The 57,671-nt window shown below is 69.1% G+C and carries 45 protein-coding genes (1 of these 45 running past the window's edge); 12 read left to right on the top strand and 33 right to left on the bottom strand.

Going from position 1 to position 57,671, the window contains the following annotated elements:
- Position 1 precedes the first annotated feature (1 nt).
- On the bottom strand, positions 2–646 hold the full coding sequence (locus ACLHIH_RS02440) for a DsbA family protein (protein ID WP_411315122.1): 645 nt from the start codon (positions 644–646) through the stop codon (positions 2–4).
- A gap of 118 nt (positions 647–764) precedes the next feature.
- Between ACLHIH_RS02440 and ACLHIH_RS02435 the strand changes: the two genes are divergently transcribed.
- From ACLHIH_RS02435 to ACLHIH_RS02420, 4 genes are all read left to right on the top strand, one after another.
- Positions 765–1,568 (top strand): hypothetical protein, encoded by an 804-nt coding sequence (locus tag ACLHIH_RS02435; protein WP_411315121.1) that lies wholly within the window; start codon positions 765–767, stop codon positions 1,566–1,568.
- Positions 1,569–1,634: 66 nt separating this feature from the next.
- Positions 1,635–4,202 carry an aminopeptidase N gene (gene pepN, locus ACLHIH_RS02430; RefSeq protein ID WP_411315120.1) on the top strand — a complete coding sequence of 856 codons (2,568 nt, stop codon included), beginning with the start codon at positions 1,635–1,637 and terminating at the stop codon, positions 4,200–4,202.
- Positions 4,199–5,287, top strand: a complete 1,089-nt coding sequence (locus tag ACLHIH_RS02425) for a mechanosensitive ion channel family protein (RefSeq protein ID WP_411315119.1) — start codon at positions 4,199–4,201, stop codon at positions 5,285–5,287. Before pepN ends, ACLHIH_RS02425 begins: the two co-directional genes overlap by 4 nt.
- Before the next feature lie 59 nt (positions 5,288–5,346).
- The gene (locus tag ACLHIH_RS02420; RefSeq protein WP_411316292.1) at positions 5,347–5,799 is read left to right on the top strand and encodes a globin; all 453 of its coding nucleotides are present in this window, start codon (positions 5,347–5,349) and stop codon (positions 5,797–5,799) included.
- Here the strand turns inward: ACLHIH_RS02420 and ACLHIH_RS02415 are convergent.
- The 4 genes from ACLHIH_RS02415 to truB are packed head-to-tail and all read right to left on the bottom strand — an operon-like array spanning position 5,796 to position 8,554.
- A complete protein-coding gene (locus tag ACLHIH_RS02415) occupies positions 5,796–6,755 on the bottom strand; it encodes a bifunctional riboflavin kinase/FAD synthetase (protein WP_411316291.1) in 960 nt (319 codons plus the stop codon). The two genes, ACLHIH_RS02420 and ACLHIH_RS02415, sit on opposite strands and share 4 nt — an antisense overlap.
- Entirely contained in the window at positions 6,755–7,210 is a 456-nt protein-coding gene (locus ACLHIH_RS02410; RefSeq protein ID WP_411315118.1) for a hypothetical protein, read from the bottom strand. Before ACLHIH_RS02410 ends, ACLHIH_RS02415 begins: the two co-directional genes overlap by 1 nt.
- A 55-nt stretch (positions 7,211–7,265) precedes the next feature.
- Entirely contained in the window at positions 7,266–7,634 is a 369-nt protein-coding gene (locus tag ACLHIH_RS02405) for a hypothetical protein (RefSeq protein WP_411315117.1), read from the bottom strand.
- Positions 7,631–8,554: a tRNA pseudouridine(55) synthase TruB gene (gene truB / locus ACLHIH_RS02400; RefSeq protein ID WP_411315116.1), complete on the bottom strand. Its 924-nt coding sequence runs from the start codon at positions 8,552–8,554 to the stop codon at positions 7,631–7,633. Before truB ends, ACLHIH_RS02405 begins: the two co-directional genes overlap by 4 nt.
- Positions 8,555–8,676: 122 nt before the next feature.
- Between truB and ACLHIH_RS02395 the strand changes: the two genes are divergently transcribed.
- A complete protein-coding gene (locus tag ACLHIH_RS02395; protein WP_411315115.1) occupies positions 8,677–9,693 on the top strand; it encodes a ketopantoate reductase family protein in 1,017 nt (338 codons plus the stop codon).
- On the opposite strand, the gene ACLHIH_RS02390 is transcribed toward ACLHIH_RS02395, so the two are convergent.
- Positions 9,660–10,187 carry a hypothetical protein gene (locus tag ACLHIH_RS02390; RefSeq protein WP_411315114.1) on the bottom strand — a complete coding sequence of 176 codons (528 nt, stop codon included), beginning with the start codon at positions 10,185–10,187 and terminating at the stop codon, positions 9,660–9,662. The genes ACLHIH_RS02395 and ACLHIH_RS02390 overlap by 34 nt on opposite strands.
- Positions 10,188–10,292: 105 nt before the next feature.
- On the opposite strand from ACLHIH_RS02390, the gene ACLHIH_RS02385 reads away from it, so the two are divergent.
- Complete coding sequence (locus tag ACLHIH_RS02385; protein ID WP_411315113.1) at positions 10,293–11,177, top strand: A/G-specific adenine glycosylase; 885 nt, start codon at positions 10,293–10,295, stop codon at positions 11,175–11,177.
- A gap of 42 nt (positions 11,178–11,219) precedes the next feature.
- On the top strand, positions 11,220–12,248 hold the full coding sequence (locus ACLHIH_RS02380; RefSeq protein ID WP_411315112.1) for an NADPH:quinone reductase: 1,029 nt from the start codon (positions 11,220–11,222) through the stop codon (positions 12,246–12,248).
- A 111-nt stretch (positions 12,249–12,359) separates the two neighbouring features.
- Here ACLHIH_RS02380 and rbfA read toward each other — a convergent pair whose 3' ends face one another.
- The 11 genes from rbfA to ACLHIH_RS02325 form a co-directional block, all read right to left on the bottom strand.
- The gene (rbfA, locus tag ACLHIH_RS02375) at positions 12,360–12,809 is read right to left on the bottom strand and encodes a 30S ribosome-binding factor RbfA (protein ID WP_411315111.1); all 450 of its coding nucleotides are present in this window, start codon (positions 12,807–12,809) and stop codon (positions 12,360–12,362) included.
- 156 nt (positions 12,810–12,965) lie between these two features.
- Positions 12,966–15,647, bottom strand: coding sequence for a translation initiation factor IF-2 (gene infB, locus ACLHIH_RS02370; protein ID WP_411315110.1), 2,682 nt, complete (start codon positions 15,645–15,647; stop codon positions 12,966–12,968).
- A 76-nt stretch (positions 15,648–15,723) separates the two neighbouring features.
- Complete coding sequence (locus ACLHIH_RS02365) at positions 15,724–16,047, bottom strand: YlxR family protein (protein WP_411315109.1); 324 nt, start codon at positions 16,045–16,047, stop codon at positions 15,724–15,726.
- Between the two features lie 88 nt (positions 16,048–16,135).
- Positions 16,136–17,128 carry a transcription termination factor NusA gene (nusA, locus tag ACLHIH_RS02360; protein WP_411315108.1) on the bottom strand — a complete coding sequence of 331 codons (993 nt, stop codon included), beginning with the start codon at positions 17,126–17,128 and terminating at the stop codon, positions 16,136–16,138.
- Positions 17,129–17,222: 94 nt separating this feature from the next.
- Positions 17,223–17,999, bottom strand: coding sequence for a hypothetical protein (locus tag ACLHIH_RS02355; RefSeq protein WP_411315107.1), 777 nt, complete (start codon positions 17,997–17,999; stop codon positions 17,223–17,225).
- Positions 17,996–19,090, bottom strand: coding sequence for a vWA domain-containing protein (locus ACLHIH_RS02350; RefSeq protein WP_411315106.1), 1,095 nt, complete (start codon positions 19,088–19,090; stop codon positions 17,996–17,998). The genes ACLHIH_RS02355 and ACLHIH_RS02350 overlap by 4 nt, the downstream gene beginning before the upstream one ends.
- Entirely contained in the window at positions 19,087–20,076 is a 990-nt protein-coding gene (locus ACLHIH_RS02345) for a vWA domain-containing protein (RefSeq protein ID WP_411315105.1), read from the bottom strand. Before ACLHIH_RS02345 ends, ACLHIH_RS02350 begins: the two co-directional genes overlap by 4 nt.
- A complete protein-coding gene (locus tag ACLHIH_RS02340) occupies positions 20,067–20,582 on the bottom strand; it encodes a hypothetical protein (RefSeq protein WP_411315104.1) in 516 nt (171 codons plus the stop codon). The genes ACLHIH_RS02345 and ACLHIH_RS02340 overlap by 10 nt, the downstream gene beginning before the upstream one ends.
- Positions 20,569–21,456 carry a DUF58 domain-containing protein gene (locus ACLHIH_RS02335; RefSeq protein ID WP_411315103.1) on the bottom strand — a complete coding sequence of 296 codons (888 nt, stop codon included), beginning with the start codon at positions 21,454–21,456 and terminating at the stop codon, positions 20,569–20,571. The genes ACLHIH_RS02340 and ACLHIH_RS02335 overlap by 14 nt, the downstream gene beginning before the upstream one ends.
- Before the next feature lie 25 nt (positions 21,457–21,481).
- Complete coding sequence (locus tag ACLHIH_RS02330; protein WP_411316290.1) at positions 21,482–22,459, bottom strand: AAA family ATPase; 978 nt, start codon at positions 22,457–22,459, stop codon at positions 21,482–21,484.
- 200 nt (positions 22,460–22,659) lie between these two features.
- A complete protein-coding gene (locus ACLHIH_RS02325; protein ID WP_411315102.1) occupies positions 22,660–24,450 on the bottom strand; it encodes a proline--tRNA ligase in 1,791 nt (596 codons plus the stop codon).
- A 185-nt stretch (positions 24,451–24,635) separates the two neighbouring features.
- Between ACLHIH_RS02325 and ACLHIH_RS02320 the strand changes: the two genes are divergently transcribed.
- Positions 24,636–27,182 carry a metallophosphoesterase gene (locus ACLHIH_RS02320; protein WP_411315101.1) on the top strand — a complete coding sequence of 849 codons (2,547 nt, stop codon included), beginning with the start codon at positions 24,636–24,638 and terminating at the stop codon, positions 27,180–27,182.
- Between the two features lie 95 nt (positions 27,183–27,277).
- Here the strand turns inward: ACLHIH_RS02320 and ispG are convergent, their stop codons facing one another.
- Together ispG and ACLHIH_RS02310 are read right to left on the bottom strand one after the other, a co-directional pair.
- Positions 27,278–28,426, bottom strand: a complete 1,149-nt coding sequence (gene ispG / locus ACLHIH_RS02315; protein WP_411315100.1) for a flavodoxin-dependent (E)-4-hydroxy-3-methylbut-2-enyl-diphosphate synthase — start codon at positions 28,424–28,426, stop codon at positions 27,278–27,280.
- Between the two features lie 98 nt (positions 28,427–28,524).
- Entirely contained in the window at positions 28,525–29,853 is a 1,329-nt protein-coding gene (locus ACLHIH_RS02310) for a M50 family metallopeptidase (protein ID WP_411315099.1), read from the bottom strand.
- 86 nt (positions 29,854–29,939) lie between these two features.
- Between ACLHIH_RS02310 and ACLHIH_RS02305 the strand changes: the two genes are divergently transcribed.
- Together ACLHIH_RS02305 and ACLHIH_RS02300 are read left to right on the top strand one after the other, a co-directional pair.
- Entirely contained in the window at positions 29,940–31,304 is a 1,365-nt protein-coding gene (locus ACLHIH_RS02305) for a protein kinase domain-containing protein (RefSeq protein WP_411315098.1), read from the top strand.
- The gene (locus tag ACLHIH_RS02300; protein WP_411315097.1) at positions 31,301–31,906 is read left to right on the top strand and encodes a hypothetical protein; all 606 of its coding nucleotides are present in this window, start codon (positions 31,301–31,303) and stop codon (positions 31,904–31,906) included. The genes ACLHIH_RS02305 and ACLHIH_RS02300 overlap by 4 nt, the downstream gene beginning before the upstream one ends.
- A gap of 37 nt (positions 31,907–31,943) precedes the next feature.
- On the opposite strand, the gene ACLHIH_RS02295 is transcribed toward ACLHIH_RS02300, so the two are convergent.
- The 3 genes from ACLHIH_RS02295 to ACLHIH_RS02285 all read right to left on the bottom strand — a co-directional run bounded on the left by ACLHIH_RS02295 (position 31,944) and on the right by ACLHIH_RS02285 (position 34,683).
- On the bottom strand, positions 31,944–33,029 hold the full coding sequence (locus ACLHIH_RS02295) for a 1-deoxy-D-xylulose-5-phosphate reductoisomerase (protein WP_411315096.1): 1,086 nt from the start codon (positions 33,027–33,029) through the stop codon (positions 31,944–31,946).
- A 66-nt stretch (positions 33,030–33,095) separates the two neighbouring features.
- Positions 33,096–34,082, bottom strand: a complete 987-nt coding sequence (locus tag ACLHIH_RS02290; protein ID WP_411315095.1) for an FKBP-type peptidyl-prolyl cis-trans isomerase — start codon at positions 34,080–34,082, stop codon at positions 33,096–33,098.
- Between the two features lie 91 nt (positions 34,083–34,173).
- Positions 34,174–34,683 carry an OsmC family protein gene (locus tag ACLHIH_RS02285; protein ID WP_411315094.1) on the bottom strand — a complete coding sequence of 170 codons (510 nt, stop codon included), beginning with the start codon at positions 34,681–34,683 and terminating at the stop codon, positions 34,174–34,176.
- Positions 34,684–34,741: 58 nt separating this feature from the next.
- Here ACLHIH_RS02285 and gabT point away from each other — a divergent pair, with 58 nt between their 5' ends.
- Entirely contained in the window at positions 34,742–36,115 is a 1,374-nt protein-coding gene (gene gabT, locus ACLHIH_RS02280; protein ID WP_411315093.1) for a 4-aminobutyrate--2-oxoglutarate transaminase, read from the top strand.
- A complete protein-coding gene (locus ACLHIH_RS02275; protein WP_411315092.1) occupies positions 36,112–37,143 on the top strand; it encodes an asparaginase in 1,032 nt (343 codons plus the stop codon). The genes gabT and ACLHIH_RS02275 overlap by 4 nt, the downstream gene beginning before the upstream one ends.
- Here ACLHIH_RS02275 and ACLHIH_RS02270 read toward each other — a convergent pair.
- The 11 genes from ACLHIH_RS02270 to ACLHIH_RS02220 all read right to left on the bottom strand — a co-directional run.
- Positions 37,132–37,992, bottom strand: coding sequence for an ABC transporter permease (locus tag ACLHIH_RS02270; protein WP_411316289.1), 861 nt, complete (start codon positions 37,990–37,992; stop codon positions 37,132–37,134). The genes ACLHIH_RS02275 and ACLHIH_RS02270 overlap by 12 nt on opposite strands.
- A gap of 2 nt (positions 37,993–37,994) precedes the next feature.
- Complete coding sequence (locus ACLHIH_RS02265; RefSeq protein WP_411315091.1) at positions 37,995–38,906, bottom strand: ABC transporter permease; 912 nt, start codon at positions 38,904–38,906, stop codon at positions 37,995–37,997.
- Between the two features lies 1 nt (position 38,907).
- On the bottom strand, positions 38,908–40,107 hold the full coding sequence (locus ACLHIH_RS02260) for an ABC transporter ATP-binding protein (protein WP_411315090.1): 1,200 nt from the start codon (positions 40,105–40,107) through the stop codon (positions 38,908–38,910).
- Positions 40,107–41,315 (bottom strand): ABC transporter substrate-binding protein, encoded by a 1,209-nt coding sequence (locus tag ACLHIH_RS02255; protein WP_411315089.1) that lies wholly within the window; start codon positions 41,313–41,315, stop codon positions 40,107–40,109. The genes ACLHIH_RS02260 and ACLHIH_RS02255 overlap by 1 nt, the downstream gene beginning before the upstream one ends.
- Before the next feature lie 228 nt (positions 41,316–41,543).
- Positions 41,544–44,669: an FtsK/SpoIIIE domain-containing protein gene (locus ACLHIH_RS02250; protein WP_411315088.1), complete on the bottom strand. Its 3,126-nt coding sequence runs from the start codon at positions 44,667–44,669 to the stop codon at positions 41,544–41,546.
- Between the two features lie 145 nt (positions 44,670–44,814).
- Positions 44,815–45,801 carry a double zinc ribbon domain-containing protein gene (locus tag ACLHIH_RS02245; RefSeq protein WP_411315087.1) on the bottom strand — a complete coding sequence of 329 codons (987 nt, stop codon included), beginning with the start codon at positions 45,799–45,801 and terminating at the stop codon, positions 44,815–44,817.
- Positions 45,798–48,101 (bottom strand): transglutaminase-like domain-containing protein, encoded by a 2,304-nt coding sequence (locus tag ACLHIH_RS02240; protein WP_411315086.1) that lies wholly within the window; start codon positions 48,099–48,101, stop codon positions 45,798–45,800. Before ACLHIH_RS02240 ends, ACLHIH_RS02245 begins: the two co-directional genes overlap by 4 nt.
- Positions 48,098–49,522 carry a DUF58 domain-containing protein gene (locus ACLHIH_RS02235; protein WP_411315085.1) on the bottom strand — a complete coding sequence of 475 codons (1,425 nt, stop codon included), beginning with the start codon at positions 49,520–49,522 and terminating at the stop codon, positions 48,098–48,100. The genes ACLHIH_RS02240 and ACLHIH_RS02235 overlap by 4 nt, the downstream gene beginning before the upstream one ends.
- Positions 49,519–50,490, bottom strand: a complete 972-nt coding sequence (locus ACLHIH_RS02230; RefSeq protein WP_411315084.1) for an AAA family ATPase — start codon at positions 50,488–50,490, stop codon at positions 49,519–49,521. The genes ACLHIH_RS02235 and ACLHIH_RS02230 overlap by 4 nt, the downstream gene beginning before the upstream one ends.
- 67 nt (positions 50,491–50,557) lie before the next feature.
- Entirely contained in the window at positions 50,558–56,443 is a 5,886-nt protein-coding gene (locus ACLHIH_RS02225; protein ID WP_411315083.1) for an Ig-like domain-containing protein, read from the bottom strand.
- 33 nt (positions 56,444–56,476) lie between these two features.
- Positions 56,477–57,671: the 3' portion of a serine/threonine-protein kinase gene (locus ACLHIH_RS02220; RefSeq protein ID WP_411315082.1), read on the bottom strand. Its footprint extends 233 nt past the window's final position; only the last 1,195 of its 1,428 coding nucleotides appear in the window; its start codon lies beyond the right edge, outside the window — the gene reads right to left on this strand; the stop codon is at positions 56,477–56,479.

Genomic DNA, 57,671 nt, shown 5'->3' with positions numbered 1-57,671 from the left:
GTCAGTCGAAGATCGGGCCGACCGTGCGAGACCGCTTGAGCTCGAAGAAGCCGTCGTAGGAGGCGACGGCGACGACGCCGTCCCACACGCGGAGAGCGTCCTCTCCCCGGGGCGCGGGGGACATCACGGGCCCGAAGAACGCGACACCGTCGACAGCCATGACCGGAGTGCCGACATCCTGGCCCACGCGACCGATGCCCTCGAAGTGGGAGGCGCGCATCTGCTCGTCGAACTCGTCCGACTCGCTGTAGGCCGCGAAGTCGTCGGGGAGGCCTGCGGCCGCGAGCGCGACGCGTACAACCTCGTGAGCGTCCTTCTTGCCCTCGAGATGGATCTGCTGTCCGAGAGCGTCGTAGAGCTTCTTCACCATCGGTTGCCCGTGAAGCTCCTTCGCCGCGGTCACGAGGCGCGTGTACGCGAGGCCACGAACGTGCACCTCGTGGTGAGCGTCGTCGACGTCGTTGTTCTCGTTGAGCACGGCGAGGCTCATGATGTTCCAGGTGACCCTGAGGTCGCGATGCTTCGACACCTCGTCGACGAAACGGGAGGTCATCCAAGCCCAGGGGCACGACGGGTCGAACCAGAACTCGACGGAGGTCGCCGACCCGTCGATGGTCGTGTCGGATGCGGGGAGCGTATCGGTCATGAATCCAGCCTATCCGCGCCCGCGACAGCTGCTGGATCGGACTGTTTTGGGTCTGGTGATCTCGCTCGCCCGAGCGCACACTGAAGAGAGGATCATCTCTGGTGCGACTGGAGGCAACATGTCTGCTCTCTCGAACGGTTTCTCGGTGTTCAGCGCCTCTGCTCGCGCGGAGCGTCGGAACAGCGCCACCCACCCTCACCCGCCGCAATCCCCCGACGGCGTTCCCGAACTCTCCCGCGGCCGTCATCGCAACGCCAAGCGCGGCGCATGCTTCATGGAGTTCGCGTCGTATCTCGCGGGAGAGAAGTTCAGCGACCATCCCGCGTGCACCCACCCCGCTCTCGCCGGCCTCGCGCGCCTGGTCAACGACTGGACACGCGACTCCAACCGGTCGAAGCTCGCTCCCCTCATCCCCAGTGTGATCGGGGTCGTCACCACGGGCCCCCGCGCCTACGAGCGGATCGAGCTCGACGTCGCCGTGCGCGCCGGCGCCGCCGCACTCGCGATCGCGAGCGAGTCGCGTCAGCGAGCCCTCGCCGTCGGACTCATCCGCGGGCACGCGCGCCTCGCCGCAGTCGACCCCGCGGGGGCCACCGCGATCCGCGAGCTCGTGCGCTCCGCACTCGCCGCCGTGCCCCTCGCCGACGCGTGGGCTCGAGCTCAGCTCGCGGCGACGAGAACGTGGTCGTCGCAATCGTTCGACTTCATGTACGGGGCCATGGTCAGCCTCGCCGTGGCATCGATAGCCGAAGCGTGCGTCGACGATTCCGACTCACGCTTGCGACTGCTGCTCGAGGACACGATCACGGCGTGCCGCGAGATCGTCGATTCCGCGGGACCGGAGAGCGCCGGGTCATCCGCGGGCACTCCCGCACGTGGGTCGGAGAGGCCCGTCTGGCACGGCTTCCTGACTCACGCGTAGCACCGGTTCCCGTTCGTTAGGGTGGTCGGGCGGCTCGATGCCGTCGATTACCCGAAGGAGAACACGGTGCCAGGAGAGAACCTCACTCGAGTCGAGGCCCAGGAACGCAAAGCTCTCGTGGATGTGCGCAGCTACGACATCGCGCTCGATCTGACGACCGACACCGAGACCTTCCGCAGCACGACGACGGTCTCGTTCTCCGCCACCGCCGGCGGTTCGACCTTCATCGATGCGCTCACTCGCACCGTGCACTCGGTGACCCTCAACGGGCGAGAGCTCGACCCGGCCGTCGTGAGCGACGGGGTTCGCATCCGGCTCGACGACCTCGACGACGAGAACACCCTCACTGTCGTCTCCGATGCCGAATACACCAACACGGGAGAGGGCCTCCACCGCTTCGTCGACCCCGTCGACGGTGAGGTCTATCTCTACTCGCAGTTCGAAGTGCCGGATTCCCGCCGGGTCTTCGCTGTCTTCGAGCAGCCCGACCTCAAGGCCACGTTCGCCTTCACCGTCACGGCGCCCGCGACGTGGCAGGTCGTGAGCAACTCCCCGACCCCCGAGCCCGAGACCCTCACGACGCAGGACGGTTCCGTGGCCTCCGCGGTCTGGCGATTCGCCCCCACCCCCGTGCTCTCGAGCTACGTCACGGCGATCGTCGCGGGGCCGTACGAGGTCACACGCAGCTCGCTCGTGAGCAGCGACGGGCGTGAGATCCCCCTCGGCCTGTTCGTGCGCAAGTCTCTGCACCAGTACCTCGATGCCGACTACATCTTCGAGAAGACCCGCCAGGGCTTCGCCTACTTCGAGGAGAAGTTCGCCTACCCCTACCCCTTCGAGAAGTACGACCAGCTCTTCGTGCCGGAGTTCAACGCCGGCGCGATGGAGAACGCGGGCGCCGTGACCTTCACCGAGACCTACGTGTTCCGCAGCAAGGTCACCGATGCCGTGCGCGAGCGCCGCGTCGTGACGATCCTGCACGAGCTCGCCCACATGTGGTTCGGCGACCTCGTGACCATGAAGTGGTGGAACGACCTGTGGCTCAACGAGTCGTTCGCCGAATGGGCCTCGACGATCGCGACCGCCGAGGCGACCGAGTGGACCGAGGCCTGGACGACGTTCCAGGCGATGGAGAAGAGTTGGGCGTACCGCCAAGACCAGCTGCCGTCGACCCACCCCGTCTTCGCGACGATCAACGACCTCGAAGACGTGCAGGTGAACTTCGACGGCATCACCTACGCCAAGGGCGGCTCGGTTCTCAAGCAGCTCGTCGCGTGGGTCGGGATCGACGCCTTCTACGCGGGCGTCGCGGCCTACTTCCAGAAGCACGCCTACGGCAACACCGAGCTGGGTGACCTCCTCGCCGAGCTCGAGACCACGAGCGGCCGCGACCTCTCCGGGTGGGCTGCGCTCTGGCTCGAAACCGCGGGCGTCAACACCCTCCGCACCGAGCTCGAGGTCGGCGACGACGGAACCATCACGTCGTTCGCGATCGCGCAGTCCGCACCCGACGACTATCCGACCATCCGCCCGCACCGGCTCGCCGTGGGGTTCTACGACTTCGCGAGCGACGGCTCCGGCGCTCTCGAGCGCACGCACCGTGTCGAACTGGATGTCGACGGCGAACGCACCGAGGTCGCGGAACTCGGGGGGCTCGCCCGCCCGGCTCTCGTGCTGCTCAACGACGACGACCTCGCCTATGCGAAGGTGAGACTCGACGAGGTGTCGCTCGCCACCGCGATCGATCACCTCTCGTCGATCTCCGACCCTCTCGCTCGCGCGATCGTGTGGGGCGCGGCGTGGGATGCGACGCGCGACGGTGAGACACCGGCACGCGACTACGTGCGCCTCGTGCTCGGCAACATCGAGACCGAGACCGAGTCGACGACCATTCGCACGACCCTCACCCAACTCGCGACCGTCGCGCGCGTCTATGTCGCCCCCGAGGCGCGAGTGCAGACTCTCGCGACCGTCGGCGACCGGCTCTGGGAGCTCGCGCGCGCCGCCACCCCGGGTTCGGATGCGCAGTTCCAGTTCGTGAAGTTCTTCGCCAACATCGCGAGCACGCCCGAACACGTCGAGGCCATCCGGGCACTGCGTGACGGCACCGCGACTCTCGACGGGCTGCTCGTCGACACCGACCTCGCGTGGGAGCTTCTCGAATCGCTCGTGCTCAACGGCGCCGCCGGTCGACTCGACGTCGAGGCCGCGCTCGCTTTCGACAACACGGCGAACGGTCAGCAGGCCGCCGCTCGCGCGATCGCCGCCATTCCGACCGTCGAGGGCAAGTCGGACGCCTTCTCCTCTCTCGTCGACACCGACGAGCTGCCGAACGCGATCGTGCGGCAGACGACCGTGGGCTTCCAGCACGCCAACGACCCCGCCGTGTTCGAGGCTCTCGTCGAGCGCTATTTCGCGACCATCACCACGGTGTGGCACTCGCGCTCGCACGCGATCGCGGAGGCCATCGTCGTCGGTCTCTACCCGACCCTCCTCGCGAGCGCGGAACTGCGCGACGCGACGAAAGGCTGGCTCGACGCGAACCCCGACACGCCGGCACTGCGACGACTCGTGATCGAGAATCTCGCCGGTGTCGAACGCGCCCTGGTGGTTCAAGCGAAGGATGCTGGATGACAGACGTCGTCTCCGTGATCGGCGGCGCTGCGCGCAGCGCGGTGGCCGGCGCCGTCGAGCCCGAAACCCAACCGTTCGACTGGACGGCTTTATGGGCGGGCGTGGGAGAGTTCCTCGAGCTCTTCCAGATGCCGATCACCATCATCGGCATCATCGTCGGCGCGATCCTCATGCGCGTGATCCTCCACTTCGTGATCCGTCGCGTCGTGACGCAAGTGGTATCGGGGGTGAAGAAGCGTCAGAATGTCGACGACACCCAGGCGCTCACGACGTCGCCGCTCGCGGCGGTCCGCGTCGTGCAGCGCACGCGCACGCTCGGCACGGTGCTCAACAACGTCGTGACGGTCGTCATCGTCATCGTCGCGCTTTTGCTCATCGTCACGGCGATCGACCCGAACATCATCGGTTCGTTCGCGCTCATCACCGCCGCGCTCGGTGCAGGCCTCGGTTTCGGCGCTCAGAACATCGTCAAAGACGTGCTCAACGGGTTGTTCATGGTCGCCGAGGACCAGGTCGGCGTCGGAGACGTCGTTGATCTCGGAGAAGCCTCGGGCACCGTCGAGACCGTCGGCATCCGCGTCACGACCGTGCGCGATGTCAACGGCACCCTGTGGTTCGTGCGCAACGGCGAGATCCTCCGCGTCGGCAACAAGTCACAGGGCTGGGCTCGCGTGATCATCGACGTTCCGACGCCCTATCACTCCGATGTCTCGGCCGTGCAAGCGTCGCTCCTGAAAACGGCCGTGACGATGACCGAGAGTGTTCAGTGGCGCAAGAAGGTGCTCGAAGCCCCCGAGATCTGGGGCATCGAAACCCTCTCGGCCGAGGCCCTCGTCATCCGTCTCGTCGTCAAGGTGCGGCCCGCCGACCAGTGGGACGTCGCGCGCGAGCTGCGATTGCGACTCAAGCTCGGTCTCGACGACCTCGGGGTCGATCTCCCGGCCCTCAATCGCATGGTCATCGACTCGCCCCCGAGCGCACCCCTCACCGAGTCCCGCAGCCCTCGGCAGACCGCAGACGCGCCCGACCCGCAACCGGCGACCAAGCCCGTGCGCAAGACTCCGACGCGAAAGCCGCAGCAGTGACCGACCCTCGCGATCTTCCCCTCACGCCGACAGCCGGCGTGCCTCCCGCTCCCCTCGTGCTGCGGGCCCCGAACACGGGAGGACCAGGCACGGGAGGACCAGGCGCGGGAGACCCGAACGCCGGCGCCGGACTCGGCCAGTCGTTCTGGTCGAAGGTCGGCGGCCGAGAGACCTTCGAAGCGCTCGTGCGCCGGTTCTACGAGGGGGTCGGTTCCGACCCCGTGCTCCTGCCGATGTATCCCGAAGACGACCTCGAGGGAGCCGTGCAGCGCCTCACGGGGTTCCTCGAACAGTACTGGGGCGGGCCGGGCACCTACAGCGAGCAACGCGGTCACCCGCGGTTGCGCATGCGTCACCAGCCGTTCAAGATCAATCCCGACGCGCGCGACCGCTGGCTCCTGCACATGCGTGCGGCCGTCGACTCCCTCGAACTGTCGCCTCTCGACGACGCGACGCTGTGGGACTATCTCGAACGCGCCGCCCACGCGATGGTCAACACTTTCGACGACTAGGAGCGGCCGGGGACCGATCCGCCACCGTGTGAGGCGAGCGCGGCCCTGACCCTCACGGTGTCGTTGTCCATCTGGGTGATGAGGGCCGGGAGGGAATCGAACTTCTCCATGCCGCGGATCCGATCGACGAACTCCACCTCGACCTCCAGGTCGTAGAGGTCCAGGTCGGCATCGAGCACGTGAGCCTCGACCTGGCGCTGCGGCACCCCCTCGAACGTCGGGTTGTTGCCGATCGAGATAGCGGCGGGTAGGCGTTCGCCCGCGACCGAGAGGTAGCCGGCGTACACCCCGTCGGCGGGGATGAACCCCTCGAGATCGGGCGAGAGGTTGGCGGTCGGGTAGCCCAGTTCGCGCCCGCGCTTCTGGCCGTGCACGACGATGCCCCGCACCGAGGGGAGCCGGCCGAGCCATCGTGCAGCATCGGTGATCTCCCCGCGGTCGAGCGCTCCCCGGATGCGTGTCGACGACACCGGTTCGCTGCCCTCGCCGACGGGGTCGAGGCGCTCGACGTCGAAGCCCATCGTGCGCGCGGCCTCCACGAGCGTGTCGAAGGTGCCACGACCGCCCGCACCGAACCTCGTCCCCGGCCCGACGAGCACGACACGCGCATCGAGGGCGTCGACGAGAACGGTGCGGATGAAGTCGTCGGCGGGCATTCGGCTGAACGCGAGGTCGAAGCGCAACTGCACCATCGCATCGACCCCGGCGTCGTCGAAGAGCTCGACTTTGCGTCGCGACGAGACGAGGCTCCGCGGATTGCGTTCGGGAGCGAGCAGGCTCAGGGGGTTGCGGTCGAAGGTCACGACGGTCGAGGTGAGGGAACGCGCCCTCGCCGCGGCCGTGAGGGTATCGACGATCGCGCGATGACCGACGTGGAGCCCGTCGAATTTGCCGAAGGTGACCGCGCTCGGCCCGAAACCCGCGGGAACCTCGTCGAGCGCCGGGAAGAAGCGCATCACGACCGGCGTGCCGCGGGTGCGCCGCCGTCGGGAGTCGACACTCCCGCCGAGCCGTTCCGCCGGCGCCTGCGGAGCCACAGGAGTCCGAGCACGGGCAGCACGAGCGGGATGAAGAGGTACCCCTGCCCGAAGCGCGACCACACGGTGTCGTCGGGGAACAGCACGGGGTCGAAGATGCTCAGCACCCCGACGACGATGACGCCGACGAGCTCGAACCCGATCGTCGCGAGCGCGACGCGGTACCAGCGGTCGCCGGGAACCACGAGCGCGACGGTCGCGAGGATGTAGACGACCGCCGCGAGAGCCGAGAGCGAGTAGGCGACGGGAGCGTCGCCGAACTTCGTCAGGATCTGGAACACCGACCGCCCGGTCGCCGCGAGGGCGAGGATTCCGTATACGACGATGAGGACTCGCCCGATTCCGAGCGCGCGGGGTGGAGTCGATTCGGTCATCATGTCCAGATTAGGGCACCGACCGGGCCCGAGACGGCGGAACGCCCCTCACGGCTCACGCGCCCTGCACGAACCAGATCTCGTTCATGCGATAGACCATGACCGCGATCGCGAGATTCGTGACCCCGAGGATCACGGTGCTCCAGCGGTTGCGTTCGACGAGCGCCCAGAAGACTGCGAGCGGCGGCAGGAGCAGGGCCGAGATGAGGTAGACGTAGAACTCGAGCACGCTCCCCGTGGCCGTGTTGCCGGCGAGTGGCGCGAAGAGGGCGACGACGAGTTGCACGACGAGAAGCAGCTCGACGAGCAGTGTCACGCCGAGGGTCAGGTCGGCGGGAGTGCGTTTGGCGAGACCGAGCACGAGACACAGGAGCCCCGCCGCGACGGCGAAGGCGGCCTGGGCGACGGTGAACCACTCGATCACGACGTCACCTCGTCGGTCGGGAAGTTGACGATGGGTTTCGCGCGCCCGTTCGCGACCTCGAGGAGCCCGACGAGTCGGCCATCGGGAGCGAGAGCGGCGTAGGGCTGACCGTCGGCGGTCTCGACGGCGATCCTCTTGCCGTGGGTGAGGTCGACGACCTGCTGGGCGTCGAGGGCGATCGAGTCGAAGAGGGCGGTCGCGACATCCGCGGGGGCCAGGATGCTGTCGGCGACGACGACATCCTCGAGAGTGCGCGCTTCGGCGACACCGAACGGCCCCACTCGTGACCTGCGCAGGGCCGTGAGGTGGCCGCCGGTTCCGAGTGCCTCGCCCAGGTCTCGCGCGAGAGCCCGCACGTAGGTTCCGCTCGAACACTCGATACGCACGTCGAGCTCGATCACTCCGCTCTCGCGGCGCTCGTCGAGCACCTCGAACGCACTCACGGTCACGGGTCGGGTCGCGAGCTCGACCTCCTCGCCGTCGCGCACTCGCGCGTACGCGCGCTTGCCATCGACCTTGATCGCGCTGACGCTGCTCGGACGCTGCTCGATGGGGCCCCTCAACGCGCCGACCTCCTCGGCGATGCGCTCTGCCGTGACCGCGTCGACCTCGTGAGCGGGCGTCGTGCTCACGACGTCGCCCTCGCGATCGTCGGTCGACGTCGAGGCACCGAGTCGAATGGTCGCGAAGTACTCCTTGTCGAGGCCGACGAGAAAGGTCAGGAGTCGCGTGGAGCTGTTGAGACCGAGCACGAGCAGCCCCGTCGCCATCGGGTCGAGGGTGCCCGCGTGGCCGACCTTGCGGGTCTGCGCGAGTTTGCGCGTGCGAGCCACGACATCGTGGCTCGTGAGGCCCTCGGCCTTGTCGACGAGCAGGATGCCGCTCGATCTCGTCACGGACTCGGGGTTCTGCTTCTGCACCCGTTAAGGGTATGCCGTCGCACCGTGCTCGCCCCGCACTCCCCCGGCACCACCCGGCCGGCGGCGTCGCGCCAGCACCGTCGGGCCGCCGCGACGGCGGGCGCCGACCTATGCTCGAGTCCATGCGGATCGCGGTGATCGGGGCGGGAGCCGTCGGGGGGACTCTCGCGGCACTCCTCGACCGTGCGGGCCACGACGTGGCGGTCACCGCGCGCGGAGCCCACGCCGCGGCGATGCGAGCCGACGGGTTGCGCCTCACGGGCGCCTGGGGCGACCACATCGCGCGCGTCGAGGTCTCCGCCGCCGTCGACCAGACCCCCGACCTCGTGATCGTCGCGACGAAAGCGACCGATGCGATCGACGCGGTCGCCGCGTCCGCCGCCCGCATCGACGGGGTGCCCGTCGTCGTCGCCCAGAACGGACTCGAGTCGGTGCGGTCGCTCGCGACGGTCGTGCCGCGGTCCGACCTCGTCGGGGCACTCGCCCTGTTCGCGGCATCCCATCTCGAACCGGGCGCGGTCGCGGTGACCGCGCCCGGTTCGCTCAGCATCGGCGACGAGTCGTCGACCCACATCGCGTCGCACTTCGCCGCTCGCGTGCTCGACCCGGTCATCCCCACGACGATCGTCGACGACTTCCGCGGTGCGCAGTGGACGAAACTGCTCATCAACCAGGTCAATGCCCTGCCCGCGATCACGGGCTCGAGCGTGCAAGACACCATTCGGCACCGGGCGTTGCGGCGCGTGCTCGTGGCGAGCATGCGCGAGACGGTGGCCGTCGCGCGAGCCGCGGGCATCCGGTTCACGCCGATGTCCGGGCTCACGCCCCTCGCGATCTCGGTGTTCGCGGCGCTCCCGGCGGCGCTCTCGGGCTTCCTGCCCCTCGCCATGGCGAAGCGCATGGGCGACGTGCCCAATCCGGGTTCGACACTGCAGAGCATCAGTCGCGGCCACCTCAGCGAGATCGACTATCTCAACGGCGCCGTCGTCTCCGAGGCTCGCGCCGCGCGAGTCGACGCACCGGTCAACACCGTGCTCCTCGATCTCGTGCACTCGGTCGAACGCACGGGGCGCTTTCTCGACCCCTCTGCCGTCGTGGCCGCGGTTCAGCAGGTGTCGGCGAAGACCCGGCGCGGATGATCGGGGTCGCTCACGTCGACGATGGCGACCGCTGACGCGCGCGGTCGTGCCTCGACGAGGTAGGACGCCAGGGCTTCGGCCGGGCCGCTGCCATCGTGCCCGTCGGTCGACGAGGCGGGACCGTCGAGCCAGATCGCGAAGTTCCACTTTGCTCGAACGGCGGGATCGAGCACGAACGACCCGTCGACCACGAGCACGGCCGGTGAGGTCGAGGCTCGGCGGAACGGTGCGACGACGGTCTCGCCGAAGAGCGCGGCGTCGTCACTCGACGGGCGCCGCGGCGTGCCGTCCGAATTCGCCGGGGCGAAGGTGGCGCGCTCGACCGCGTGCGGCCTCGCGGCGAACGCCTCGGCGAGGTCGGTGGCGAAATTCGCGGAGAGGGCGCCGTCGGCCGCGTCGACGGCGACGATCGCTCGCCCGGTGCCGTAGTTGTGCAGGATCTCGGTCACGATCGCTGCGAGGGTGTCTGCTTTCGCCGGTTGCCATCTCGTCATGGCTCGAGCCTAAGCAGGGCGCCCTGAAGCGCAACCTCGAAGCGCGAACCGCTTGCACTGCATCCGACGGCGGAACGCTCACTGCGGGGTGCCTACTGTAGAGCGGTGACCTCGACGAATCCGGCCGATATCCCCCCGGCGCTCGGCGCGTGGTTCACGGAGCACGCGCGCGACCTGCCGTGGAGACGGGAGGGGGTCTCCCCGTGGGGCATCCTCGTGAGCGAGATCATGCTGCAGCAGACGCCCGTCGTGCGCGTCATCCCGCGACTCGAGATGTTCCTCGAGCGCTGGCCCACCCCCGCACACCTCGCCGACGCGACCGCGGGAGACGTCGTGCGCGCCTGGGACAGACTCGGGTATCCGCGTCGCGCCCTCAACCTGCACCGCGCGGCGATCGCGATCGTGGAACGCCACGACGGCGTCGTGCCGTCGGATGTCGACGAGCTCCTCGCTCTCCCGGGGATCGGCGATTACACCGCGCGAGCCGTCGCGGTCTTCGCCTTCGGACTGCGACACCCCGTGGTCGACACGAACGTGCGGCGGGTGCTCGCTCGCGCCGTCGCGGGCGTCGCCGAGGCGGGCGCCCCGTCCACTCGGCGCGACCTCGCGGCGATGAGCGCGATGCTCCCGGCCGACGACGCCGAGGCGCGCGTGTTCAACGCCGCGACGATGGAACTCGGGGCCGTCGTGTGCACGGCGCGCGCTCCCCGGTGCGGGGCGTGCCCGATCGCCGAGTCGTGCGCGTGGCGCGCCGCGGGGTTCCCGGCCTTCGAGGGCGTGCGCGCGCCCGCGCAGAAGTCGTTCGCAGGGTCGGATCGGCACGTGCGCGGGCTCGTGCTCCAGGCACTCCGGTCGAGCGATCATCCGGTCGACGAGAGTGCCGTGCGCACGGTGTGGCATGACGAGGAGCAGCTCGCGCGCGCGACGGCGGGTCTCGTCGCCGACGGCCTCGTGGTCCGCTCGAACGGAACTCTCGCTCTGCCGTCGTGATCGGAGGGGAATAGCCCCACCCTCGACCCGGTTGGGCCGACCATGAAGACGATCATCTACTCCACGACCGGCGACTCGTCGGTGCTCCAGCTCGCCGACCGCGAGACTCCGACGCCCGGCGGGGGCGAAGTGCGCGTGCGCCTGAGCGTCTCGGGCGTCAACCCGACCGACTGGAAGAGTCGTCGCGGAGGCCGCGGTGAACTCCCCTTCGCCGAGGTGACCCCCAACCTCGACGGCGCGGGTGTCGTCGACGCCGTCGGACCCGATGTCATCGACTTCGCGGTGGGCGACCGCGTGTGGGTCTACCTCGCCGCCGACCAGCGTCCCTACGGCACCGCCGCCGAGTTCACGGTGCAGCCCGTGTCCCGCGTGGTCAAACTGCCCGACGGAGCGTCGTTCGACGTCGCGGCGAGTCTCGGTGTCCCCGCCATCACAGCGCACCGCGCGCTCACGGTGAGCGAGGACGGCCCGTCGCGGCTCTCCCCCGGCGCCCTCGCTGACACGATCGTCCTCGTCGCGGGTGGCGCGGGTGCCGTGGGTCATGCGGCCATCCAACTCGCGCGGTGGGCGGGTGCGACCGTCATCACGACCGTGAGCTCCGACGAGAAGGCGACCCTCGCGCGGTCGGCGGGTGCCCACCACGTCGTCAACTACCGCGACAGCGACGCCGTCGACCAGATCCGCGCGATCGCACCCGACGGGGTCGACCTCGTCGTCGAGGTCGCGGTCGTGCCCAACATCGGGCTCGACCTCGCCGTGTTGCGCACGCGCGGAACGCTCGCGATCTACGCGAACAACGGCGGGAGCGAGTTGACGGTCGACATCGGCCCGCTCATGGCGCAGAACGTGCGCGTGCAGTTCATCCTCGTCTACACCGTAGGCCAGGATGCCCTCGACGCCGCGACCGACGACATCACGGCGGCCCTCCGCGACGACGCCCTGCCTGTCGGAGTCGCGAGCGGCCTCCCCCTCACGAGGTTCGGCCTCGCCGACACCGCGGGAGCCCACGACGCGGTCGAGAACGACACCGTCGGCAAAGTGCTCATCGACATCGACATCGACATCGACTGACGACGGCGCACGAGCATCGACCGACGAGAGAAGCACGAGCGGAATCCTCCGCTCGTGCTTCTCTCGTTCTGACGGTCGGCGCGACTCGCCGTCGCGCTACCGGTCGTCGCATTACCGGTCGTCGCGAGTCTCCTCGTCGATCGTCCGAGGCTTGATGTACGGGTCTTCGTCGCCCGCGTAGCTCGCTTGCGCCTTCAGGCGCTCGACCTCGAGGTCGCGCTTGGTGGCCTCGGCGAGCAGTTCCTCGATGTGTTTCGCGTTCTCGGGCACCGCGTCGGCGATGAATTCGAGCGACGGCGTGAGCCTCGAGGTCAGGTTCTTGCCGACTTCGCTCCGCAGCATTCCCGTCGCCGACTTGAGGGCGGCAGCCGAGTCGGCGCGCTCCTCGTCGGATCCGTAGACCGTGTAGAAGACGCTCGCGTGCTGGAGGTCACCGGTCACTTTGACGTCGGTGATGGTCACGAATCCGAGTCGCGGGTCTTTGAGTCCGCGCTCGAGCTTCTTGGCGACGATGACCTTGATGGTGTCGGCCATCTTCCGTGCCCTGGTGGGGTCCACCATGTCAATACTCCTCATGTACGAGCACCGATGGCGCTCTGTATTCTCTGCTCCTCGCGGCGTCGAGCGTCGCGAGGCGGAGGCCGACGGAGGGGCCCCGAGAGTCGGGGTCTTGGGGGTCCCGTTCTCGGGGCCCCTCCGTCGGCCGGAGCCGGGGCACTAGACCCGCGGCTTCTCCTTCATTTCGATCGTCTCGATCTCGTCGCCGATCTGGATGTCGTTGAACTTGCCGAGGCCGATTCCGGCTTCGTAGTCCGTACGCACCTCGGTGACGTCGTCTTTGAACCGGCGGAGCGAGTCGATCGTGAGGTTGTCGCCGACGACGACTCCCTCGCGGATGACGCGCGCCTTGGCGTTCCTCGTGATGGTTCCCGAGCGCACGATGACTCCCGCGATGTTTCCGACCTTGGAGGAGCGGAAGATCTCGCGGATCTCGGCGACGCCCGACTGGACCTCTTCGAACTCCGGCTTGAGCATGCCCTTGAGGGAGTTCTCGATGTCTTCGAGTGCCGCGTAGATGACCGAGTAGAACCGCACGTCGACACCTTCGCGAGCAGCCCGCTCGCGAGCCTTCGTGTCGGGGCGCACGTTGAACCCGATGATGATCGCGTTGTCGACCGTTGCGAGGTTGACGTCGCTCTCGGTGACGGCTCCCACTCCGCGGTGGATGATGCGGAGCTGAACCGACTCGTCGACCTCGATCTTGAGCAGCGACTCTTCGAGTGCCTCGACGGCACCGGAGACGTCACCCTTGATGATGAGGTTGAGCGAGTCGACTTTGCCGTCTTCGAGGGCCTTGGTGAAGTCCTCGAGGCTGATGCGCTTGCGGCTGCGGGCCAGCAGAGCGTTGCGCTCCACGGCTTCGCGCTTTTCGGCGATCTGGCGGGCGGTGCGGTCGTCGTCGGTCACGAGGAACGTGTCGCCGGCGCGGGGAACCGACGTGAGTCCGAGCACCGCGACCGGGCGTGCCGGTGTCGCGAATTTCACGGTCTCGCCGTTCTCGTCGAACATCGCTCGAACGCGGCCGTAGGCCGTTCCGGCGACGATCGGGTCTCCGACCTCGAGGGTTCCCGACTGGATGAGCACCGTCGCGACGGCACCGCGGCCCTTGTCGAGCTTGGCCTCGATCGCGACACCGCGCGCATCCTTGTCGGGGTTGGCGCGCATGTCGAGTCCGGCGTCTGCGGTGAGCAGCACGGCGTCGAGAAGCTCGGGGATTCCGATCTTGTTGAGCGCCGAGACGTCGATGAACATCGTGTCTCCGCCGTACTCTTCGGCGACGAGTCCGAACTCGGTGAGCTGCTGACGCACCTTCGCGGGGTTCGCCCCCTCTTTGTCGACCTTGTTGACGGCGACGACGATGGGCACGTTGGCGGCTTGGGCGTGGTTGAGCGCCTCGACCGTCTGCGGCATGATCCCGTCGTCGGCCGCGACCACGAGGATCGCGATGTCGGTGACCTGTGCACCTCGGGCTCGCATGGCGGTGAACGCCTCGTGACCCGGGGTGTCGATGAAGGTGATCGGTCGCTCGATGCCTTCGTGCTCGGTGACGATCTGGTAGGCACCGATGTGCTGCGTGATACCGCCCGCTTCGCCGGCGACGACGTTCGCGTTGCGGATCGCGTCGAGCAGTCGGGTCTTTCCGTGGTCGACGTGACCCATGACGGTGACGACGGGGGGTCGCGCCTCGAGGAGGTCGTCGTCTTCGTCTTCGAGCTCCTGGTCGAGGTCGAGGTCGAAGCCCGCGAGGAGTTCGCGGTCTTCGTCTTCGGGCGAGACCATCTCGATCTTGAAGCCGAGCTCTTCTCCGAGGATGTCGAACGTCGCCTCGTCGAGCGACTCGGTCGCCGTGGCCATCTGTCCGAGGTGGAACAGCACGGTCACGAGGTTTCCGGGGCTCGTGTCGATCTTGTCGGCGAAGTCGGTGATCGACGCGCCTCGGCGCATACGCACGACAGTCTTGCCGTCGCCACGGGGAACACTCACGCCACCGAGCGACGGAGCTTCTCTGAGCTCGAATTCCGCTCTCTTCGTGCGCTTCGACTTGCGCGCCTTGCTCTTGCCGCCTCCGCGACCGAACGCACCGGCGGTTCCTCCACCGGGACCTCGGCCACGGCCGCCGCCGCCGCCGGGGCGGGGGGCACTGAAGCCTCCGCCCGGAGCGCCGCCGGGGCGTGCGAATCCTCCACCCGCGGGGCGTCCGGGACCGCCGGGGCGTCCTCCGGCCGCAGCGGGGCGCTGTCCGAAGCCGCCGGGGCGTGCTCCCTGTCCTGGTCCGCCCGGTCGCGGTGCGCCGGGGCGCGGTGCCGACGGGCGCGGGATTCCGCTGGGGCTCGGCGGACGCGTGTTCATGCCCTGCGCGCTCGCGTAGGGGTTGTTGCCCGGACGCGGTGCGCCGGGGCGCTGCATCCCCTGGGCACTCGCGAACGGGTTGTTGCCGGGGCGCGGGGCGCCGGGGCGCGGGATGGACGACGAGGCGTCTCCGCCGGTCGGTGACGCGGGAGCCGCTGCCTCGGCCGGGGCCTCGGGAGCCGCAGCGGGCGCGTCGGGCGTCGCCGCGGGAGCGGGTGTCTCGGCCTCGGGTGCTGCCGCGGGTGCGGGAGTGGGGGCGGGTGCCGGGCGGGGGGTCGGTGCCGCGGCCTTCGCCGGCGCTTCGGGCTTCTTCTCCGGAGCCGTGATGCCGTCGGCGGCGAGGGCCGCCCTCAGCTTGCGCGCGACGGGGGGTTCGATGCTCGACGACGGTCCTTTGACGAACTCGCCCATCTCCTTGAGCTTCTCTAGGGCCTTCTTGCTGTCAATACCGAGTTCGCTTGCGATCTCGTGTACGCGTGGTTTCGCCACAATTCTCCTGTCTGGGCCTTCTCCCGAACAGGAAGGAAGGCATTAGTCGAGTACGGGACTCATTTCGAGCCGCTCATTAGTCGTTGCTCATTAGTTGTTCACGGGGCTGTGCAGCCTGTTCTCTCGGGGATCCCCACGGGACCCTTGCGGATTGGTTGGTCAGACTCCGGCGCAACGTCGTGACGTGTGCCTCGATTCCCGGCACTCGCAGCGCTCTGCCGAAGGCTTTGCGCGAGAGGGCCGTGTCGAGGCATCCGTCCGTGCGATGCACCCACGCGCCTCGACCGGACAGCACCGCGGAAGGATCCGCGGTGAGTTCGCCATCGCACACGACGATCCTCAGAAGGGACGATCGGGGGGCACGTCGGCGACAGCCGAGACAGGTTCTAACTGGCTCCATCGTACACCTGCCTTTCGAGGATCAGCCGTCTCGCGGCTGGCGTGGTCGAGGCACCCGCTCCCGCGGGCATCGACGACGACCCTCCGGCTCAATCCTCCAAGACGGAATCGGGCTGGATGTCGATGCGTGCGCCCGTCAATTTGGCGGCGAGTCGCGCGTTCTGACCCTCTTTGCCGATCGCGAGCGACAGCTGGTAGTCGGGCACGAGCGCGCGCACGGCTTTCGTCGACTGGTCGATGACGAACGACGAGGTCACTTTCGCCGGCGAGAGGGCGTTCGCGACGAACGTCGCGAGGTTCTCGTTGTAGTCGACGATGTCGATCTTCTCGTTGTTGAGCTCGGCCGTCACCGCGCGCACGCGCTGGCCCATCTCACCGATGCACGCGCCCTTCGCGTTGATCCCGCTCTCATTGGCCTTGACCGCGATCTTGGTGCGGTGACCCGCTTCGCGAGCGAGTGAGACGATCTCGACGACGCCGCTCGCGATCTCGGGTACCTCGAGCGCGAAGAGTTTGCGCACGAGCGAGGGGTGCGTGCGCGAGACGGTGATCTGGGGTCCTTTGAGGCCCTTGCTCACGCTCGTCACGTAGACGCGGATGCGCGAACCGTGCGCGTAGTTCTCGCCGGGCACCTGCTCCTCGGGAGGGAGGATCGCCTCGATCGTTCCGAGGTCGACGTGGATCATCCGCGGGTTGGGGCCCTGCTGGATGACACCCGCGACGATGTCGCCCTCGCGCCCCTTGAACTGTCCGAGCACCCGGTCGTCGCCGATATCGCGGAGGCGCTGGTTGATGACCTGCTTCGCGGCGAATGCCGCGATCCGGCCGAAATCGCTCGGGCTGTCTTCGGCCTCGCCGACGACGAGTCCGTCGTCGTCGAGCTCCGGCACGAAGACCGACACGTGGCCGGTCTTGCGGTCGAGGTGCACTCGCGCGGTCGACTCGCCGATCTTCTCTTCGGGAGCGTCGGTGTGCTTGAGGTAGGCGGTGAGGATCGCTTGCTCGATGATGGCGACGAGCTCCTCGAACGGAATCTCACGCTCGCGCTCCAAGAGCCGCAATACGCTCAGATCGATCTCCACGGAGGGCCTCCACTATTCAGATTGGGAACTCCGCGACATACGTCGTCGAGCGGAGCCTGACCCCAAACTACCAGTAGCGAGCCGCCCCCTTCGGCTACCAGGGGCGTTCGACGAACCCCGGCGGCCCGCTTTGGCCGCGATCACGGTCGAGCTGTTCGCTTTTCTCCCGCGCCCCCTCGTCGTTGAGCTCCCCGAGCTCGTCGAGCTGCTCCTCGAGAGACGATTCGGGTTCATCGCCGGAGGGTTGCACCCTCTCGAGGCCCTCGGTCTTGGCCTCGAGCCGGCTGTCGGCGGCATCGAGTTCCTCCCCGGCTTCGCGCCCCTCCCGCTCATTCGGCGGGGCCTCGGGTGGGGTGCACTCCTCTCCCGCTTCGTCGATGACCGCTTGCGCGGCCTCGTAGAGCCTCTGTGCACCCGTGAGGAATCCCTGCTCCACGTAGGAGTCACCGAGCAGCTCCCACGAGAGCGAGAGGTTCACGGCGACGTCGCACCGCGTCGAATCGGGCGCGGTCGCGAATGCGCGCTCGAGGTCGTCGACCGCTTCGTTGAGCAGACCGCCTCTCGCGTATGCCGTGCCCCGGTCGAAATAGGCGATCCACGGTTCGAACGCGTTGCCGGTGAGGAGACCCTCCGACGTCGTCGCGCTCTCGTCGAACGCTCCACTGTCGTAGTGCTCGATGGCTCGGTCCGCCGTCGGGGCGAGCGTCGCGAGCTTGCCCGCGAGGATGAGAGCGGCGATCGCGACGGGAGCGAACCCGATGAGCAGCACGCGTCGGGTCACACGACGGCGCCGCTCCGACCGCACGCGGGGGTCGTCTGCACCCGCCGCAGCACGGTCGGTCTGCCCCTCGCGGGGTGTCGCGCTCGTCATCGTCGCCTCCCCTCACCGGGGCCGCGACGGCCGCCCGAGGGCCCCGCCGAGCTCGACGGGCGCGATGCGGCGCCGGCGGCGGAGAGCGGCGCCGACCGACGCAGCGCGAACCACGCGACGAGAGCCTCGCGGAGTGCGAGCGCCCCGAGCGGGACCGCGAGAATCCAGTAGAACTCGCGTGGCGCGGTGACGGCGCCGGGTGAGACGTTCAGGTCGCTCACGTCGATGCCCTCGACGACACTCGTCGCGGAACTCTCGACGTCGCGACGGGTGAGCGATACCCCGAGGTCGCTCGCGATCGTCTCGAGGGTCGCGGTGTCGACGCGAGACACCGCGTCCGCCCCCGTCGTCGGATCGACGATGTAGTCCGGCGCGCTCTCGTCGTCATCGGCCGAATAGCCGTCGAACACGCGCATCCGGCCCCCGTCTTCGCTGCCGTAGGCGAGCACGCCTCCGCCCGAGATGAACGGTTGCACGGGAGCGAAGCTCTCCGGCTCCCGATCGACGGTCTGCTCGCCGTCACCGAAGTAGAACAGCACGCGATCTCGCTCGGGCTGCTCCTCCGTCGCGTCCGCGAGGAGCTCGACGACCGTCTGCACGGGCTCGCTGATGCTGCTGCCGCTCGAGTAGTAGGTGATCTCCTGGGTCAGCACCGACGTCGCCGAGCGCACCGCCGAGACGTCGGAGGTGAGGGGCACCCGCTGGAGGGCGGTCGAATCCGACGTGACGATCGCGAATTGGGCGCCCGCGAGCGCGGTCGTGATGTCGTCGATGTCGCTCTTGACGAGATCGAGTCGCGTCGCGGGACGGCCGTCGATGTCGACCCCGAGGTCTTCGGCGGCCATGCTGCTCGTCGTGTCGACGACGAAGTAGACCTCGAGCCCGCCCGACGCCGCGGGCGCGCTCGTCGTGCCGGGGATCGCGGGGCGGAGCGCGATGACGGCGAGGAGCAGGATCATCCCGATGCGCGCCCACCACGACACGCGAACCGAGCGACGAGTCGCCGTGAGCAGACCCCGACCGGCGAGCACGAGCAGGGCGAGGCTCACGACGAGGAGCACCCCGAGGGGGACGAGAGGATCGATCGTCATCGGTCGACCCTCCACGCGAGGGCGAGCAGGGTGGCGAGAGCGAGGAAAGCGATCGTCGCCGGGATCTCGGGCCGATCGAACAGGAGCGTCTCCGGTGCCCCTCGGCTCGCGACCGCCTCCTCCGCACTGATGCTGTCGACGATCGTGGGCACCGCCGCGGGATCGTCGACGGCGAAGTACGAGCCTCCCGTCGCGAGCACGACCTCCTCGAACTCGATCGCGAACTCCTCGAGGTATCGACCGTCGTCTCCCCCACCGGGGTTGATCCCGTAGACCCGGATGTCGCGGCTCGTCGCGAGCTCGCCCGCGTCCGCGAGGGTGAACACCGGCTCACCGACCACGAGGTTGTCCGTCGCGAGGATCACGGAGCGGGATCTGTCAACCTCGGGAGTGTCGAAGCGCTGCGCACACGAGGCGAGTCCGTCACCGACGAGCGAGGAGCCGTCGCCGAAGAACGTGCCCGAGAAGTACTCGCCCTCGTCGGCGTCGAACTGCTCGGAGATGCGGTCGAACTGGCTCACGATGTAGTCGTAGTCGCTCGTGAGCGGGAAGTAGGTCACGGCCGAGGCATTGAAGACGACGAGGCTGATGCGTTCGCCGTCGAACTCGCGAGCCAGTTCGCCGAAGACCTCGACGAGTTGCCGGTCGTAGTCGATCATCGACCCCGACACGTCGAGGCACAGCACGATGTCGCGATTGCCCGTCTCCGGATACACGAGTGTCGGTGCTGCCGGCCGGGCGGCGAGGGCGCCGGCAGACAGCACGAGGACCGTCGCCGCGACGACGACGGCCGCGAGCACCGCGCGATAGCGGCGCACCGCGGATCGGTACTCGGGCAGCGCTGTGAGTCTCTCGACGTGGGCGATCGGTTTGGCCTCGGCGGGTCTCGACGACCGCCGGTTCCGTGCCACGACGAGTGCTGCGACGACGACCGCGACGATGGCGACGACCCACACGACGGGCATCCACGGGAGGATCAGTTCCACGGTTTCACCACCCGCCTGGCGTGCTCGGCCGCCTCGGCGACACTCCCGCCCTCGATCGCCGCGAACGCTCCGGGGTAGAGCCGCTCGACGGCGTCGCTCAGCTCCGGCGACTGCGCGTCACGCAGGTCGGCGAGGGTCATCGTCGGTGCGCGCATTCCCGTCGACTCGAACGCGAAGTAGCGCACGAGCAGGCTCAACCGCTGGTGCGCCGCGCGCGACGAGACGCGGCCGGCCCTGTGGTCCGCTTCGACCTCGGCGATGAGGTCACCGTACTTCTCACTGAGGGGGACGTCGGGCATGACGAACTCCGGAACAGCGGCATCGTCGTGCGCGCGCCGCGGAGCTCGTGTGAGCAGCGGCACGACGATGTAGAAGGCGATCACGAGCGCGACGAGGGTCGCCGCGAGCACCCCCCACCACGGCGAGAAGGTCACGGGAGGGAAGAATGTGCCCTCCGTCAGGCTCCCCGCTCGGAGCACGAGATCGACGTGATCACCGGCGAGCATGGCGGTGCACCTCCAGGAGCCGGAACAGGGCGGGAACGACATCCGCTTCGCTCTCGATCCTCGTGCGGCTGATGCCGAGTTCGCTCCAGAGCGCCCGGGCGCCGTTCTCCCGCTCGATCGTCGACGCGGCGAAACGCTCGCGCAGGCGACGATCGCCGCGCACCGACGCCGGCAGCTCGCCGAGCGCGTCGACGTCGACCACACTCGAGTCGAGCCAATCGGTGCGCATCGGATCGGCGTCGGCGATCGTGAGCCAGAGGATCTCGTGCTGCACGGCGAGGCGCCGCACCGTCGCGATCTCGACGGGCGTGAGCATCCGGTCGTCGGCGAGCACGACGAGCACCATGCGGCGACGGAACGAGCGGGCGACGAAAGCGAGCTGGCTCGCGAGGTCGCTCGCCCCCGAGTCGAGGGTCGTGCGCCGGTGGATGAGTTGCAGGACCCTCTCGAGGTGGGCGTCGGTCGATTCGGGTCGGCGATGCTCCGTGTGATCCGCGTCGCCCGCGACGACGCCGACGAGGTCACCGTGCCGCGTCGCGAGGTACCCGAGAACACCTGCCGCGAACACGGAGATGGCCCGCTTCGTCTCGCCGCTCGGAGCGAGCGCGGCCATCGACCGACCGGTGTCGGCGATGAGCATGAGGGTGTGCTTGCGACTCGCGATGTAGCGCCGCGTCATGGGCGCGCCCATGCGGGCCGTCGCCTTCCAGTCGATGTCTTTGACCTCGTCGCCCGGCACGTAGTGCCGCACGTCGTCGAAATCGATGCTGCGCCCGTGGAACACCGAGGTGTACTCGCCCTCGAGCAAGCCGCGCACACGACGGTGCGCGTGGATCGTCACGCGTGACTTGATCTTCTGGAGGAGCGCCGTCATGACGAGGTCGCGGCCGGGCGCCGCGTCACGGCGCCTGCACGGAGTCGAACACCGCGTCGATGATCGACTCGGGGCTCACGCCTCGCGCGATCGCCTCGAAGTTGAGGATGATCCGATGCCGCAGCACGGTGTGGCGGAGCGCCTTGACGTCGTCGGGCACGACGTGGTCCCGACCGTCGAGCAGGGCTCGCGCTCGAGCGGCACGGCTGAACGCGATGCTCGCGCGGGGGCTCGCCCCGAACTCGATGCACTCGGCGAACTCGGGCGCGATGTACTGCGCCGCGTGACGCGTGACGTAGACGGCCGAGACGATGTAGTTCACGATGGCGGGATCGAGGTAGACCGATCTGGTCGCGCGCTGGAGGAAGCGCACGTCATCGAGGCCGACCGTCGGAAGCGACGATTCGCTGTCGAACACGCCACTGTCGACGCGATCGACGATCTGCAGCTCTTCACCGAACTCGGGGTAGTCGAGCACCTCCTTGAGCAGGAACCGGTCGAGCTGGGCCTCGGGCAAGTGATAGGTGCCCTCCTGCTCGATGGGGTTCTGCGTCGCGAGCACGAGAAAGGGCTCGGGAAGCGGATGTACGACTCCCCCGATCGTCGTCTGCCGCTCTTGCATCGCCTCGAGCATCGCGCTCTGGGTCTTCGCGCTCGACCTGTTGATCTCGTCGAGGAGCACGAAGTTGGAGTGCACGGGCCCGAGCTGCGTCTCGAAGACCGACCTCGCGTAGTCGAAGACCTGCGTGCCGATGATGTCGCTCGGCAACAGGTCGGGCGTGCACTGGATCCGCTTGAACCGTGCCGTCACCGAGTGGGCGATCGATTCGGCCGCGGTCGTCTTGGCGAGCCCCGGAACACTCTCGAGAAGGATGTGGCCGCCCGTCATGAGCGCGATGAGCAGACTCGATCGCAACCCGCGTTGACCGACGACTTTCTCGTCGTACGACGCCGTGACGACCCGGAGGATCTCGGTCGCGCGCGCGAGATCCGCGGCGCTCAATCGGTCGGCGGACCCCGTCGCGGGCGATTCCGACCCGCGCGCCGGTGGTGCACCGACGTGCTCGGGCGAAGCGACGCGCTCGGGCGCGCCGCCCTGCTCGGGCGCGGCGGGCGGAGGGGCGAACGGGGATGCCTCGGGCTGGGGTGTCGACACGGTCTCTCCACGGTCAGGTCGGGTCGGGAGCAGATCTCCCGCCGACGTCAGTGAGCGGCGGTCACGAGATCGACGATCGCGTCGATCGATACGACCTGTCGTTCGCCGGAACGGCGATTCCACAGTTCCACGTCGCCGTCGACCGCCCCACGCCCCACGATAACAATCGTGGGCACGCCGAGAAGTTCGGCGTCGCCGAACTTCACGCCAGGCGAGACCTTGGGTCTGTCGTCGATGAGCACGTCGAGTCCGCGCTCTTCGAGCCCCGCCGTGATGGATTCGGCGATCTCGTGGATCGCGGCCTCCTTCGTCGCGGCGACCACGTGCACGTCGAACGGGCTCACGTTCGACGGCCAGATGAGGCCGCGCTCGTCGTTGTTCGACTCGGCGATGACCGCCATGATGCGCGTGACGCCGATTCCGTAGGACCCCATCGTGACGGTCGCGAGCTTGCCGTTCTCGTCGAGGACCTTGAGTCCGAGTGCTTCAGCGTATTTGCGCCCGAGCTGGAAGACGTGCCCGATCTCCATGCCGCGCGCGAGCTCGATCTCACCCGAGCCGTCGGGTGCGGGGTCGCCCGCGCGAACCTCGGCTGCCTCGACGACGCCGTCGGCGACGAAATCACGCCCCGCGACGAGGCCGAGCACGTGCTTCTCGTGGTCGTTGGCTCCCGTGACCCACTGGGTCCCGTCGACGACCCGCGGGTCGACGAAGAACCGGATGCCCGTGGCCGACCGCGGGGCCCCCTCGCTGTCTCCGCCGAGCACCGGGCCGAGAGGCGACCAGGGGCCGATGTATCCCTTGACGAGGAGAGGGTGACGGGCGAAGTCCTCGGCCGTCGCCTGCTCGACCTCGGCGGGGGCGAAGGCGACCTCGACGCGCTTGAGATCGACATCGCGATCGCCCGGGAGACCGATCGCGATGACCTCGCGGGAGCCGTCGAGGTGGGTGAGCGCGAGGACGACGTTCTTGAGGGTGTCGGCGCCCGTCCACTCGCGGCCGTCTGCGCGCGGGTGGCGGTCGTTCGCGAGCGCGACGAGGGTCGCGATGGTCGGGGTGTCAGGAGAGTCGAAGATCGTCGGTTCGGGCAGCGAGCCGAACTCGACCGCGTCGGGAACCGTGGTCGTGAACGCCTCGACGTTGGCCGCATAGCCGCCGTCGGTGCGCACGAAAGTGTCTTCGCCGATGGGGGTGGGGTGCAGGAACTCTTCGCTGCGCGAACCGCCCATCGCGCCGGCATCCGCCTTGACGATGACGTACTCGAGACCCAGGCGCTGGAAGATGCGCTCGTAGGCGTCGCGCTGCGCTTGATACGACACGTCGAGCCCCGCGTCGGTGTAGTCGAACGAGTAGGCGTCCTTCATCGAGAACTCACGCCCGCGGAGAAGACCCGCGCGCGGACGCGCCTCGTCGCGGTACTTGTCCTGGATCTGGAAGATCGTGAGCGGGAGGTCTTTGTAGGAGCCGTAGAGATCCTTCACGAGGAGCGTGAAGGCCTCCTCGTGCGTCGGCGCGAGGAGGTAGTCGGCCCCCTTGCGGTCTTTCAGGCGGAACAGCCCGTCGCCGTACTCGACCCAGCGGCCGGTGATCTCGTAGGGCTCGCGAGGCAACAGCGCGGGGAAGTGCACTTCTTGCGCCCCCGCGTTCTCCATCTCCTCGCGGATGATCGCCTCGATGCGCCTGCGCACGCGCAACCCGAGTGGCAACCACGCGAACACTCCCGGCGCTTGCCTGCGGATGTACCCCGCCCGCACGAGCAGACGGTGGCTGGTCACCTCGGCGTCGGAGGGATCCTCCCGGAGGGTACGGACGAACAAGCGGGAGAGTCGTGTGGGCACCCCGCTACTTTAGCCGCCGCCCGGCTGAGCGGACCGCGCTGCCGAGCGCGCCGCATCCCTCGTCCACGCTCAGGATTTTCACAGTTCACGTGAGCGCCCACGATGCGTCGCGAGGAGTTCACGCACCGACACCACCCTGAGACGTCGCCGTCCGGTGGCACCACCCCAGCAACGATTGGACCCCAGTGCACTTCGATTCCCCGACGGATGCGCGGCCTCGCTCGCACCGTCTGCGCTCTCTGCAGCGCCGCACCGTTGCGACGCTCGGCGCCGCTGCCACCCTGCTCTCTCTCGCCGCCCACCCCGCGCTCCCCGCGGCGGCCGCCGCTCCCGAGTCCGTGGCCGAGGGCGATTCCGCGCGCTTCACCCTCGCGGTGCTCCCCGACACGCAGTTCTACTCCCGCTACGCCAACGACCAGTTCGCCCCCCGCTACGGCACCAACCCGTTCGCGGTGCAGACCGAGTGGCTCGCGGCACACCGCGACGATCTCAACATCCCCTTCGTCGCACACCTCGGTGACGTCGTCGACCGCGTCAACACCGCGAGCGAGTGGATGGCCGCCGACGCCGCGATGTCCTCCCTCGAGGCGGCGGATCTCCCCTACTCGGTGCTCGCCGGCAACCACGACGTGCGCAACTCGTCCGACGACTGGTTCGACACCGACTACACCCTCGACGAGGAGCCCTACCTCGAGTGGTTCGGAACCGATCGCGCCGAGGGCCAGTCGACCTACGGCGGCAGCGACCCGACCGGGTTCAACCAGTACCACGTGTTCGAGGCGGCGGGAGAGGAGTTCCTCGTGCTCGCCCTCAGCTGGCGGTCGTCCGACGCGACCCTCGACTGGGCCAACGAGGTCATCGCCGAGAACCCGACCCTCCCCGTGATCCTCACGACGCACTCGCTCCTCAACATCGAGGCCGACGCCGTCACCCCCAAGGAGGAGGAGTACGGCCTGCGGTTGTGGGACCAGCTCATCCGGGACAACGACCAGATCTTCCTGACCTTCAACGGTCACTTCCACGGGTCGACACAACTCACCAAGACCAATGCCTACGGTCACCCCGTCACCGAGGTGCTCATGGACTACCAGATGGCCTACGACGGCGGCAACGGCTACCTCGGCTTGCTCGAGTTCGATCTCACGAACAACCTCATGACGATGCAGACGGCGTCGCCGTGGGTCACGTGGAAGCCCGAGGAGTCGCTCACCTCCTACGACCAGCCGTTCCTCGAGCAGCCGAACCAGCAGTACACGATCGACATCGACTTCGCGGAGCGCTTCGCCGGGTTCGCCCCCGACTGGGCGGCCGGGGCTGCCGACCAGCCCTCGCTCGTGCAGAAGGCCCGCGACATCCTCCTCGACGGATTCGATGGGCCCGACCCGATCGCCCTCGAGCAGCCGGGGTCTCGTGACGACTTCGTCGCGGCCGAGGGGACCGTCGCCCACTGGCGATTCGGAGACGAACCCGGTGTCGTCGCCGAGGGTCAGGTCTTCGAAGACATCGCGGGAGACGCCGACCTCACTCGCGTCTCGCTCGAGGATTCGGGTTCGACGACCGCGCAGCTCGACGACGTGACGGTCACGGATGACGCGAACCCGTTCTCGGCGGACGGGGGCGGCGTGTGCTTCACGGACTCCGACCAGCGCGACTCGCGGTTCAGCTACCTCACGAGCCCGGCCGACGTGCCCGCGACGACGAACACCCTCGAGAACGGCTACACGATCGAGACGTTCCTCAAGATGGACGAGAGCTGGTCGGCCGAAGCCAACGGCTGGTCGAAGGCCATCGTGCGCTCGGGCAACCGTTCCGAGCTGCCCGGGATGCCGTGGTCGCAGTGGGACTACACGGCGTCGCCCGCCGCCCTCGGCATCTCCAACCTGCGGGAGTTCCAGTGGACCGAGGTTCCGACGGAGACCACCAAGGGAGATCGCACCGCGTGGTCGGGCGAGATCATGGTCGACCGGTGGATACACGTCGCGATCGTAGGCGACCCCGACACGTCGACCTCGACGATGTACGTCGACGGGGCGCCCGTGCTGCGCAACGCGACCGACACTCTCGGACAGAGCATCAACTCCGGATCGCCCTGGATCTTCGGGGCCGACTGGGTGGATGACTCGGCCCGCAACGGCTGGAACGGGTGCATCGGCGAAACCCGCGTGATCGACCACGCGACCGGTCCCGACGAGTGGCTCACGGCGCGCCCCGACCTCTCGGGGCTTACGACCACGGCACCCTCGGGCACTCTGCCCGTCGGCACGGAGGTCGACAGCATCGACGGGTCGGGTTACCCCGGGGCGACCGTGTCGCTCACGGGAGACCTCGAGGGCACGACCGCCGTGGACGACGACGGCTCGTGGACCATCCCCCTCGCCGCGACGGTGTCGGATCCCGACCGCTACAGCTTCGCCGTGCAGCAGGGGTTCGGCACTCGCCTCTCCGGCCTGATCGACGGAGCGTTCCGGATCGCCGCTGCGGCTACGCCGGGCACCCCGGGCGATCCCGACGAGGGGACGCCCGGCGACGGTTCAGGCGGGGGGACGGGCGGCGGAACCGGCGATGCCGGAGACGACACCGACACGGCCGCAGACGGCAGGCCCGACGGGGACCTCGCCTTCACGGGATCCACGATCGGATCGGGTCTGATCATCGGAGCGATCGTGCTGTTCGTGCTCGGAGCCGTGGCGGTCATGGCTGCTCGCGTGCGCCGCGGGCGCTCGTCGGTCTGATGGGCTGATCGAGCGACACAACAGCACGATGCGGGCGCGACTTCTGGGAAGTCGCGCCCGCACTCGTGACGCGGCGCAGGCGCGCGCGGGCGGAACTAGACCGTGACGACCTCGGGGCTCCCGAGCGCGCCGGGAGGCATCTCCGACGCGATGCGGTTGGCTTCCTCGATGAGAGTCGCGACGATCTCGGCCTCGGGAACCGTCTTGATGACCTCGCCCTTGACGAAGATCTGGCCGCGGCCGTTGCCGCTCGCGACTCCGAGGTCGGCCTCGCGCGCTTCGCCCGGGCCGTTCACGACGCATCCCATGACGGCGACGCGAAGCGGCACGGTCATGCCTTCGAGGCCGTCGGTCACGTCATTCGCGAGCTTGTAGACATCCACCTGGGCGCGCCCGCAGCTCGGGCACGACACGATCTCGAGCTTGCGCTCGCGGAGGCCGAGCGACTGCAGGATCTGCAGCCCGACCTTGACCTCGAGCGCCGGCGGGGCCGAGAGCGACACGCGGATGGTGTCTCCGATGCCCTCCGAGAGCAGCACGCCGAACGCCGTCGCCGACTTGATGGTGCCCTGGAACTCGGGACCCGCCTCGGTCACGCCGAGGTGGAGGGGCCAGTCGCCGCGCTCGGCGAGCAAGCGGTAGGCCTTGATCATCGTGACGGGGTCGTTGTGCTTGACCGAGATCTTGAAGTCGTGGAAGTCGTGCTCCTCGAAGAGGCTCGCCTCCCACACGGCGCTCTCGACGAGGGCCTCGGGTGTCGCCTTGCCGTACTTCTGCAGGATGCTCGGCTCGAGCGACCCCGCGTTGACACCGATGCGGATCGAGGTGCCCGCGGCCTTCGCCGCCTTCGCGATGGACGCGACCTGGTCGTCGAACTTGCGGATGTTTCCGGGGTTGACGCGCACGGCCCCCACCCCCGCATCGATCGCCGCGAACACGTAGCGCGGCTGGAAGTGGATGTCGGCGATGACCGGGATCTGGCTCTTCGCCGCGATGATGTGCAGAACGTCGGCGTCGTCCTGGTGGGGAACCGCGACGCGCACGATGTCGCACCCGGTGGCCGTGAGTTCGGCGATCTGCTGGAGCGTGGCGTTGATGTTCGTCGTCTGCGTCGTCGTCATCGACTGCACGCTGACTTGCGATTCGCTTCCGACGCCGACCTTGCCGACCTTGATCTGGCGGGTCTTGCGACGAGGGGTGAGCACCGAGGGTGCTTTGGGCATTCCGAGATTGACTGCAGGCACGTCGCGATTCTACGCCGCCGCGATCCGACCCCGCTGAGGCGGGCCGCCAGGCGCGGCGCGATGCGGCTCGGCACGACTCGGCGCTGCGCGACCCGGCGCTAGAAGAAGTCGATCGGTTTCACGATGTCGGCGTAGATGAGCAGCAGACTCATGGCCCCGAGGAGCATGACGACGACGAGGGTGAGGGGAACGAGCTTGGCGGTGTCGATCGGCCCAGGGTCTTTGCGACCGAAGAGTTTCGCGAAGAACCTCCGCACCCCCTCGACGAGGGCGCCCGCGATGTGACCACCGTCGAGAGGCAGCAGCGGCACGAGGTTGAAGACGAAGAGCGCGACGTTGAGCGACGCGAGCAAGCCGACGAGCACCGAGACGCGGTCGACGATCGGGATGGTGTCGATGCTCGCGATCTCGCCCGCGACGCGACCGACGCCCACGACGCTCAGCGGGCCGTTGGGGTCGCGCTCCCCCTGCCCGAAGGCGGCGTCCGCGACATCGATGAGGCGCTGCGGGAGGTTGATGATGATTTCGGCGACCCTCACGACGTTATCCCCCACGGCGGCGGGCACGGCGGTCACCGGTTGCCGCACGTTCTCGAGAGCGGCACCGATGCCGAGGAACCCGACCTCTTGCGTGACGGGTGCGCCGTTCGCATCCTCGACGATCTGCCCGTCGTCGTCGACGACGTATCGTTCGGTGAGGCTCGGGGTGACCGTGAGCGGCAGCGTCTCGCCGTCACGCTCGACGACGACATCGAGGTCGTCGCCCGCGGCATCCCTGATGATCGCCGTCGCCTGCTGCCACGATTCGACCTCGGTGCCACCGAGGCTCACCAGCACGTCGCCCGGTTCGAGCCCGCCCTCGGCCCCGGGGGCGATCGGATCACCGGGCTCGCACTCCTGACGCTCGCTCGTCGCCGGCAGCACGCACGCCGAAACACTGCCGAGCGTCGTGCTCTCCTGCGCGACCCCGAAACCGCTCAAGACGACCCCGTAGAGCACGACGGCGATGAGCAGGTTCATGGCGGGGCCGCCGAGCATGATGATGATGCGCTTGAACACGGGCAAGCGGTAGAAGGTGCGGTGCTCTTCGCCCTCGGCGATCGTGTCGGCGCTCACCGATCGTGCGTCTTGGACGAGCGTCTGAAAGAAACCCGTGCTCGAGGTGCGCGCTCGCGACCCCTCGGTCGCCGGCGGATACATCCCCGCCATCGTGATGTATCCCCCGAGAGGGAGCGCCTTGACGCCGAACTCGGTCTCGCCGCGACGGCGCGAGAAGATCGTTTTTCCGAAGCCGATCATGAACTGGCCGACCTTGACCCCGAACAGTTTCGCGGGCACGAAATGCCCGAGTTCGTGGAGGGCGATCGAGGCGGCGATGCCGACGACCATGACGAGAACGCCGACGACATAGAGCAGGACCGTTTCCACCTGCACAGGATAGACCCGCGCTCATCGGCGTCCGCTGCGACCGCGCACCGGGCCGTCCCTCGGCGCGACACATAGAATCGGGCATTATGACGACGCCCCGCGAGATTGCCGACGAGCGGGTGGGAACCGTTCTGCTCGAGCGATACCGCATCGACGCCCTCGCCGGTCGGGGCGGCATGTCTCTCGTGTATCGCGCGTTCGACACCCTGCTCGACCGACCCATCGCCCTCAAGGTCTTTCGCGAGCACCTCGTCGACGTCGAGGACCTCCAGAGGCAGCGCGACGAACTCCGCTTGCTCGCCGCGCTGCACCACCCGACCCTCGTGACCCTCTACGACGCCGTCAACGACGGCGCGGATCGGGTCTCGCTCGTGCTCGAGTGGGTCGAGGGTCGCGATCTCCGCGACGTGCTCGACTCCCGCATGCTCAGCCGCGCCGACACCGCGAGCGTCGGCGTCGACATCGCCGACGCTCTCGCCTACGTGCACGGCCGGGGCATCGTGCACCGCGACCTCAAGCCCGGCAACCTGCTCATCCCCGACCCCGCGCCCGACGGCCGCACGCCGCACGCCAAATTGACCGACTTCGGCATCGCGCGCCTCGTCGACTCGACGAGACTCACGGCGACGGGCGCCGTCATCGGCACGGCGGGCTACCTGAGCCCCGAGCAAGCCCTGGGCAAAGAGGTCGGGACCGCGAGCGACGTCTACTCACTCGGCCTCGTGTTGCTCGAATGCCTCACGGGCATCCGCCCGTTCGAGGGGTCGGGCATCGCGTCGGCCGTCGCGAGGGTCACTCGCGATGCGGAGATCCCCGACGAGCTCGGCCCGGAGTGGCGCACGGTGCTCGCGGCCATGCTCGAGCGGGACCCCGACGCGCGGATGTCGGCGATCGACGCTCGAGACCACCTGACGGCACTCGCGACCGCCGACACCCTCTCGTTCGCGGCACCCGCGGCGGGCATCACGGCGAGTGTCGCGGAGAGCGACGAGCGGACGCAGAAACTGCCCTCGATCGACGAGCCCGCATCGGACTCGACCCGCCTGGACTCTGCCGGGTCAGCCTCGGCCGGATCGGATTCGGCCCGGTCAGACTCGGCCGGCACGGCCGCGACCGGCCCCGAGTCCCCCGGCCCCACCGGCCCCACCGGCGCAACGTCGACCGTCGCCGTCGAGAGTGGCTCGCGCGATGCGCCGACAGCCGCTCTCTCCCCGACGCAGCCCGAACAGTCCGACGAACCATCGCCCAGCAGGCGGCGTCGCACCCCCCTCATCGTCGCCGCCGTGTGCGTCGCCGTCGTGGCGCTCGTCGCCGGCGCCGTCGCGGTCACCGGAGGTGTCGGCGGCGTGGCGACCGGAGACGCACCCGAGACCTCGAGCGTCGACTACCCGGCTGTCGAGGGCGAGATCGGCGAGCACCTCGACGAATTGCAGCGGAGCGTGCAGCCGTGAGGCGCGTCGTCGCGGTCGCCGCCGCCGTGCTCCTGCTCGTGAGCGGGTGCGCCGCCACGGTCGACTACGACCCCGACACCGCGACCGACCTGCAGGAGCGCGTGCTCTCGGTGAGCACCGCGATCGCCGACGACGATTTCGCGGCGGCCGACGCAGCCCTCGACGAGCTGATCGCGGCGGCCGAGGAAGCGCTCGCGGCGGAGACGATCTCGACCGATCGGCACGACGACATCCTCGCCGCGGCGGCACTCGTCAGGTCCGACATCGACTCGGCCATCGCGGCGGCGGAACAGGCCGCGGCCGACGAAGCGGCCGCAGAGCAAGCGGCGGCGGAACAGGCCGCGGCGGAGCAAGCGGCGGCCGAGCAGGCGGCGGCAGAGCAAGCGGCAGCAGACGCGCGAGCGGAAGCGGAACGACTCGCCGCTGAGGAAGCGGCACGCAACGACGACGAAGACCGAGAAGACGCGGCCGAGGAGGCCGACGAGGCCGCCGACGATGCGGAAGAGGCTGCCGAGAAAGCAGCGGAGAAAGCGGCGGACGCGGCCGAGAAGCAAGCCGAGCGCGACGCCAATCGCGATCGCCGGGGCCCCCGCGAAGACTGAGCGCCCTCGCGCCCGCCAGGCGATTCCCGCTCGCGGCCTAGCCCGAGCGGCGCGCGATGAGTTCGTCTGCCGCGCTCCTCGCCCAGGTCTCCGCCTCGAGCACACCCTCGAGGGTCACGGCGAAGGCCTCGTGCTCGTCGACGACGTCGGTCACGATGTCGACGATGTCGAGGTACCCGATGCGACCGTCGTGGAACGCGAGCACCGCTTGCTCGTTCGCGGCGTTGAAGACCGCCGGCCACGTGGCGCCGGCGCGACCGACCCGTTTCGCGAGCTCCACCGCGGGAAAAGCCTCGGCGTCGAGGGGGCCGAAGGTCCACTCGCTCGCGACGGTCCAGTCGATCGGGGCTCCGACTCCGGCGACACGGTGCGGCCAATCGAGGCCGAGGGCGATCGGGAGCCTCATGTCGGGCGGTGACGCTTGCGCGAGCGTCGACCCGTCGGTGAACTCGACCATCGAGTGCACGATCGACTGCGGATGCACCGTGACCTCGATGTCGTCGTAGGGGACGTCGAAGAGCAAGTGGGCCTCGATGACTTCGAGACCCTTGTTGACGAGCGTCGACGAGTTCGTCGTCACGACGAGCCCCATGTCCCACGTCGGGTGGGCGAGAGCCTCCGCGGGTGTCACGGTGCCGAGAGACTCCCGGGTGCGCCCGCGGAACGGTCCGCCCGACGCCGTGAGGATGAGTCGCGCGACCTCGTGCTTCTCGCCCGAGCGCAGCGCTTGCGCGATGGCCGAGTGCTCCGAATCCACGGGCACGAGTTGCCCCGGCCGCACCTTGCTCGTGACGAGCTCGCCGCCGACGATGAGGCTCTCCTTGTTCGCCAGGGCGAGAGTCGCGGGAGTGTCGAGCACCGCGAGGGTCGGGCCGAGGCCGACCGAGCCCGTGATGCCGTTGAGAACGACGTCGGCGTCGATCGACCGCACGAGCCGTTCGGCGTCGTCGGCCCCGAACACGACGTCGGCGACGCCGAACTCGTCGGCCTGCGCGTGAGCGAGGTCGCGATTGCGTCCCGCCGCGAGACCGACAACATCGAACCGCTGGGGGTTCCGTCTGATGACGTCGAGCGCTTGAACACCGATCGAGCCGGTGCTTCCGAGGATGATGACGCGTCGCATCCCCTCATCCTCGCACCGGCTCGACCGTGCGGCGTCCGCGCGCCGTCGGTGCGCCGCCGAGCGGCGCTACTGGGCTTCGGTCGCGAGGATGTCGACGACGAAGATCAGGGTGCTCTCGGGGGTGATGGGCGAGTCCGGGGGAACGTTGTCGCCGTAGCCCTGCTCGGGCGGGATGACCGCGATCACTTGCGAACCGACCTGGGCTCCCACGAGGGCTGCGCTGAATCCCTCGATGACCTGGTTGGTCGGGAATGCCGCGGGCTCTCCGCGCTCCCAGCTCGAGTCGAAGACCTCGCCGGTCTCCCAGAGGAAGCCCGTGTAGTGCACGGTCACGAGGTCACCGTCGGCGACCTCCGTGCCGTCGCCCTGCTTGAGCGTCGCGATCTCGAGCTCGGCCGGGGCATCCTCGTCGGGAACGGTGATGCTCGGTGCGCCGTCCTCGTCGAGTTCGACCTCGGGGAACCCGTCGGGCAGCGACTGGTCTTCGCCGTCGGCGCGCGGCAGAACCTCGACGGGCTCGGGCGCTTCTTCGACGCTCACGACGTCGAGCACGAACACCATCGAATCGGTCGCCCCGATCTCGAACGCGTCATTGCCGGTTTCCGCGAAGGCGTCCGCGGGCGGGATGACGGCGGCGATCCGGTCGCCGGGCACGGAGCACTCGAGGGCCCGCACGAGGCCGGGGAGGAATCGCGCCTCATCGATCGTGAACTCGGCGGCGGTCTCCTCGGTGTACTCGGTGCCGTCGATCTCGTCACCGTTCGTCGCGTTGTACGCCGTGTAGTTGACGGTGACCGTCGATCCCTCGAGCGCCTGCTCCCCCTCGCCATCGGTCACGACGGTGCGTTCCGTCGTGCTCGAGGTGAGCGGGGTCGGGAACTCGACCGCGGGCTCCTCGCCGACGGTGCCCGACACCTCGACCTGGTCGGAGCTCGCGCCCGACGCCGTGGGCGTGCATCCGGCCTCGGCCGTCTCGGATTCCGACGGCGAACACGCGGCGAGGGTCAGCACGACCCCGGCGATGAGGACGGTCGAGAAGATCTTCTTGGGCACGGCTCTGCTTTCTACGGGGGGCTCAGGCAGCGGCAAGTGTGCCTCACGAGCATTTGCGGACCCTGAGGGTCTGTTCCTCGAGGCTACCGGTTCAGTGTGACGCGGCAGCCACGACCGTCTCGGGTTCGTGGTGCACGGGGAAAGCCACGGATGCCGCGATGAAGCACTTCGACGCGGCCTCGGCGTGCAGCGACCTCGCGAGTTCCCGCGCGGCGTCCGCACCGACTCCGGCGAGCGCGGTGACGGTGACGACGGGACGCAGGGTCACCGAGACGAACGCCCCTCCCCCGCTGTCGTCCTGTCTCATGAGCCCCTCGGGCGAGTCCCGGTACCCGACGACGACGAGACCGTGGTTGGTCGCGACGTGGAGGTAGCTCAAGAGATGGCACTGGCTGAGTGCGGCGATGAGGAGCTCCTCGGGGTTCCACCGATCGGCGTCGCCGTGGAACACCCGGTCGCTCGACCCGGCGATGTCGCTCTTGCCCACGGCGCGCAACACGTGGTCGCGCCCGTAGGACCGGTATCCGGTGGTGCCGACGCCGCGATCGCCCGTCCATTCGAGGTCGAGGCGGTAGTGGTGGTCGGGGTCGAGGAGGCTCACCCCGCCACGCTACCGACTCCTCCCCACGGCCGGGTGTCGGCAGTACGCTCGATCCACCATGACCGATCCCGCACTCCCCCTCACCTCTGCTCCCCTCGGCGCCGACATCCCCCTCGAGCGACGCATCCTGACGGCGATCCCCGGCCCCCGGTCGCTCGCGCTCACCGCGCGGCGCGACGCCGCAGTCGCGAGCGGGGTCGCCTCCGCGCTGCCCGTCTACGCCGATCGAGCGCACGGCGGCATCGTCGTCGACGTCGACGGCAACCAGTTCATCGACCTCGGCGCGGGCATCGGAGTCATGACGGTCGGGCACACGGACCCCGCCGTGCTCGACGCCGTGACGACGCAGGCCGCGAGCCTCACGCACGCGATGTTCACCATCACGCCTTACGAGGGGTACGTGCGCGTCGCCGAGCTGCTCGCCGAGCACACCCCCGGTGATCACGCCAAGAAGTCGATGCTCGTGAACTCCGGAGCCGAGGCGGTGGAGAACGCCGTCAAGATCGCCCGCAAGCACACGGGGCGGTCGGCGGTCGCGGTGCTCGACCACGCCTACCACGGCCGCACCAACCTCACGATGGCGATGACCTTCAAGGCGATGCCCTACAAGGCGGGGTTCGGTCCGTTCGCTCCCGACATCCACAGTGTTCCCGGGTCGTATCCGTTCCGCGACGGTCTCGACGGCCCCGCGGCCGCCGCCCGCACCATCGAACACCTCGAGAGGTCGATCGGTGCCGCGGACCTCGCGTGCATCGTCGCCGAGCCCGTCCAGGGCGAGGGGGGATTCATCGTGCCCGCCGAGGGCTACCTCGTCGCCCTTCAGAACTGGTGCACCGAGAACGGCGTCGTCTTCGTCGCCGACGAGGTGCAGAGCGGCATGGCCCGCACGGGAACCTGGTTCGCGAGCGAACACTCCGGGCTCGTGCCCGACCTAGTCACGAGCGCGAAAGGCATCGCCGGCGGATATCCCCTCGGCGCTGTGACCGGCCGCGCCGAGATCATGGATGCCGCACACCCCGGCGGGCTCGGAGGAACCTTCAACGGCAACCCCGTGTCCACCGCCGCGGCGATCGCGGTGTTCGAGCAGATCCGATCGCTCGACCTGCAGGGCCGTGCCCGCCGGATCGAGGGTGTCGCGCTCCCCGCGCTTCGGGCGCTGCAGTCGAGACATCCGATCATCGGCGACGTGCGGGGAATAGGGGCGATGCTCGCGATCGAGCTCGTGCACCCCGCGACCTCGGAACCCGATCCGGCCTCCGTCGCCGCGATCGTGAGGTTCGCCCTGCAGAACGGCGTCATCCTCATCGCGGCCGGCACGCGTGGCAACGTCGTGAGGCTCCTGCCCTCGCTCGTGCTCACCGACGAGCTGCTCCTCGAGGCCCTCGACGTCCTCGGCGCAGCTCTCGAGTCGCTCTCCCCGGACCCGGCGTGACCGGCGTCGCAGAAACGGGAGCGCCTCCCGCGCCGCCCGCACGCAAGGCGCTCGGCCCCGACGGGGTCGTTCCCCTCGCCGTGCTCGAGAGATCGGGGCTCATCGAGTCTCGGCACTCCGGCGCCGCCGTGCTGACGAGACCCGACGGAACGCTCGCTCTCGAACTCGGCGACGGCGACGCGGATGTCTGGGGCAGGTCGTCGCTCAAGCCGTTCCAGGCTCTCGCGGCGCTCCGCGCGGGCGCACCCCTCGACGGCGAGGAGCTCGTGCTCGCGACCGCGAGCCACGCGGGGACACCCGCCCACATCGCTGTCGTCGAACGCGTGCTCGACGCCGCCGGGGCGGTCGCCGACGACCTGCGGTGCCCTCACGACTGGCCCCTCGATCGTCGCGCCATGCTCGACGCGCACGCGGCCGGTCACGGCACGCGGCGCATCGCCATGAACTGTTCGGGCAAACACGCCGCGTTCCTCCTGGCCTGCCGTGTCAACGGGTTCTCGACCGGCGACTACCTCGACCGGCAGCATCCGATGCAACTGCTCGTGGCCGAGACCATCGCCGACTACACCGGGCAGATTCCCGACCGCGTCGGGGTCGACGGGTGCGGTGCTCCCGTCTTCGCGACCGGTCTCACGGCGCTCGCACGCGGGATCGGACGGATCGCCGGGGCACGCGAGCGCGGGGACGACCCGCTCGCTGCGACACTCGCGGGCGCGATCCTCGACCACCCGTGGGCGATCGACGGGCCGGGGCGGTCGAACACCGTGGTCATCGACAGGCTCGGTGTCATCGCCAAACTCGGCGCCGAAGGGGTGCTCGTCGTCGGAATGCCCGACGGAACCGGGTTCGCCATGAAGATGCTCGACGGCAACCTCCGCGCGACGACGACCGTGGCCCTCGACATCCTCGCCGCCCACGGTCTCGTCGACCCCGACGAGTCGGCCGCCGTCGCCGCCGAGACCGCGGAGCGAGTGCTCGGCGGCGGGCAACCCGTCGGGGGCATCCGCTCCATCGCGCTAGCGGGATGACATCCGACGCGCTCGCAGAGTGGAGGAGAGCTGCGCGATGAGCACGAGCACGATCGCGAAGAGGAACACCCCCGACGCCACGACATTCGCTTCGGCGGGGATCCCCCGCGCCGCCGCGATGTAGACGAACTTCGGAAAGGTCACGGCGGCACCGGAGTTGAAGTTCGTGATGATGAAGTCGTCGAAACTGAGCGCGAACGAGAGAAGAGCGGCCGCGACGATGCCGGGCAGCAGCAGCGGAAAAGTGATGCGCCAGAACACCTGGGCGGGTGACGCGTAGAGGTCGCGCCCCGCCTCTTCGAGCGATGGATCGAGGCTCGCGACTCGCGCCTTCACGGTGACGACGACGAAGCTGATGCAGAACATCGTGTGGGCGATGATGACCGTGCCGAGGCCCTTCTGCACTCCCGCACTCAGAAACTGGGCGGCGAGCCCCGCTCCGAGAACGACTTCGGGCGTCGCCATCGGGAGGAACAGCAGCAGGCTGATGCTCGACCTCGCCCGAAAGCGGTAGCGCACGAGAGCGATCGCGATCATGGTGCCGAGAGTCGTCGCGATGATCGTCGCCGTCACGCCGATGAGGATGCTGTTGCCGAACGCCTCGCACACGTCCTGGGCGTCACAGACCCCGGTCCAGTTGTCGAGCGTGAACCCGCGCCAGGAGATGTTCGACCTCACCGAATCATTGAACGAGAACACGAACGTGTAAGCGATCGGTATGAGCAGGAACAGCAGCGCGAGAGCCGTGTACACCGGGAGGAGCCAGCGGCCGAGAGAGAGACTCCGACGCGCGCGCCGGGGTCTCGGGGGTGTCGTGACGGCGTCGGTGAGCACCGCGCCCTGCTGCATCGTCACAGGAGGTCCTCCGTTCCGCTTCGCTTCACGTAGACCGTCACGAGAACGAGGATCACGGCCATGAGGATGATCGAGAGGGAGGCTGCGGCGGGGTAGTTGAGCGACACGAGGAAGTTGCTCTCGATGACGTTGCCCATCATCGCCGTGCCGGTGCCGCCCAGGAACTCGCGACTCGCGTTGACGTAGTCGCCCGCCGCGGGGATGAAGGTGAGGAGGACCCCCGCGACGATCCCGGGCATCGAGAGCGGAACCGTCACGGTGCGGAACGTCGTGAAGGGCGACGCGTAGAGGTCGCTCCCCGCCTCGAGATATCGCAGGTCGAGCCGCTCGAGAGCCGCGTACAGCGGGAGGGTCATGAAGGGGATGAAGTTGTAGGTCAGACCGAAGACGACCGCGAAGGGCGTTCCCGTGACGTAGGCGTCGGGGGCGAGCAGTGAGAGCGCTTTGAGGCCTGTGACGATCGGCGATTCATCCGACAGCAGTTGTTTCCACGCGAGAGTGCGCAGCAGGAAGCTGATGAAGAACGGCGCGATGACGAGCACGAGCATGAGCTTCTGGAGCAGCGGCCACGGTCTCGCGGTGACCCCGATGAAGTAGGCGAGCGGGTAGCTGAAGAGCAGCGCGAAGACGGTTGCGAGCAGGGCGTAGACGAACGACCGCACGATCTGGGTGCCGTACTGCCCGACGACCGCCGTGTAGTTCTCCCAGCGGAACGCCGACTGATACTGCCCGATGTCGCCGAACTCCGCGGGCGCCTGCAGCGACGTGAGCACGAGGGAGACGAGCGGGACGAGGAAGAACAACAGCAGGTAGAGGATGCCGGGGAGCAACAGTATGAGGGCGACGCGGCTCCGGCGGCGCGGGGCATCCGTCGTGGCTGGCGCGGTGGAGAACGCGGTGAAGGCCACGCTACGACTCCTCGAGCTCCGACATGAGCGCGCGCCGTTTCTGCACGGCGAGCGAGGCGGTGTCGGTGTCTGCGGCGAAACGGGGCGCGGGAGCGACCTCGTCCTCGAGGCCGAACCCGTGGTCGACATCCCACTCGACCCAGACCTCGGTTCCCTCGACCGTCGGCGGCGCGTAGCCCGTGTTCTGCACGAACACGACCACGGGGTCGAGCCCCGGGATCGCGACGAGGTACTGCGAGCTCACTCCCCCGAACGAGACGTCGATCACCCGACCGGGACCGAGCACGTTGACACCGGACGACGCTGCGGGCTCGTCGACACAGAGACGGAGCTTCTCCGGTCGGACCCCCACCGTGATCGTGCCCGAGTGGCGGTGAGCTCGTGACGTGGGCACCGTCACGCGGTGGCCGTCGACATCCACCGAGATGGATGTCGACGTCGACCCGGCCACCTCACCGCTGAAGAGATTGGACTGCCCGAGGAAGTTGGCGACGAAGGCCGTGCGCGGGAGCTCATAGAGTTCTGACGGGGCGCCGAGTTGCTCGATGCGCCCCTTGTTCATCACGGCCACGGTGTCGGCCATCGTCATGGCCTCCTCCTGGTCGTGCGTCACGTGCAGAAAGGTCAGGCCGACCTCCTCCTGGATGCTCTTGAGCTCGAGCTGCATCTGCCTGCGCAACTTCAGATCGAGTGCCCCGAGCGGCTCGTCGAGCAAGAGCAGGGCCGGCCGGTTGACGATCGCGCGAGCGAGAGCGACGCGCTGCTGCTGCCCTCCCGAGAGTTGTGCGGGCTTGCGCGCGGAGAGGTGGTCGAGTTCGACGAGTCTGAGGGCCTCGTGCGCTTTGTCTCGCGCGTCGCGGATCTTGCGGCGGTGCAACCCGAAGGCCACGTTGTCGATGATGCTCATGTGCGGAAAGAGCGCGTAGCTCTGGAACACGGTGTTGACGGGCCGCTGATAGGGCTTCGTCTCGGTCACGTCGACGCCTCCGATGAGGATGCGACCGCTCGTCGCCTCGTCGAGGCCCGCGACGAGCCGGAGCGTCGTCGTCTTGCCGCACCCCGAGGGGCCGAGGAGGGCGAAGAACGATCCGGCGGGGATGAGGAGATCGAGGTCATCGATCGCCGTGAAACCCGGGAATCGTTTCTCGATGCCGACGAGCTCGAGGTCGGCCCCCGCCTCGGCGAAAGCACTCCCGACCATCAGGACCCCAGGAGCACGGCCTGGAACGCCGAGTTGAAGTCGCTCTCCTCGGTGCCGTCGAGTCCCCGGAAGATCGAAGCCCGGGCCAAGGTGTCCGCGTCGGGGAAGATGAGTTGGTTCTCGGCGAGTTCGGGGTCGATCGCCGCGGCGGCCTCGCGAGCGCCCTCCACGGGGGTGATGTAGTTGACCCAGGCGGCGACCTCCGCCGCGACCTCGGGCTCGTAGTAGTAGTCGATGAGGTCTTCGGCGTTCGACTTCTTCGACGAGCCGATGGGCACCACGAAGTTGTCGTTCCAGAGCGTTCCTCCCCCCGACGGGATCGCGAACTCCCACTTGTCGCCGGCCTCCGCGTTGATGACCGTGATGTCGCCCGACCAGCAGATCGCCGCGAGAGTGTCTTCGCTCTTGAGGTCTTCGAGGTAGGCGTTGCCCTTGATGTTGCGGATCTGCCCGTCGGCGACCTGCTGGGAGAAGACGTCGATGGCATCCATGAACTCGTCGGAGGAGAAGTCCCCGCTGATGTCGACGCCGTTCTCGAGCATGATGAGCCCGATCGTGTCGCGCATCTCCGAGAGCACCCCGACGCGACCACGCAGCGACGGGTCCCACAGGTCCGAGACCGACTCGAGACCCCCGGGAACTTTCTCCTTGTTCCAGCAGATGCCCGCGAAACCGCCCTGCCACGGCATTGAGAACTGCCGGCCGGGGTCGAAGTCGGGGTCGCGGAGCGATGCGACGAGGTTGCTCGAGTTCGGGATCCTGTCGAGGTCGAGCTCTTGCACGTATTCCTGCCTGATGAGCCTGTTGACCATCCAGTCGGTCAGACACACGAGGTCGGCGCCGATGTCTTGACCGAGCTGGAGCTGGTCGCGCACTTTGCCGTAGTAGGTGTTGTTGTCGTCGACGGCGATGTCGTACGTCACGGCGATGCCGGTCTCGTCTTGGAAGCGCTCGAGGGTCGGGTAGTCCCCGTTGTCGTCCTCGTCGATGTATGCGGCCCAGTTGGCCCACGCGAGAGTCGGGTCGGTGTCGGAGTCGTCGGTCGCCGCCGTCGGAGCACTCGAGCCGGTCGGCGAGCACGCGGCGAGGGTGAGCGCGGCGGCGCCCACACCGAGACCACCGAGGAGACCGCGACGGCTGAGCTGAGCCCGCTGCGCTCGCACGACGAGTTCGCGGATGACGGGGTCCCGAGGAAGCGGTCTGGTCATGGTCAACACTCCTTCACATGGGGGTGAGTGATTCGGATCGGCGACGATCCGTGTTGACTGATAGTGGCATACCGCTCGCGGCGGAGGTGGGTGCGGGTGACCGTATGCGCCATATCGAAACAAAGATTTCACGAAATCCGCTCTGTGGGCGGTGTTCCGCCACGGATTCACGCGTCTCGGGCCGGATCCACACCGTCGGGCGGATCGATGCCGTCGACTGGACACGGATCATCCGTCGGCGGGCCCGGGCAATCGCGCGCGACGGGTTCGCCCGCTCTCGTCGATCGACCAGACCCTCCCCCGCGCGCCGTCGAGGGGAGGCGGCGCGACCGTCGAGCGGGCGAGTGAGCGGTACTCGCTCGACGAGCAGTGATCGAAGACGAGGGTCACGCGCCCGCGCATCGCGCTCAAAACCGCTCCCGCGGCGAACCACTGCTCCGGCTCGCCGATGACGATCGAGTGCACTCCCGCGTGCTGCACGTCGATGTCACTTCCGGGGGCGTCCGGGGAGGCCGTGTTCGTCACGCGCGGCGAGCGAGCATCACGCTCTGCTCCGACGACGGACGCGAGGTCGACGACCCTCACCCCCTCGACGCCCGCGAGGCGCCGACTCATCTCGGCCCGGCGCGTCGTCACGACGGCCGTCGTCCGCGCCCGGTCGAAGGCGATCTCGTGCACATGAGGGGCGACCGGGACCGCGGGCGGGCCGTCGTGCACGATCTGAACGGCGTGACCTCGCCAGATTCCCCGGCCGGGGTTCGCACGGCCGTCGTAGTCCTCGCTGCGGCCGCCCCACAGCACGTGTTCGTGAGCTGAGCTCGCGCGCAGCAGGAGGGTCGAGCCGCACAGAGCAACGAGAGCGGAGATCGCGGGACTCGCGCGCTGGGCGCCGAGCGCCACGTGGATCGACCACCGCGCCCCCGACCGGATGACGGTCGCGAGTCTGTCGACGAACTCCGCCTCGTGCTCGCGCCCGAAGGATGCGATGAGGGCGTCGAGGTCGTCGACGACGAGGAGCGCGGGGCGCTGTGACCCCTCGGCGATCGCCGCCGCCAGTTCTGACACGACGTCCCACGCCGCCTCGGTGTCGGTCTCGACCCAGAGCCTCTCCCCGGTCACGGGTCGCAGGGCGCGGAGGGCCGTCGTCTTGCCCGAGCGCGCCGAACCGAGCACGAGGAGCGCGCCGTCCACCTCAGCGTGCCAGCGGGCCGCCGGTTGATCCTGTTCCTCCGGCACGTCGAGGAGCCCGATCGTGCTCGACCCGGCCGGCTCGTCGTCGTGACCCGACCCGAGCGCGCGCACCTCGTCGATCGAGATCCGGCCCGGAAGAGGGTCGCACCACGGCCTCCTCGGCCGCGCCGAACCCGGCCAGGCGGCTCGAGCGCGGACGATGTCCGCGTCGGAGGTCGAGGCGACGTGCACGGTCTCGGGGGGCTCGAGCGCCGCGCTCACGAGTGCGCGGCCCGCGGGTCTGCGGGGCAGGGTCGCCGCATCCGGAGTGCCGAGCACCGCCGAGCTGTCTGCCGCGCTCGTCACGCGCAAAGAGATGCGCAGCGAGCAATTGGCCATGATCGCGTCTTTGAGAGAGTGGGCGGGGCGCTGAGTGCAGAGGATGAGGTGGATGCCGAGCGAGCGCCCCCGTGCGGTCAGATCGGTGAACAGGTCGTGCAACTCGACGAAGTCGCGGGCGAGGGCGGCGAACTCGTCGACCGCGATCACGAGTCGGGGAAGGGCCGTCGACGGCGGCACAGCGTCGATCGTCTTCGCCCCGGCGGCGAGCAGGGCTCGCTCCCTCACGTGGACTTCGGCTCGAAGGCTCTCGAGGGCTCTTTTCGCCGCCACCCGATCGAGATCGGTCACGACTCCGACGCAGTGGGGCAACCCGCGCACGGGGTCGAACGCCGCGCCGCCCTTGAAGTCCACGAGAAGCACCGTGACGCACGCCGGCGGATAGCTCGTGCACATCGAGACGATCCACGAGACGAGCAGTTCGCTCTTGCCGCTTCCCGTCGTGCCGCCGATCACGGCGTGAGGGCCGTCGTGCACGAGATCGACGATCCAGGGTTCGGGCTGGCCGTGAGGCGTCGACCGCACACCGATGGCGCACGCGAGGGTCGCGGATGCCGCGGTCCCGGTGCCGGAGCCGGTGCCGGTGCCGGTATCGATATCGGCGGGAATCCCCGGCACCGCGGCGCGAGCGTCCGCGAGTCCCACGACGGTGGGCAGCTCGCGGATCGCGCTCGCACCGGCCTCGCTCTCCCACCGTGAGCGCAGAGAGCGCGCGAACGCGACGGCTTCGTCGACGCCCACGAGATCGAATGCGACCTCGGTCGGCGCGTCGCCGCCACCCCGTGACGGAACCACCACGACACCACGGTCGATCACGGCGCCCCGGTGAGCGCGGCGCGACTCGAGCAGGATCCGGGCGGCAGTCCGCGGCACCCCGGGCGTCGCGTGCCCGGCACCCGGTCGCGGCACGAACACCGCGACGAGGTCCGCTCCCCCGCCGGACTCGCGTGATGACCGCGCCGTTGCCGTCACGGTGATCACCGTCATCGACAGACCCCGAGTCCGTGTGCCTGTCGGCTCGAACGCCACGCGGTGCGGCCCCTCCCGGAGCCAGTCCCACTCCCCCTCGGTGTCGCCCGAGACGGCGATGACGGCGCTCGCGGGATCGACCCGGTGCAGAATCCGCGCGACGATCGCGCGAGCCACCGCCGTCGCGACGATCGGGCGCGCGAGGATCGCGATCCCCGCGCTCGCGTCGACGACGACGGGAGCGCGTTCGAGCGAGCCAGCAGCGCGCCGGAGCTCGTCGATGAGGGGATCGACGGTCGTTCGGCGGGCGGCACTCGCCTCGATCTTGATGGTCGATCGGATGATCCCCGCACCCACGGAGACGAGCAGCGGCCCCGGCCTCCCGTCATCGAGCGGCGGGGGGCGGAAGTGATCGAGCGGGGGCCACGCGCCGTCATCGTGCCGCTCGCTCGTGACGACGGCGTGAATGGGAGCGTGCTCCGCGAGCAGTCGTGCCCGCTCGGCGTCGTGAGCGCTCTCGATGTGCTCTCGCGCGAGCTCGGACTCGAGAGCGAAGCGCGCGCGGTCCACCCGACGGGCGCGTGCGCTGGACCACCGGGAGTCGGCGAAACTCGCGAGCGCCACGAGAGGCCCGAGGGCGGCGAAGACGAGCGCGAAGGGCGACGAGGTGATCGACCAGATGACGAGCGATCCCGCAACCGGTGCCACCGTCGCGAGGACCGGAAATGTGTACGGCGCGCTCTCGACGACGGGATCGGGGAGCACGACGGTATCGGCGCTCACGACCCCGGTCGTGCGTCGGAGGGCCGGAGACACTCGCGGCTCCGGCGTCGGACCCGGGCGCGCGAGGCGGGAGTGGAGAGAACGCACTCACCCAGTGGAGCGGATGACGCGGTGCATTCCCTTCGAGTCGCGCCAGCCGGCGGAATCCGTCGACAAGCGCGAGGGACGGGAGGGGAGGTCAGCTGACGATGAAGAACTGCTCGCCGATGTCGATGCGCGTGCCGCGTTCGATCCGGTAGCGTTTTCCCGCGTCACAGCGCACGGCGGGGCGCTCGGGTTCCCGCACGACGGACCCGTTTCCGGAGTAGCGGTCGCGGATCCAGACGACACCGGACTCCTGACCGATCTCCAGGTGTGTCTTCGACACCGACCTCGACGGATCGAGCACCCTGACGATGTGGTCGAAGTGCTCGCCCGGCTCGGGGCGCGGGTTGCGGCCGACGAGCGCGGACCCCGTGATCGTCACACTCTCGCCGGTACTGAACTGCAGGATGAGTCTCTCGCCACCACGCCGGGACGACACGATGCGCGTCGCCTCGAGATCGTCGATGTCGTCTCCGTCGTCGCTCGACGGAACGAACGGGGCCGCTACAGGAGCGACGAACGGTCGAGGGGTCGATCGCGAGGGGAGGGAGGTGGGAAGGCGGGGAGGATCGGCGGGCGGTGGGGGCTGGATGAGCGGTGACCCCGCAGAACGTCGACCGGAATCCGCGCGGGGTGCGCGTTCAGGAGCTGGCTCCGGTGCGGGCTCGGGCGCAGGTGCAGGTGCAGGTGACCGCTCGGACCCGGCCGGGTCGACACGATCGCCTGCCGCCGCGCGGTCGTCTGCCGCCACTCGACGCACCCGCAGCTCGCCGGGGTCGATGATCGCCGTGTCTCCCGCGCGGGACGATCCGAGACTCGACGCGCGAACGACATGACCGCACTCACCGCAGAAGATGTCGTGCACCCCGACGGGTTCGCCGCATCGCGAACACGTGTCGCCCGCGGCGGTGGATCCCGCGTCGTCCGGCGGGCTGAGGATGAGCCCCCCGATCGTTCCCCGTTCGGTGGCGACAGGCGGGCGGCCGACAGCGCGGGAATCGGCGGCGCTCACCGAGCGTCCGCACTCCCCGCAGAACAACGCGCCCTCGGGCACCTCGTCACCGCACGCTGCGCACCTCATCTGCTCCGCCTCGGCTCGTCTGTCGTGCGCGCGCCGCGTCGAGAATCGAATGACCGCAGTGACACCGCCGCGGAGAAACGCTCGCGACGGGTGAGCCCCCGATCCAGATCCGCTCGCAATTCGTCCACCGCGCGCCACACCTGATCAGCATCGATTCTACTCGCCCCGGTGGGCGAGAAGACCGCGCGGTCCGCTGCGGCGGCGACGGCGCCCGCCTGTCCCCCGGGCACGACGGCGGCGAGTTCCGACCGCGTCGCCGAGGCCGGAGGGTCGAACCCGTGATCGACGACCGCGTCTTCGAACTCGCGCCACCCCGCGGTCACCGCCTCGACGGGTTCGGCACTGCGGCGGCGCAGAATCCGCCGGCGCACCTTGGCACCCACGATCGCGAGGAACGGAGCCGCGATGATCGCGGCCGCCACGAGCAACCACGCGAGCACCGTGCCGGCGAAAGCGAGCCACGCGAGCACGCCGTCATCCTCCTCGGTGTCGTCGTCGAGGGTGTCGGGAGGCACCTGATCATCGAGCTGATCCTGGTCATCGACAGGCGGTTGCACGGGTGACTGCGGCCGAGCCACCTGCGTGGGTTCCTCGACCACTTCGTCGGGGATCTCGCGCTCCAGGGGGGTCGGGTCGAGCGTCACCCACCCGTTCTCGGCCGTATCGACCTCGATCCACGCGCTCACGTCGTCGCCCCGCACGACCGTCGTCGCCGACGTCACCTCGGGAACGAATCCCATCACGACGCGCGCCGGGAAGCCGAGTTCGCGGGCCATGAGAGCCGCCGCGACGGCGTACTGCTCTTCGTCGCCCACCATGGGGGTCGCCGTGAACAGCTCGGTCAGTCGATCGGCCGAATGACCCGATCTGCTGAACGGCTCGTCGTCGCCCACCCCGTGGCTGACGTATCCCTCCGCACGAAGCCCGTCGAGCGCCGCCTCGAGGCGGTCGCCCGCGCTCTCGACACCGTCGACGTAGCGGTCGAGCGCCACGGAGAGTTCGTCGGGAAGGGCGGTAGCCCGAGGCAGCGTCGCGGTTCCCGGCGTGAGGTCCGAGACATCCGCGGACTCGGAGCCCTCGGGGACCACGCCGCTGAGCGCGTACCGGTCGCCGTCGTCGAGCTCGGCGAGCGACGCGGCCGTGCCCGAGTTGTCGTTGTAGTAGAACGAGTCACGGAGCGCTCCCGCCCCCGCGCCCGTGAAGCTCACGCTCTCGAGTCGCCCGACGGTCGGAACCCAGACGCCCTCGTACGCTCCGATCGTGACCTCGATGTCGACGGGGTCGCCCTCGACTGCCGACTGATCGAACTCGAACGGCACGAGAGAGAAGGTTCCCGAGGCGCTCGCGACGCGATCGCTCCCGACCGAATAGGTGATGCCGTCGTAGCTGTCGAGGGTCGCGATGCGGAGGCGATCACCCTGCTCGAGCCCGTCGACGCTCGCCATCTCGGTCGACGCCGCACCCGGCTCGAGGTAGCTCCGGAATGCGCTGAGCGGGCTCGGGTAGTCGCGAGGGTCGAACGGTTGCTCGACCGCGGTGCGCACGACCTCGCGTTCCGCCGTCGGCGGCACGGCCGTCGCGGCGGCGACCGACCCTCCGGCCGCGACCGCGATGATCGCGACGGCCGCGAGGAGAGTGCGCATCGGCACGGGGCGCACCGACGCGGCCGAGTTCTCGCCGGATGCCGCGCTCCGGCCGACGATGGACCGGCGCGCGCGTGACCACGCGAGCCAGAGCAGAGTGGCCGCGGTGAGTGCGAGGGCGAGCACGAACGGGAGGAACGCGACGGCCGATCCGAAGGCGATTCCCGTGAGGAAGAGCACGACGGGACCGAGAGCCGCCCACGCAGGCTTCGTCGACCGGAGCGCGACCGACATCGTGATCGTGACGACGAGGAGGGTGAGGAGGAAGACGGGCACGAGGAGGGCTTCGAAACTGCCCACGGGGAGCGTCACCGTGACGAGCTGCTTCCAGCTCGTGGCTGTTCCGACGGCGAGATCGCGCAGACCCTGCAGGGTCGGGAAGACGCCGTAGAGCGCCCGACTCGGCACGGCGAGGGGCACTCCGAGAACGGCGTAGGCTCCGACGACAGCGAGTCCGACGACGTGGGCCGGCAGCCGATAGACGGCGGCCGTGACGGCGATGACGGTCGCGACGACCGTCGTCACGGCGACGACGAGAACGAACTGGAACGACTCGTAGACGGGCCAGAACGCGGTCGCGGCGATCGCGACGCACAGCCACGCGAACGCTGTGGTCGTCGCGATGTAGGCGCGATCGATACCCCGTCGCCGTCTCACGCCGCCGCCGATCTCGAGAGCGATCGCTGCAGGTCGTCGAGGTAGCCGATCGTGAGCACCGTGAGCCCCGCGATCCGGCGCAGTCCGGGGCTCGCCTCGGGGTCGCACACGACCGCGACGACCTCGACGTCGAGAGCGAAGTGCACGGATGCCGCCCGCAGTTCGCCGACGGTCGGCGTCGACCCGCACACGAGGAAGGCGACGGAGATGCCGGGCACCGAGTCGGCGGCGAGGGCCGCCGTGTCGAGCATCCCGAGCGCGGATTCCTCGCGCTCGACCCCGGAGAGCGAGTCGAGGAGTCGTCGGGGGCTCGCCGCGGGGAGGCTCGTGATTCCGAGGACCTTGCGCTTCGCGAACGCGGGGGTCACGTCGCCGACGACGACCGCGACGTCGCGCGCGTCGCGGATGGCGCGGAGGCCGAGTGACGCCGCCGCGCTCACCGCCATCTCGAATTCGCCGACGTCGGCGTAGTCTCCCGTCGACAGGCTCAGCGCGACGACGAGCCTGCTGCGCCGGGTCTGCTCGAACTGCCGCACCATGTGGGTGCCGGTCTTGGCCGTGCTCTTCCAGTGGATGTAGCGGCGCTCGTCTCCGGGCACATACTCGCGCAGGGCGTGGAACGACACATCGCTGTTGGTGAGGTCTCTCGTCGGTTTGCCCTCGAGATCGCGGATGAGGCCGGTGCTCGTGCTCGGAAGCCGCACGGTTCGCGGGTGCACGTAGAGCTCGCGAGCCCCCTCCCACACGATGTCGCGACGCACGAGTCCGATAGGGTCGGCTCGAACCGAGCGCACGGGACCGATCGAGACGATTCCGCGTCGGGAGCTCGGAACATCGAAGCGGTGCTCGAAACTGCCGCCGCCCGCGATGCTCGGAGTCGCGACGGCGACGACGCCGTCGCCCACGGGGATCTCTATCTGTGTGCCGAGCACCCGTCGCGACGCGGGGTTGCGCACGACGATCGTGCCCGCCGCGGGATCACCGACGACGACGTGGTCGATCGGCGTCTCGATCTCGATCGTGACGGTCGTGCGACCGATGAGGTAGATCGTCGCGACCGCGAGCAGGATGACGCTCGCGAACCCGATGACGACGAGCTCGAGCCACCCGAGCGCGTATCCGGCGAGGAGGGCGAGCGGGGCCACGACGGCCATCGCCCATCCGAGGGGTGTCACGACATCCGCGATGCCGTGGGCGGCGCGACCCAGGGCGGTGCGTGTCGCGCGAGCCGATCGCACGAGCCCGACGACGATGTCGGCGAGGAGCCCGGTGCGGTCACCGACGATGCGCGATCGCGCATTCGTGAGTCCGGCGGCGCCCCCCGGGGTCGCTGTCGCGCCGTCGACGCGAGAGCGGGTGAGGGGGGCCGGGAGTGCGCTGTCGTCGGCGCGTCGCTGCTCGGTGATGCCCTTCGGCGTCACACCGCTTGCCGATCGCTCGGCGGAGGGGTCTCGAGGAGCAACTGACTCACGATGCTCGCGGTCGTGACCCCGTCGAACTCCGCCTCGGCGTCGAGCACGAGGCGGTGGGAGAGCACCGGTTCGGCGAGCACCTTGATGTCGTCGGGAACGACGTAGTGTCGCCCCGACGCCGCCGCGAGGGTCTTGGCCGTGCGGATGAGCGCGAGCGCACCACGCACCGAGACGCCCAGCCGCACCTCGACGGCGCCCCGACTCGCTTCGACGAGGCGCGAGACGTAGTCGTTGATCGACGGGTCGACGTGCACCGTGCGCGCGAGGGCGGCCATGCTCGTGATGGTCTCCGAGGTCGCGACGGCGGGCACGACGGTGTCGTGGGCGCGAGCGCCTGCCCCCTCGAGGATGCGGATGGTCGACGCGTGATCCGGGTAACCGATGGAGGTCTTCATGATGAAGCGGTCGAGTTGTGCCTCGGGCAGACGGTAGGTGCCCGCTTGCTCGATGGGGTTCTGGGTTGCGATCACCATGAAGGGCGATCCGACGTCGTGGGTGACGCCGTCGACCGTGATCCGCCCCTCCTCCATGACTTCGAGGAGCGCGGACTGGGTCTTCGGGCTCGCCCTATTGATCTCGTCCGCGAGCACGATGTCGGCGAAGATCGGTCCGCGGTGGAAGTCGAACGACCCCGAGCGCTGGTCGTAGATGCTCACTCCCGTGATGTCTCCGGGGAGCAGATCGGGGGTGAACTGGATGCGACTGTTGACGCCGGCGACGGTCTGCGCCATCGCCCGCGCGAGCGACGTCTTGCCGGTTCCGGGAAAGTCCTCGAGGAGGAGGTGGCCCTCGGAGAGCAGGGCGGTGAACGACAACCGCACGACGAGAGTCTTGCCGAGCAGCACCGACTCGACGTTGGAGACGAGTCTCGTGAAATTCGCTGAGAACCAACCCGCTTGTTCGGGAGTCATCGTCATGAGGCCGTCTTTCGTCGTTCGTCAGGTGCTGTCTTCATCGTCATCGTCACTGTCGCTGTCGCTGTCGTCATCGGCACTCCGCTTCGTCGTATCCCTCGTCGCGGAAGCTCTCGCCGCCGTCCACGGTCACGACGGCCTGTACTCGTGCCCGGGTGACCGCGGTTCCGAGGAGCGCCGGATCGGGCACGACGGCACTCGCGTCCGTCGACTCGACCCACGCGCTCCAGTCGCCCAATACTCCCCCGTCGTTGAACTGATAGAGGTAGCGCACCGCCGGGCTCCCCGCGTTCCGGGGGGCCGACGCGGTCGGCGTGCTGCCGGGGCTGCACGAGACGAGGGAGGCACGAGCGTTGATCGGGGTCAGGGTCTCCCCGCTCGAGGGCGCGCCGCAGAAATCGGCGCTGCTGTCACGGCACCCGCGGAACTCCACCGTCTGCGGTGCGCCGTAGACACTCGCGTTCGCGGCCGATGTCAGGAAGCTGCCGGCGCTCACCGACGTCCACGGTCCGCCGCCCACTCGAGCCTCGAAGCGCGCCGTGATGCCCGTCCCGCCCGTCAGTCCGTCGACGCGGATGTCGAGCTGGCCCGCTCCCGGGGTTCCCCCGTTGGCCGCGAGGGCCACCGAAGCGCTCGGGGCGCCCGGAGCGACCTTGCTCTCGACCGCGCCGGAGACCGTCGGCGTGCAGAACAGCCCGTTGTCGGCGTACACGACGTAGACGTATCTCGAACCGTCCCGAGCCGCCGAGTCGACCCAGCCGGACGCCACTCCCGCAGCACCCGAAGCGACCCCGGGGTGGTCCGCTCCCGAGGCACACGAGCTCGGAACGGTATGATCCGGGGCGAACCGCCCGACGGAGTAGTCCACTCCCGGGGCCCCGTTCGGCGAACTCGAGCCCCACGTGACCCGGATATCGCCGGAGCGGCCCGTGAGGACAGCCGACACCCCGCCGGTCGTCTGCGACGGCGGGCCGACGGTCGTGACCGGGGCCGAGGAGGTGCGGCGCCAGTCTGCGTCGCTGATCACTTGCGCCCGGTTGAAGGCGTAGACGGTCGCGACGTATTGCGTGTTCGCCGCGAAGGAGCGATCGCCGCTCGTCGTGATCGACGTCGTCCCTCGCGACGCGGTCGTCGTGTAGTCGACTCCCGGCCCGGTGACGCGCACGGTGTAGCCGTCGACATCCGTTCCCCTGCTCGGTCGCGGCACGGCGGACCAGGAGATCTGCAGCGCCCCACCCGACGGGTTCGACGCTGACGGTCGAGCGGTCACCGACGTCGGCGCAGCGGGGAGGTAGTCGGCCGCGAGGAGCTCGCTCGCGGGGCTCGACTCCGATTCGCCGATCGCGTTCCTCGCGACGACCGTGAAGGAGTAGCGCGCGCCGGGCTCGAGGTCGGTCAGCACGCACCGGAGCGCCGTTCCGCAGTCTCGCGAGTAGCCGCCGTTGCTCGAACTGCGCACCTCGTATCCCGCGATGGGCGAGTTGTTCGATTGCGGCGCCGTGAGTCGCAGGGTCAATTGGCCCTCTTCGTAGCCGCCGTCGGCCCGCGTCGGCGCGACGGGGGCGTCGGGGACATCCTGAACCGAGATCCGCACCCGCCCGAAGACGTACCGGCTCTCGTCTCCCGTGACGTCGGCGACCTCGTACTGCAGGTTCGTATCGATCGGTGCCGCGGCGTCATCGACGGTGACCGAGAGACGGCTGTTGTCCGCGCTCGGAGTCACTCGCACGCCGTCGGGCAGCGCCGCACCCGACAGGCCGCGGATCGAGACGACGCGTAGGGGCTCCCCCGGGAAGGGGTTGGTCGCGGAGTCGTTCGCGAGAACGTCGACGACCGTCGTGCGGCCCCGCGGTGCGACGACCGAATCGGATGCGGGTTGCGCAAGGGGCCGCGTCGATCTCACGACGGCGAGCTCGATGCGCCCCGACCGCCCCTCCGAGACCTCGTCGCGCACGCCGACCGCGAGCGACGCTCGCGAACCCGTGCGGGCGTCGGCATCCGCGGTGATCTCGAGGCTCGACCCGGTGATCCGGAAGTCGAAGCCCTCGGGCGGCGCCGAGACGACGGAGTAGGCGAGTTCGTCTGTGTCGTCGGGGTAGGGGTAGGTCGTGAGCCTCACGAGGTCGAACGAGCGCGATTCGCCGGGTTCGAACTCGAGACTCGCTCCCGCGAATACCGGGGGCTGGTTCTCGCGCGGAGTCACGGTGACGGGCAACACGATCGTCGCCTCGCGACCGTCGGGATCGTCGGCGTCCTCGCCGTCGGTCACCTGGAACGAGATCGAGGCGGGGCCGAAGAAGGTGTCCTCCGAGGTGAACCGCAGGGTCGTGCTGTCGACGACGAGCTCGGCACCGTCGGCGTTCGTCGCCTGCACGGATGCCGCGTCGACGAGCCGCACCTCGCGACCCCCCGCCGCGATGACGTGGTCGTTGATGTCGATCTCGATCGTCTCCTCGCTCACGACCGAGAGGGCGGACGCCGTGCGATCGAGCTGGGGAAGCGAGTCGTCGAGCCCGGGAACCCGAACGAAGGCGTAGGCGACGATCGTCGGGTCGTCGGGGTTCGCGACCGCGAAGGGGATGATCTGACGCTCGTCGGCCACCTCGACGGTGATGCGGTCCCCGTCGGTCACGACGGCGTTCTGCTCGAACCCCGGGAGGAGTGAGACCTCGAGCGACCGGACACTGCCGTCGGCGAAGAACACGTTGCGCAACACATCCACCGTCACCTCGTCGCGATCGAGGATGTCGGACAGACCGAGCACGGTGTCGCTCGCGACGGGGTACGACGGCGGGGCGTCGGGGTCGACGACGACGGTGATGAAGTTCGACTCCGAACCGCCGAGCTCGTTCTGGGCCGTGTAGACGAGCCCGTAGCGCCCCGGTTCCTCCGGCGGGGTCACGACGACGACGTCACCGTCGATCTCCGCGACGATGTCGTCGGTGTTGGCCTCGACCGCGGCGACGCTCAGAACACCGCCGTCGGGATCGAAGTCGTTCTCGAGGGGGCGGATCGACACGGTCTTACCCGGGGCGATCGTCACTTCGTCGTCGACGGTCACGGGGTTGCGCACCGTGTCGGTCGCCGGGCTGATGCCGATGCGCACGGTTCCCGTCGCACGAGCACCGAGGGCGTCGATGACCGTGTAGCTGAACTGATCCGTTCCCGCCGAATACTCGCCCGCGAGGTATTCGATGTAGTCGGGCCCGACATCGGTGACCGAGCCTTTCTCGGGGCTCGACTCCTGGCCGAGCAATTGCACGGAGTCGCCGTCGGGATCTATTCCCGCGAGGGGGATGCGCGCCCGCACGGTCTCGCCCGCAGAGACCCGCGCGACGACACGCGAGGGTGTCGGCGCCTCGTTGGTCGACACGACGACCTCGCGCACCGAGATCGCCACTTCCGCTTGAGCCACTTGCCCGTCGGGACCGGCGACCTCGTAGACGACGGTGAAGTTGCCGGTGTCCCCGGGGGCGAGGTATCTCAGCACGCTCCCCGACGCGAAGACGAGTCCCGACTCGCGCGGCAGATCGGTCACGAGCATCGGGTTGAGGGTGAGCTCCTCGTCGTCGGGGTGCTGGTCGTTCGCGAGAACCGGGATGTCGACGACGTCGCCGACCCGAACCGTGATGCTGTCGTCTGCCGCGATGGGGGGCTGGAAGCGCTCGGGGGCGGGGATCTCGACGACCGTGATGGTGCCGTCGGCGCTCGCGAGGCCGTTGGTGATGCTGTAGCCGAGCGTCACGGGGCCGTCGTCGAGAGGCGCCGTGAGGGTCACGCGAACATCGCGCTGATCGATGACCGACGCCGCGACACCGGTCCCCGGTCCGCCACCCGAGGTCTCCGTCACGAGGAGCACACCCCCCGCGGGGTCGATGTCGGTCGAGGCCACCGAGAGCGTGGCGCTTTCGAGGGTCCGCACGAAGACGGTCTTGGGAATCGTGATGGGCGTCGAACCGGCGTCGGGAGGCGCTTGCACGTCGACGCGCACGGTGCCCGTCGCCGTCTCGTCACCATCGGTCACGACGTAGTCGACGATGTGCGAGCGCACTTGCTCGCTCGTGAAGGTGAACGAGCCCGAGTTCGTCGACAGGTCGACCGTCGACCCCGACTTCTCGGGAACACTGCTCAATCGGATCTGCCCCGTGCCTCCCCGCACGTGGGCGAGTGGACGGATGCGGAGCTCCTGCCCCGCGTAGGCGACCACCGCGAACGGATCCGCGACGATCGGCACGTCACCGCGATCGCGCACCGTGAACGCGATCGAACCCGACCCCACATCGGTGCCGTCGGTCACCGAGAGGCCGACGGTCCGCGAGGATCCGGATGCCCCACCCTCCTGGATGACGACGGTTCCCTCGGGCTTGAACGAGACGAGGTCGGGTGCCGCGGTCGTCGCGCCGGCGAGATAGAAGGTGTCGCCGTCGGGATCGACCCAGTCACCGAGCACCGCTCGCGTCACACTCGCGCCGCTCGCGACCGACGCGGTCGTCGAGCGCACTTGCTCCGGGGCACCGTTCTCCTCGGGCGACCTCACGGTCACGGTGACCGTCGCGGTCGCCGTGCCTCCGCGACCGTCGGAGATCGTGTAGCCGAACGTCGCCGATCCTGTCGCGGTGCTCTCGAGGGTGATCTGCAGGCGTTGCCTGTCGTTGATGACGTCGACCCTGCCCAGTTCGGGATCGAGCGGGTCGACGGCGTCGATGACGAGCACATCGCCATTGGGGTCGTAGTCGTTGAGAAGCACGGGCAGAACGCTCGCGCGGCCGGGGCGCGCTCCGAACTCGTCGTCCACGGCGACGGGCGCGACCTGCTCCGTCTCGAACTCCGGCGGCACCTCGTCGTCGTTCTCCTCGACCTCCCGGTCGTCGGTCGGATCCGCGATGAGCTCGGCCCAGTTGTCGATGAGCTCACCCGACGACTGCACCGCCCACGACGCCCCGCCCTGAGGGTCGTTCAGAACGAGATGCCGCCCGTTCTCGACGAAGGCGAGAGACGTCGACCCGCTCGGAACCGATGCGAGCGCGAACTCTTCGGCGCCGTCGCCGCACTCCCGCCACAGCGAGCCGTCGGTCCACGCGGCGAATCGGCATCCGTTCGAGACGACGGGGACGACGGCCGCGCCGGCTCTGTCCTCGACGAGTTGTGCAGGGTCACCTCCCGAGAGGGGGATCGAGATCAGCCCCCCGTCGAAGCCCACGAGCACCGCGGAACCCGTCGAGCTCGCGTTCTGCACCACGGCCGTGCCCTCGCCGACGAGCGGCTCGAGGTCGACCTCGCCCGATTCGAGAAGCATCGTGTTCGAGTTCGCGTCGAGGAGGGCCCAGCGGTCGCCCACGGTCGTGAGGGAAAGCTCGCTCGAGGCGTCACCGAAGTCGGCGTCCCACGTCTGCTCGACAGCATCCGTCTCGCCCGCGTCGAGCGTGTAGACCTCGCGCGCGTCGCTCGAGAAAGCCGCGAGGGTGCCGTCGGTCTCGAGTGACACGAGAGAATCGGCGCCGAGACTGAGGTCGGGCTCGACCTCGCTGTCGAAGGAGGCGAGATCGGCGATCGAGCGGATCCACACGCCTCCCGTGGGCGGACTGTGGATGACGACGGTGTCGCCCTCGAGCAGAACCTCGGGTGCTTGCGGCGGCAGCGGAATGCTCTCGACGATCTCGGCGCTCGCGGGGTCGATGATCCCGAGCGTCGCGTTGGCCCCGTCGGCGACGAGCACCGTCGCTCCCGACTGGAGCACATCGAGCTGGTTGCCCGGTGTCTCGACGACGGTGTCGAGCGCCGCGATCTGGGTGTTGGCCCGGCCCACCACGCTCTCGCCCCCGTTCGCGACCCACACCGAGCCGTCGCCGAGGTCGAAGCGCTGGGCCTCGTATCCGTCGGAGACCACGGCGAGGGTACCGACGAGAGCCGCGATGACGACTCCGCTCGCGACCGTCCACCCGAGCGACCTGCTCATGGCGGGTCGCCGCCTATCCATGTTCGCGCCGCACTAGCTGAGGTCCACGCATTTCTCGGCGCTCTCTTCGCCGTTCTTCCCGTCGCGATTGACGGCGACGACGATGCACACGCGGTCTTCGCCCATCGACGCGACCGTGAAGCGCGGGCTCGACTGGATGCTCGACGTCTGATCGGACGTCGTGATCTGGTAGCTGTCCGACGGGCGGAGCCCCGGGTCGTCCCATGAGAACTCGACGGATGTCGCCGTCGTCACCGCAGCGATGTCGGTCACGCGCGGGATGTCGTCCGACGCCGAATCGAGGAGGGTCGCCGTCGTGACTCCGCCGACCGCGAGAACCGCGACGACGACGGCGACGATCGCCCAGGTCACGGAACGAACGCCTGTGCGCCCGAGGCCGGTCTTCGTCGCGGTGCTCCGCGAGGCGGGTCCCGAGACCATCGAGGTGTCGGGGCTCGACTCGACGGCGATGCCTCCGCGCGCGGCAGCGCGACGTCGAGCGCGTCGGTCGGACGCCGCGGGAACGGATGTCGCGGCCGCGCGGATGAGCGTGCGGTCTTCCGAATCGGTGACGGTCGTGAGGGCCCAGTCGTCGACGGCGACCTCGACCGCGGTCTGGTTCACGCCGAGTTCCATCTCGACCGCTTGAAGCTCGCGCACGATCTCGATCATCGCACCGGGGCGGTCTTCGGGGCGTCGCGACATCGCACGGTGCAGCACTCGCTCGAGACTCGCGGGCACATCCGGTCGACCGATCGGGGGCACCTTCGCTTTCGCGACCCGCGCCATGAGGTCCGCGGACTTGTTCGACCCACCCGCGACCTCGAAGGGAGAGCGCCCGGCGAGCAGCGAGTAGACCGTCGCACCGAACGACCAGACCTCGCTCGCGATCGTGCCCGCGGTGTCGTCGCGCAAGACCTCGGGGGCCGACCAGGGGATCGACATGCCGATCGCCTCGACCGTGTCGGACTCCCCGAGGGTCGTCGCGATCCCGAAGTCGGAGAGCACGGGGTGGCCGTACGCGGTGGTCAGGATGTTGGACGGCTTGATGTCGCGATGAAGCACGCCCGCGCGGTGCGCCGTCTCGATCGCGCTCCCGACCTTGATGGCGATGCGGAGCACCTCGGGCACGGGGATGGGCTGCTTGCGATAGCGCTCCGTGAGCGACGACGAGCAGAACTCCATGACGAGGTAGGGGCGTCCGTCGGACGACACACTCGCGTGATAG

Origin of the sequence: Marisediminicola sp. LYQ134 (assembly GCF_046599635.1) — a bacterium.
Lineage (GTDB): Bacteria > Actinomycetota > Actinomycetes > Actinomycetales > Microbacteriaceae > Marisediminicola.
The sequence above is the reverse complement of the archived record's forward strand: the minus strand, read 5'-3'. Positions and strand labels throughout refer to the sequence as shown.

Bases quoted from the DNA above. Each gene is read 5' to 3' on its own strand.
- ACLHIH_RS02380 (WP_411315112.1), top strand. From the start codon at position 11,220: ATGAAGACGATCATCTACTCCACGACCGGCGACTCGTCGGTGCTCCAG.
- ACLHIH_RS02365 (WP_411315109.1), bottom strand. From the start codon at position 16,047: ATGGAGCCAGTTAGAACCTGTCTCGGCTGTCGCCGACGTGCCCCCCGA.
- ACLHIH_RS02305 (WP_411315098.1), top strand. From the start codon at position 29,940: ATGACGACGCCCCGCGAGATTGCCGACGAGCGGGTGGGAACCGTTCTG.
- ACLHIH_RS02440 (WP_411315122.1), bottom strand. From the start codon at position 646: ATGACCGATACGCTCCCCGCATCCGACACGACCATCGACGGGTCGGCG.
- ACLHIH_RS02295 (WP_411315096.1), bottom strand. From the start codon at position 33,029: ATGCGACGCGTCATCATCCTCGGAAGCACCGGCTCGATCGGTGTTCAA.
- ACLHIH_RS02435 (WP_411315121.1), top strand. From the start codon at position 765: ATGTCTGCTCTCTCGAACGGTTTCTCGGTGTTCAGCGCCTCTGCTCGC.
- ACLHIH_RS02270 (WP_411316289.1), bottom strand. From the start codon at position 37,992: ATGCAGCAGGGCGCGGTGCTCACCGACGCCGTCACGACACCCCCGAGA.
- ACLHIH_RS02230 (WP_411315084.1), bottom strand. From the start codon at position 50,490: ATGACGATGACTCCCGAACAAGCGGGTTGGTTCTCAGCGAATTTCACG.
- ACLHIH_RS02425 (WP_411315119.1), top strand. From the start codon at position 4,199: ATGACAGACGTCGTCTCCGTGATCGGCGGCGCTGCGCGCAGCGCGGTG.
- ACLHIH_RS02255 (WP_411315089.1), bottom strand. From the start codon at position 41,315: ATGACCAGACCGCTTCCTCGGGACCCCGTCATCCGCGAACTCGTCGTG.
- ACLHIH_RS02395 (WP_411315115.1), top strand. From the start codon at position 8,677: ATGCGGATCGCGGTGATCGGGGCGGGAGCCGTCGGGGGGACTCTCGCG.
- ACLHIH_RS02340 (WP_411315104.1), bottom strand. From the start codon at position 20,582: ATGCTCGCCGGTGATCACGTCGATCTCGTGCTCCGAGCGGGGAGCCTG.
- ACLHIH_RS02225 (WP_411315083.1), bottom strand. From the start codon at position 56,443: ATGAGCAGGTCGCTCGGGTGGACGGTCGCGAGCGGAGTCGTCATCGCG.
- ACLHIH_RS02415 (WP_411316291.1), bottom strand. From the start codon at position 6,755: ATGCGCTTCTTCCCGGCGCTCGACGAGGTTCCCGCGGGTTTCGGGCCG.
- ACLHIH_RS02355 (WP_411315107.1), bottom strand. From the start codon at position 17,999: ATGACGAGCGCGACACCCCGCGAGGGGCAGACCGACCGTGCTGCGGCG.
- gabT (WP_411315093.1), top strand. From the start codon at position 34,742: ATGACCGATCCCGCACTCCCCCTCACCTCTGCTCCCCTCGGCGCCGAC.
- ACLHIH_RS02410 (WP_411315118.1), bottom strand. From the start codon at position 7,210: ATGACCGAATCGACTCCACCCCGCGCGCTCGGAATCGGGCGAGTCCTC.
- ACLHIH_RS02335 (WP_411315103.1), bottom strand. From the start codon at position 21,456: ATGACGGCGCTCCTCCAGAAGATCAAGTCACGCGTGACGATCCACGCG.
- ACLHIH_RS02390 (WP_411315114.1), bottom strand. From the start codon at position 10,187: ATGACGAGATGGCAACCGGCGAAAGCAGACACCCTCGCAGCGATCGTG.
- rbfA (WP_411315111.1), bottom strand. From the start codon at position 12,809: ATGGTGGACCCCACCAGGGCACGGAAGATGGCCGACACCATCAAGGTC.
- ACLHIH_RS02260 (WP_411315090.1), bottom strand. From the start codon at position 40,107: ATGGTCGGGAGTGCTTTCGCCGAGGCGGGGGCCGACCTCGAGCTCGTC.
- ACLHIH_RS02350 (WP_411315106.1), bottom strand. From the start codon at position 19,090: ATGACGATCGATCCTCTCGTCCCCCTCGGGGTGCTCCTCGTCGTGAGC.
- ACLHIH_RS02245 (WP_411315087.1), bottom strand. From the start codon at position 45,801: ATGAGGTGCGCAGCGTGCGGTGACGAGGTGCCCGAGGGCGCGTTGTTC.